At 64.8% G+C, this 57,671-nt stretch carries 46 protein-coding genes, 1 tRNA gene and 2 riboswitches (2 of these 49 running past the window's edge); of the genes, 23 read left to right on the top strand and 24 right to left on the bottom strand.

Features of this window, described 5'->3' with window-relative positions; all coding sequences use genetic code 11:
• From fliK to PTE31013_RS14540, 9 genes are all read right to left on the bottom strand, one after another.
• Window positions 1-280: the start of a flagellar hook-length control protein FliK gene (gene fliK / locus PTE31013_RS14580; protein ID WP_150613510.1), read on the bottom strand. The gene continues 1,145 nt to the left of window position 1, outside the view; only the first 280 of its 1,425 coding nucleotides appear in the window; its start codon is at window positions 278-280; the stop codon falls past the left edge of the window.
• Window positions 281-320: 40 nt separating this feature from the next.
• Window positions 321-659 carry a flagellar protein FliT gene (locus tag PTE31013_RS14575; protein WP_150613509.1) on the bottom strand — a complete coding sequence of 113 codons (339 nt, stop codon included), beginning with the start codon at window positions 657-659 and terminating at the stop codon, window positions 321-323.
• Complete coding sequence (gene fliS, locus PTE31013_RS14570) at window positions 652-1,086, bottom strand: flagellar export chaperone FliS (RefSeq protein ID WP_150613508.1); 435 nt, start codon at window positions 1,084-1,086, stop codon at window positions 652-654. The genes PTE31013_RS14575 and fliS overlap by 8 nt, the downstream gene beginning before the upstream one ends.
• Window positions 1,087-1,125: 39 nt before the next feature.
• Window positions 1,126-3,231, bottom strand: coding sequence for a flagellar filament capping protein FliD (gene fliD / locus PTE31013_RS14565; RefSeq protein ID WP_150613507.1), 2,106 nt, complete (start codon window positions 3,229-3,231; stop codon window positions 1,126-1,128).
• 156 nt (window positions 3,232-3,387) lie between these two features.
• Entirely contained in the window at window positions 3,388-4,800 is a 1,413-nt protein-coding gene (locus tag PTE31013_RS14560; RefSeq protein WP_150613506.1) for a flagellin N-terminal helical domain-containing protein, read from the bottom strand.
• A gap of 493 nt (window positions 4,801-5,293) precedes the next feature.
• On the bottom strand, window positions 5,294-5,953 hold the full coding sequence (locus PTE31013_RS14555) for a response regulator (protein ID WP_150613505.1): 660 nt from the start codon (window positions 5,951-5,953) through the stop codon (window positions 5,294-5,296).
• The gene (locus tag PTE31013_RS14550; RefSeq protein WP_174978574.1) at window positions 5,950-6,855 is read right to left on the bottom strand and encodes a sensor histidine kinase; all 906 of its coding nucleotides are present in this window, start codon (window positions 6,853-6,855) and stop codon (window positions 5,950-5,952) included. The genes PTE31013_RS14555 and PTE31013_RS14550 overlap by 4 nt, the downstream gene beginning before the upstream one ends.
• 372 nt (window positions 6,856-7,227) lie before the next feature.
• The gene (locus PTE31013_RS14545) at window positions 7,228-8,622 is read right to left on the bottom strand and encodes a sensor histidine kinase (protein WP_246174578.1); all 1,395 of its coding nucleotides are present in this window, start codon (window positions 8,620-8,622) and stop codon (window positions 7,228-7,230) included.
• On the bottom strand, window positions 8,615-9,286 hold the full coding sequence (locus PTE31013_RS14540) for a response regulator transcription factor (RefSeq protein ID WP_150613503.1): 672 nt from the start codon (window positions 9,284-9,286) through the stop codon (window positions 8,615-8,617). The genes PTE31013_RS14545 and PTE31013_RS14540 overlap by 8 nt, the downstream gene beginning before the upstream one ends.
• Window positions 9,287-9,558: 272 nt before the next feature.
• On the opposite strand from PTE31013_RS14540, the gene PTE31013_RS14535 reads away from it, so the two are divergent.
• The 3 genes from PTE31013_RS14535 (at window position 9,559) to PTE31013_RS14525 (ending at window position 12,562) form a co-directional block, all read left to right on the top strand.
• Window positions 9,559-10,608, top strand: a complete 1,050-nt coding sequence (locus PTE31013_RS14535) for an ABC transporter substrate-binding protein (protein ID WP_150613502.1) — start codon at window positions 9,559-9,561, stop codon at window positions 10,606-10,608.
• A 168-nt stretch (window positions 10,609-10,776) separates the two neighbouring features.
• The gene (locus PTE31013_RS14530; protein WP_150613501.1) at window positions 10,777-11,610 is read left to right on the top strand and encodes an ABC transporter ATP-binding protein; all 834 of its coding nucleotides are present in this window, start codon (window positions 10,777-10,779) and stop codon (window positions 11,608-11,610) included.
• Between the two features lie 82 nt (window positions 11,611-11,692).
• Complete coding sequence (locus tag PTE31013_RS14525) at window positions 11,693-12,562, top strand: ABC transporter permease (protein ID WP_174978573.1); 870 nt, start codon at window positions 11,693-11,695, stop codon at window positions 12,560-12,562.
• A gap of 124 nt (window positions 12,563-12,686) precedes the next feature.
• Here the strand turns inward: PTE31013_RS14525 and PTE31013_RS14520 are convergent, their stop codons facing one another.
• The 4 genes from PTE31013_RS14520 to PTE31013_RS14505 form a co-directional block, all read right to left on the bottom strand.
• Window positions 12,687-13,289 (bottom strand): BPSL1445 family SYLF domain-containing lipoprotein, encoded by a 603-nt coding sequence (locus PTE31013_RS14520; RefSeq protein ID WP_150613500.1) that lies wholly within the window; start codon window positions 13,287-13,289, stop codon window positions 12,687-12,689.
• 291 nt (window positions 13,290-13,580) lie between these two features.
• Window positions 13,581-14,075, bottom strand: a complete 495-nt coding sequence (locus PTE31013_RS14515; protein WP_150613499.1) for a hypothetical protein — start codon at window positions 14,073-14,075, stop codon at window positions 13,581-13,583.
• A gap of 42 nt (window positions 14,076-14,117) precedes the next feature.
• On the bottom strand, window positions 14,118-14,915 hold the full coding sequence (locus PTE31013_RS14510) for a response regulator (RefSeq protein WP_246174577.1): 798 nt from the start codon (window positions 14,913-14,915) through the stop codon (window positions 14,118-14,120).
• A gap of 101 nt (window positions 14,916-15,016) precedes the next feature.
• On the bottom strand, window positions 15,017-16,261 hold the full coding sequence (locus PTE31013_RS14505) for an ATP-binding protein (protein WP_246174576.1): 1,245 nt from the start codon (window positions 16,259-16,261) through the stop codon (window positions 15,017-15,019).
• A gap of 155 nt (window positions 16,262-16,416) precedes the next feature.
• Between PTE31013_RS14505 and PTE31013_RS14500 the strand changes: the two genes are divergently transcribed.
• From PTE31013_RS14500 to PTE31013_RS14465, 8 genes are all read left to right on the top strand, one after another.
• Window positions 16,417-17,115 (top strand): flagellar basal body L-ring protein FlgH, encoded by a 699-nt coding sequence (locus PTE31013_RS14500; RefSeq protein ID WP_174978572.1) that lies wholly within the window; start codon window positions 16,417-16,419, stop codon window positions 17,113-17,115.
• Window positions 17,115-17,648 carry a hypothetical protein gene (locus tag PTE31013_RS14495; RefSeq protein WP_150613496.1) on the top strand — a complete coding sequence of 178 codons (534 nt, stop codon included), beginning with the start codon at window positions 17,115-17,117 and terminating at the stop codon, window positions 17,646-17,648. Before PTE31013_RS14500 ends, PTE31013_RS14495 begins: the two co-directional genes overlap by 1 nt.
• Window positions 17,649-17,762: 114 nt before the next feature.
• Window positions 17,763-19,268, top strand: a complete 1,506-nt coding sequence (locus PTE31013_RS14490; RefSeq protein WP_150613495.1) for an amidase — start codon at window positions 17,763-17,765, stop codon at window positions 19,266-19,268.
• Between the two features lie 42 nt (window positions 19,269-19,310).
• Window positions 19,311-20,630: an MFS transporter gene (locus PTE31013_RS14485; RefSeq protein ID WP_150613494.1), complete on the top strand. Its 1,320-nt coding sequence runs from the start codon at window positions 19,311-19,313 to the stop codon at window positions 20,628-20,630.
• A gap of 157 nt (window positions 20,631-20,787) precedes the next feature.
• Window positions 20,788-21,519, top strand: a complete 732-nt coding sequence (locus PTE31013_RS14480) for an iron-containing redox enzyme family protein (RefSeq protein WP_150613493.1) — start codon at window positions 20,788-20,790, stop codon at window positions 21,517-21,519.
• Window positions 21,520-21,615: 96 nt separating this feature from the next.
• A complete protein-coding gene (locus tag PTE31013_RS14475; protein ID WP_150613492.1) occupies window positions 21,616-23,070 on the top strand; it encodes an aldehyde dehydrogenase family protein in 1,455 nt (484 codons plus the stop codon).
• Between the two features lie 42 nt (window positions 23,071-23,112).
• On the top strand, window positions 23,113-23,592 hold the full coding sequence (locus PTE31013_RS14470; RefSeq protein WP_150613491.1) for a GlcG/HbpS family heme-binding protein: 480 nt from the start codon (window positions 23,113-23,115) through the stop codon (window positions 23,590-23,592).
• Between the two features lie 14 nt (window positions 23,593-23,606).
• On the top strand, window positions 23,607-24,635 hold the full coding sequence (locus tag PTE31013_RS14465) for a 2Fe-2S iron-sulfur cluster-binding protein (RefSeq protein ID WP_150613490.1): 1,029 nt from the start codon (window positions 23,607-23,609) through the stop codon (window positions 24,633-24,635).
• A gap of 69 nt (window positions 24,636-24,704) precedes the next feature.
• On the opposite strand, the gene PTE31013_RS14460 is transcribed toward PTE31013_RS14465, so the two are convergent.
• Window positions 24,705-25,634, bottom strand: a complete 930-nt coding sequence (locus PTE31013_RS14460; RefSeq protein WP_150613489.1) for an ornithine cyclodeaminase family protein — start codon at window positions 25,632-25,634, stop codon at window positions 24,705-24,707.
• Between the two features lie 234 nt (window positions 25,635-25,868).
• On the opposite strand from PTE31013_RS14460, the gene PTE31013_RS14455 reads away from it, so the two are divergent.
• The 4 genes from PTE31013_RS14455 (at window position 25,869) to PTE31013_RS14440 (ending at window position 28,626) form a co-directional block, all read left to right on the top strand.
• Window positions 25,869-26,180 (top strand): 2Fe-2S iron-sulfur cluster-binding protein, encoded by a 312-nt coding sequence (locus tag PTE31013_RS14455; RefSeq protein ID WP_150613488.1) that lies wholly within the window; start codon window positions 25,869-25,871, stop codon window positions 26,178-26,180.
• Window positions 26,181-26,535: 355 nt separating this feature from the next.
• The gene (locus PTE31013_RS14450) at window positions 26,536-26,814 is read left to right on the top strand and encodes a 2Fe-2S iron-sulfur cluster-binding protein (RefSeq protein WP_150613580.1); all 279 of its coding nucleotides are present in this window, start codon (window positions 26,536-26,538) and stop codon (window positions 26,812-26,814) included.
• Window positions 26,808-27,788, top strand: coding sequence for an alpha/beta hydrolase (locus tag PTE31013_RS14445; protein WP_246174575.1), 981 nt, complete (start codon window positions 26,808-26,810; stop codon window positions 27,786-27,788). The genes PTE31013_RS14450 and PTE31013_RS14445 overlap by 7 nt, the downstream gene beginning before the upstream one ends.
• 205 nt (window positions 27,789-27,993) lie before the next feature.
• Window positions 27,994-28,626 carry a GntR family transcriptional regulator gene (locus PTE31013_RS14440; protein ID WP_246174573.1) on the top strand — a complete coding sequence of 211 codons (633 nt, stop codon included), beginning with the start codon at window positions 27,994-27,996 and terminating at the stop codon, window positions 28,624-28,626.
• Window positions 28,627-28,848: 222 nt separating this feature from the next.
• Here PTE31013_RS14440 and PTE31013_RS14435 read toward each other — a convergent pair.
• A tRNA-Arg gene (locus PTE31013_RS14435) sits at window positions 28,849-28,924 on the bottom strand.
• Window positions 28,925-29,305: 381 nt separating this feature from the next.
• Here PTE31013_RS14435 and PTE31013_RS14430 point away from each other — a divergent pair.
• A complete protein-coding gene (locus PTE31013_RS14430; protein ID WP_150613486.1) occupies window positions 29,306-30,205 on the top strand; it encodes a c-type cytochrome in 900 nt (299 codons plus the stop codon).
• 102 nt (window positions 30,206-30,307) lie between these two features.
• On the opposite strand, the gene PTE31013_RS14425 is transcribed toward PTE31013_RS14430, so the two are convergent.
• A complete protein-coding gene (locus PTE31013_RS14425) occupies window positions 30,308-31,084 on the bottom strand; it encodes a metallophosphoesterase (protein WP_150613485.1) in 777 nt (258 codons plus the stop codon).
• A 479-nt stretch (window positions 31,085-31,563) separates the two neighbouring features.
• Window positions 31,564-33,669, bottom strand: a complete 2,106-nt coding sequence (locus PTE31013_RS14420; protein ID WP_150613484.1) for a UvrD-helicase domain-containing protein — start codon at window positions 33,667-33,669, stop codon at window positions 31,564-31,566.
• Window positions 33,670-33,967: 298 nt separating this feature from the next.
• Here PTE31013_RS14420 and PTE31013_RS14415 point away from each other — a divergent pair, with 298 nt between their 5' ends.
• The 7 genes from PTE31013_RS14415 (at window position 33,968) to PTE31013_RS14385 (ending at window position 45,015) form a co-directional block, all read left to right on the top strand.
• On the top strand, window positions 33,968-34,708 hold the full coding sequence (locus PTE31013_RS14415; RefSeq protein ID WP_150613483.1) for a hypothetical protein: 741 nt from the start codon (window positions 33,968-33,970) through the stop codon (window positions 34,706-34,708).
• A gap of 122 nt (window positions 34,709-34,830) precedes the next feature.
• Window positions 34,831-34,927: riboswitch (glycine riboswitch) on the top strand.
• A gap of 8 nt (window positions 34,928-34,935) precedes the next feature.
• Window positions 34,936-35,072, top strand: a riboswitch (glycine riboswitch).
• A 145-nt stretch (window positions 35,073-35,217) separates the two neighbouring features.
• Complete coding sequence (gene gcvT, locus PTE31013_RS14410; RefSeq protein WP_150613482.1) at window positions 35,218-36,324, top strand: glycine cleavage system aminomethyltransferase GcvT; 1,107 nt, start codon at window positions 35,218-35,220, stop codon at window positions 36,322-36,324.
• 78 nt (window positions 36,325-36,402) lie between these two features.
• The gene (gcvH, locus tag PTE31013_RS14405) at window positions 36,403-36,786 is read left to right on the top strand and encodes a glycine cleavage system protein GcvH (RefSeq protein ID WP_150613481.1); all 384 of its coding nucleotides are present in this window, start codon (window positions 36,403-36,405) and stop codon (window positions 36,784-36,786) included.
• Between the two features lie 98 nt (window positions 36,787-36,884).
• Window positions 36,885-39,812, top strand: coding sequence for an aminomethyl-transferring glycine dehydrogenase (gene gcvP, locus PTE31013_RS14400; RefSeq protein WP_150613480.1), 2,928 nt, complete (start codon window positions 36,885-36,887; stop codon window positions 39,810-39,812).
• Window positions 39,813-39,950: 138 nt separating this feature from the next.
• Window positions 39,951-41,360 carry an L-serine ammonia-lyase gene (locus PTE31013_RS14395; protein WP_150613479.1) on the top strand — a complete coding sequence of 470 codons (1,410 nt, stop codon included), beginning with the start codon at window positions 39,951-39,953 and terminating at the stop codon, window positions 41,358-41,360.
• A gap of 333 nt (window positions 41,361-41,693) precedes the next feature.
• Complete coding sequence (locus tag PTE31013_RS14390) at window positions 41,694-43,316, top strand: hypothetical protein (RefSeq protein WP_150613478.1); 1,623 nt, start codon at window positions 41,694-41,696, stop codon at window positions 43,314-43,316.
• Window positions 43,317-43,599: 283 nt separating this feature from the next.
• Entirely contained in the window at window positions 43,600-45,015 is a 1,416-nt protein-coding gene (locus PTE31013_RS14385) for an alanine/glycine:cation symporter family protein (protein ID WP_150613477.1), read from the top strand.
• A 153-nt stretch (window positions 45,016-45,168) separates the two neighbouring features.
• On the opposite strand, the gene PTE31013_RS14380 is transcribed toward PTE31013_RS14385, so the two are convergent.
• The 7 genes from PTE31013_RS14380 to hemE form a co-directional block, all read right to left on the bottom strand.
• Window positions 45,169-46,311: a branched-chain amino acid ABC transporter substrate-binding protein gene (locus tag PTE31013_RS14380; protein ID WP_150613476.1), complete on the bottom strand. Its 1,143-nt coding sequence runs from the start codon at window positions 46,309-46,311 to the stop codon at window positions 45,169-45,171.
• A gap of 208 nt (window positions 46,312-46,519) precedes the next feature.
• Window positions 46,520-48,064 carry a sodium/proline symporter PutP gene (gene putP / locus PTE31013_RS14375; protein WP_150613475.1) on the bottom strand — a complete coding sequence of 515 codons (1,545 nt, stop codon included), beginning with the start codon at window positions 48,062-48,064 and terminating at the stop codon, window positions 46,520-46,522.
• A gap of 426 nt (window positions 48,065-48,490) precedes the next feature.
• The gene (putA, locus tag PTE31013_RS14370; RefSeq protein WP_150613474.1) at window positions 48,491-52,414 is read right to left on the bottom strand and encodes a trifunctional transcriptional regulator/proline dehydrogenase/L-glutamate gamma-semialdehyde dehydrogenase; all 3,924 of its coding nucleotides are present in this window, start codon (window positions 52,412-52,414) and stop codon (window positions 48,491-48,493) included.
• A 174-nt stretch (window positions 52,415-52,588) separates the two neighbouring features.
• The gene (sorB, locus tag PTE31013_RS14365) at window positions 52,589-52,927 is read right to left on the bottom strand and encodes a SorB family sulfite dehydrogenase c-type cytochrome subunit (protein WP_150613473.1); all 339 of its coding nucleotides are present in this window, start codon (window positions 52,925-52,927) and stop codon (window positions 52,589-52,591) included.
• A 14-nt stretch (window positions 52,928-52,941) separates the two neighbouring features.
• On the bottom strand, window positions 52,942-54,252 hold the full coding sequence (sorA, locus tag PTE31013_RS14360) for a SorA family sulfite dehydrogenase catalytic subunit (RefSeq protein WP_246174571.1): 1,311 nt from the start codon (window positions 54,250-54,252) through the stop codon (window positions 52,942-52,944).
• Window positions 54,253-54,382: 130 nt separating this feature from the next.
• On the bottom strand, window positions 54,383-56,899 hold the full coding sequence (locus tag PTE31013_RS14355) for a primosomal protein N' (RefSeq protein ID WP_246174569.1): 2,517 nt from the start codon (window positions 56,897-56,899) through the stop codon (window positions 54,383-54,385).
• A 394-nt stretch (window positions 56,900-57,293) separates the two neighbouring features.
• Window positions 57,294-57,671, bottom strand: the end of a protein-coding gene (gene hemE, locus PTE31013_RS14350; protein WP_281351813.1) for a uroporphyrinogen decarboxylase. The gene runs 693 nt beyond the window's last position; 378 of the gene's 1,071 nt are visible here — the last part of the coding sequence; its start codon lies beyond the right edge, outside the window — the gene reads right to left on this strand; the stop codon is at window positions 57,294-57,296.

The following is a 57,671-nucleotide window of genomic DNA, read 5'->3' as shown; positions in this document are numbered from 1 at the left end:
GCAGAATCGTGTCGATGGTACGCGCGGCGGCCGAGAGGGTGGCCTGTTGAACGGCGGTGGGGAGCTGGGCGACGGTTTGCGCGGACGCATTGCCGAGTCCGACGGCGGCTGTCGACGTGCGGGTCGCGAGATCGCCGAGGGCGGACGTGGCGTCGCCGGTGGGCTGCATGCCGGATACGGCGCTGGGCGCGCTCGTCGAGGCAGCCCCGTGCCCGACGCCGAGCAGGGCGTCGAGCCGTCGTGCGAGCGTTGTGGCCAGCACCGAATCGAGACCGGCCATACGTGACTCCGAATAATGGGCGACGAGACGCGCTGGCGCGTCAGGTGCCCAGGTTCAGGCCGTAGACTTCGTGCAGGGCACGTTGACGGCGTGTGCTGTTGATCATGGCATCCAGATGCGCCAGGCGCGGGACCACGAGATCGCGAATCGCGGCGTCATCGGCCAGAATGCGCCGGATGACGGCATGCTTGCGCGCCCGCTCGTCCTCGCTGAGCGGCAGCGAGGCATCGAGCTGCTTGATCGAATCGACCTGCGCACGATACTGCATCTCGAGGTCGATGAGGGCATCCCAATCGCCATCACGCGCCACGCCGAGCATGCGCTCCGTGAGGCCGGCAATGCTCTCGTAGCAGTTCAGCAACGTCTTGGCTTCATTCATAGCGCACTCCGGTGCCCGCCTGCGCGGCGGGGGCACCCGTGCCGGCCGCCGGGGCGATCGCGCGCCAGGCCGACGCAATCGTGTCGAGCAGGGTGTCGACTTCCTGTACCTTGACAACGTCGTTCTCGAGATTCGCTTCGAGCAGGCGTTGGCCCATGTAGTCGTAAAGATCGCGCAGGTTGCGAGACAGTTCCCCGCCGACGTTCATGTCCAGGCCGTCGCGCAGACCGCCAATAATGCCGATGGCTTTCGAGAGCGCGAGTCCGCGATCCGCGACGCGGCCGTCTTCAAAATGGACGCGGGCCTTCGTGAGGGCTGCCTTGGCGCCGTCGAACAGCATCATGATGAGCTGGTGCGGACTCGCGGCGATGACGCCTGTCTCGAGCCCGACTTTGCGATAAGCGTTGGCGGCGTTTTGACCGTACATGACTTTCTCCGAAGCGCGCGGCGCGGGTGCGTCGCGGGCTTACTTCGAGGACGACGACGAAGACGACGACCCGCCAAGCACCTGCTTGAGGTAGTCGCTCGTGTTCTGCAACTTGGCCATCGTCGCGTCCAGTGCCGTGAATTGGGCGAGATAGCGGTTCTGCATCTGCGTCATCTGGTCCTGCCAGTCGCTTTCCTGTTGCTGCACCTGCTTGATGCTGGCGTTCAGGTTCGATGTGGCCGTGCTGATGGCCCCCTTGGCGCTCAGGAAGTTACTCACCTGGTTCGACAGCAGGGAGGCATAGCCTTGCGAGAAGCTGATGGTGCCACGATTGCCAAGGTTAGTGCCGGTGACCTGGATCTTGAGGCCGTCGGTCAGCGAACCCGCAGCGCCGGTCAGCGACTGGCCGCTGCCCGTGGCGATCACGCCGCCGATCGAGCCGCCGACATCCACGCCATCGGTACTGGGCGACACGCCGGTGCCGAACAGCGTGGTCTGGGCATTGCCCGACGTCACACGGATGTTCGAGGCGGAGCCATAACGGTTCGACGTGATCGACAGCACCCCGGCGGTCTGCTTGACGGTCACCGTCGAGCCGTTGGCGACGAACTTCGAGTTGCCGTTGATCGCGGCCTGCAAGGCGGCGGCCATCTTGTCGGGCGTGTAGGTGCCGTTCGGGATGGTGATGGTCGTGCTCGTGCCGTCGACCTGCAGCGTCAACGTATTGTTGGCGCCGTTGATGACGGTGTTCGCGCCAAGCGTGGCGTTCGACGTGAGCGTGCCTTGCGTCGCCAGTCGCGTGACGACCACGTCGTACTGGCCCGGCTGGGTATTGGTGGTCGAGCCTTGGTAGTTGATCAGGCTGTCGCTGGTCGTGCCGTTGGTGGCAAGCAGCGACGCGAGTTGAGCGAAGCCGCCCGAGGCGATGGCCTTCTGCAGCTTGGTCGAATCGACGGCGAGCTGACCCGACGTATCGGTGGCGCTGCCGGAGCCGTCGCCGGCCTGGAACGTGACGCCAATGTCTGCGAGCGACGTCAGCACCGACCCCGCGACCCCCGGCAGCTTGCCGTTCAGGATCTGCTGGATCTGCGTGGTGATCATCTGCGTGGTCGTGTCGCCGATCAGCGGGCCGTTGTTGTTCGAGGTGCTGCCGGGCGAGGCGCTCGACTTGTCGAAGTACGTCAGTTGGCTGATGGCGGAATGCAGCGTGTTGTAGGCGGCGACGAAATCGTTGACGGACTTGGTGACACCGTCGCTGTTGTTGCTGACGCTGACGGTGGTTGTGCCGATCTTGAGCAGGTTCATCGACAGGCCCTGCACGGCGCTCTTGACGGTGTTGGTCTGGCTCGACACAGCCAGGCCATTGATGGTCAGGTTTGCGTTCTGGCCCGCGGCGGTCTGCGTCAGGTTCTGCGTGCCGGTGGGGTCGTACGCGAGCATGTTCGTGAGCGTGGCGTCGCCGCCTGCGGCGACGTCCACCTTCATGCTCATCGCCTGACCCGTCTGCGTCGAGGTCAGGACCAGGCGGTTCGGCGTGGCGCTGCCGTCATTGACGATCGTGGCCGTCACCCCGCCGTTGGCGGCGTTGATGGCGTCGCGAATGCCTTGCAGCGAGTTGTTGCTGTTCGTGATCGTGATATTGAACGGCGCCTGCTGCGCGTTCGGCGAGAAGCTGGCGCCGGTATACGTACCGTTTGCGAGCGTGCCGCCCGAGATCGTGCCGAAGCTGAAGGTCAACTGGGTGGACGCGCCGCTGCCGATCGATGCGGCGGGGTCCGATACGCCGGACGTCGACAGGCTTTGGGCCTGCGCCAGTTGCGTCGCGTTGATCGTGTAGCTGCCGGCCTTCGCGGTGGTGTCCGCCGACGCGGTCAGGATTGTCGCGTCGCCCGGTGTGGCCGTCATCTGGAGGAACGACGACGCCGATGACAGGTTCGACAGCGACGACTGGAACGAACTCAGCGCCGATTGCAGGCTGCCGAGCGCGGAGACCTTGGTCTGGTAGCTGGCTTCTTGTGACTTGAGCAAGCTGAGCTTTTGCGTGGCCGGCTGCATCAGACTGGTCACGAGCGCGTTGACGTCCAGCCCGGAGCCGATGCCCGGTGACGAAATGGAGCCCGTAGTGCTACTGCCGGTAGTCGCCATAAATTGCTCGCTCTCAAAAATAGTTGCTCAACTCACAAAACGCCGGCATGAAAAAGGCTGCCTTTGTAATGTGTGCGGCGGCGCCCCCCGTGAAGGTGGCGCCGCCGGCGGCCCGGCCATGTTGCCGCCGGGCGTCAAACCAAGCCCAACAGGCGCTTACTGGAGAAGCTTCAGCACTTGTTGCGGCAGTTGGTTGGCCTGGGCCAGCATCGAGATACCAGCTTGTTGCAGGATCTGCGACTTGGTCAGGTTGGCCGTTTCCGAAGCGTAGTCGGTGTCTTGCACACCCGAACGCGCCGTGGTCAGGTTCTGCGTCGTGGTCGACAGGCTCGAAATCGTCGACTGGAAGCGGTTTTGAATAGCGCCCAGGGTCGATTGCAGCGTGTCGACGGTGCCGATGGCCGAGTCGATCTGCGACAGCATCAGCGTGGCGCTGCTGACCGTCTTGACGTCGGCTTGTGCCAGGCTACCGCTCGTGGCGTAGGTCGTGGCAGCCGTCGGCAGGCCCAGCTTGGTCAGGATGGCCGGCGTGCCGCCGCTGATCTGGAACGACGACCCCGAGCTGAGGTGCATCTGGCCCGTGGTGTCGACATACGCGTTCACGCCGCTGTTCGACGAGTTGATCGCGTTGGCCAGGTCGCCGGCGCTGTTCATCTTGCCGGTGATGTTCGTGGCCTTGCCGTTGACGGTCAGGACCAGGTCGCCTGCGGACAGCGTTTGCGAGAACGTACCAGCGACTGCGGTCGACGTGGTCGTCACACCGGCGGCGGCACCTGCGACGGCCATGCCCAGCGTGGTGGCGTCGGCGCCGGCGATCGTCATCGTTTGCGCGGCGTCGGTGTTGGTGATGGCGATTTCACCGGCCGAGTTGACCGAGGCGACGTTGCCCGTGAAGCCCGCGGTTTGCGCGGCAGTGTTGATGGCCGTGGCCAGGTCGGCCGAGCTGTTGTACGTGCCGGCCTTGACGTTGACGGCAGCGCCTGCACCCATCTGAACGGTCAGTGCGGCAACGGTGAAGCTCAGCGGGTTGGTGGCCGAGGTCGTTTGTGCGACCGAACCGATGCTGGAGGTGGTCATGCTTTGTTGCAGGTTGACCGAAATGGTCTGGCCTGCGTTGGCGCCCACCTGGAAGTTCGCCGTGCCCATCGAGCCGTCGAGCACGTTCAGGCCGTTGAACGACGTTTGGGTCGCCAGGCGGTTCACTTCCGCCAGACGCTGTTGGACTTCCTGGTCCAGCGCGGCGCGATCCGAAGTCGAGTTGGTCGAGTTGGTCGACTGAACGGCCAGCGTGCGGATGCGCTGCAGGTTGTCGGTGATGGCCGACAGGGCGCCTGCGGCGGTTTGCACCAGCGAGATACCGTCGTTGGCGTTGCGCTGCGCTTGCTGCGTGCCGTTGATCTGGGCCGACATGCGGTCCGTGATCGCCAGGCCGGCGGCATCGTCGGCGGCGCTGTTGATGCGCATACCCGAGGACAGGCGCGTGATCGAGGTTTGCAGGCCCGACTGCGACGTGCTCAGGTTACGTTGTGCAACCAGCGAGAAGATATTGGTATTGATGACAGATGACATTTAGCCACTCCTTTCCCAAAATTTTTGGCTCCGGCTTAAGCGCCGTAACTTCGGCTCTACAGCCATTCGCCGAAAGCCGCCGTTGTAGGGGATATCGGACAGCCATTGGGAAAATTTAGGGTGATTTCACAAAATGATGTGCCACCCCCCATCGACGGGCCCTGTCGATGTAGGAAAAACGCTAGTGGGCCAGTCTACAAAATTCCTCCACGATTGATCGCGCGAGGACAGGGGCAATCTGCCGCTTATTCAATCCCTGTAAGGCTTGGAGAGATGGCGATGATGGGCTGGCCGACTGTGAGGCGGGCACCCATTCTCAGCGAATGGCAGCGCCTTGAAGGCACAAAAGAAAATTTCTCGTCCGGGTGAGAAAGTGTTGCCGCGCGCAACGCTGCCGATGGCAGAGAACGGATCGGCGGTCCGAAATGCAAGTGACCCGCTTGCGCGGGCCACGTAGTGATCGCTCACTTTTCAAGGCGCGGTGCCGGAATGCTCAGGCGCAGACCGGCCCCATCTCGGCGCTGACCAGGCCGTGCTGCATCACGTAATAGGTGAGCTCGGCATTGTTGTTCAGGCGCATCTTCTCGAGCAGGCGCGTGCGATACACACTCACGGTCTTGACCGAGAGCGAGAGCGCATTGGCGATGTCGGTCAGGCGCTTGCCCGAGCCGATCATGCAAAGCGTCTGGTATTCACGGTCCGACAGGCGCTCGTGCGGCGGCTGATCGTCATCCGGGCCGAGGTAGTCGGCGAGCGTCTCGGCCACCATTGGACTGACGTACTTGCGCCCTGCGGCGACCTGCCGTACGGCCGAGACCAGTTGCTGCGCGTTCGAGCGTTTGCTCAGATACCCGGCCGCGCCGGCCTTGAGCGCCCGAAGCGCGAACTGGCCTTCACCGTACATGCTGAAGATCATGATCGGCAGGCGCGGGTGCTTGCGTCGCAGGGTCTTGAGAATCTCGAGACCGTTCGTGTCGGGCAGCGAAATGTCGAGCAGGACGATGTCCCACTGGGCGGCGTCGGTCATCTCGAGCGCTTCCGCGCCACAGTCGGCTTCGCCGACGACCGAGATGCTCCCGCTATCGGAGAGCAACTGTCGCACGCCCTGACGCACGATGGCGTGGTCGTCGACGATGAGCACTCTGAGCGTCATGATGCGTGTCCGTGAAGAGCAAGCGATTCCGGGGCATGGTGGCCGGTCGAGCGCGCGGCGGCCGGGGACGACAGAATCTGGTGCCAGGGAAGACGCGCGCACACGAGCGTCCCCGATCCTTGCGCCCTGCCAATTCGTATCGTGCCGCCAAGCGCCATACAGCGCTCGCGCATCCCCACCCATCCAAAATGTCCCTGCTTGCGACGCGCGCCGCGGACCAAGCCGCAACCGTCGTCGGAAATCGTGAGTTTGAGTGAGCGATGACTGCCGTCGAGCGCCACCACCACGCGGGAGGCGCGCGCGTGCCGAGCGACATTGGTCAGCGCTTCCTGTGCTATTCGGTACAGCGCCAGCACTGCGTCGGGCGTGAGCCTGGTGACGCGCTCGCGCGTCACGTCGTCGCAGCGCCAGATGCACGTGAGGCCGCTTTGTTCGCCGAAGTGGCGCAACCAGGCGCGCAACGAGGCAACGAGGCCCGCGTCGAGCGCGGGCGGGCGTTGGCGGCCGACGAGTTCGTCCGCCGCGTCGTGGGCGGCGCTTGCCGCCTGCTGAATCTGGGTGCAGAGGGACTGCCATTCGGCGGCGTCGGCCGGAGCGCGCGTAGCCAGGCGAGCCACCACCAGCTGCAATGCCGTGAGGTGTGCGCCAAGCCCGTCGTGCAGCTCACGCGCCAGACGCGTGCGCTCGGACTCGCGAGCCGCGTCGACCGCGCGAGCCACCGACTGTGCCGGTTGACGTGTGACCGCCGCGCGTGCAGCGCGCGAGGCGGGCTCGACCGGCAATGCCGTGTCGCACGCGGCAGCCGGATGCGATGCCGGTGTCACGGCGCACGCTTGCGACGCGTCGTCAAGTGACACGCGACGTCTCGCAACCTGTGCGGCACGATCGACGAGATACGGCATGGAGGCAAAATTCCTGAGAGAAAAAAGTCCCATACCGCAACCTGCGCGGCGAGACCCCACCGAATTTAACAAACTTTACATTTCGTCACAATTGCGCGCAACGGACAACCGTGTGACGGGTGGCGGAGCATAACTATTTGATTTGGATCAAAAAGTATCGGTCTGCTTACGGGCAATTCTGCAAAGACCCCAAAATATATCAGGGTTTGTCCTAGCCGGAAGCGTCGTGCAAATGTTTCAAACGAATTTTTTGACCTAACCAACGGTAATGGCTCAATTTTTCTTGCGACTTCAAACGGCCGTGCATTTCTATCAGGAGGATGCGCGGGCTTGCGATGCGCGCTATCGGAGACGTTCCTCCGGCAACGTTCCCTATGAGGCGTTGCGTTCGGTCTCTAAGGCGAGCGGCAGTGTCACGGTCACGACCAGACCGCGACCATCGTCGCCTGACGCCAACGTCACGGTGCCGTGGCTGGCCGCCACGATTTCCTTGACGATGGCCAGCCCCAGCCCGGTGCCGGGCTGGCCCGGCGGCGCATTCCGATAGAAGCGCTCGAACACGCGCTGCCGCGCCTCGGCCTGGATCCCCGGCCCATCGTCGATCACACGCAGGCGGGCCATGTTGTCAGGACTGCCGATGGCGACCGTCACGCGTCCCCCCTCGTGGATATAGCGGATCGCATTGTCGACAAGATTCATGACCATTGCGTGAAACAGCTCGCCATTGCCCTCGACCCACACGTGCGCTTCGACCGTCTCCAGTCCCAGATCGATATGGCGCCGTTGCGCGAGGGCGACGAGCTCCTCGAGCACGCCGGCGGCCACCGCCACCAGGTCGACGCGCGAGCGCGAGAACGCCGGGGTGTCGGCCGCCTCCGCTTGCGAGAGCAGCAGCAGCTTGTTGGTGAGATCGGCCAGCCCGCGGCTGCTCGTCTGCATGGCGGCGAGCACGTCGGCGAGCGCGGCCCGGTCGTCGAGCTGCGCGGCGAACTGCAACTGGGTGTCGAGCAGCGTGAGCGGTGTGCGTAGCTGGTGCGCGGCGTCGGCCACGAAGCGCCGCTGTTGCTGCGCCTGCGCCGAGAGCCGCTGGATGCACAGGTTGATAGCGTCGACGATGGGCCGCAATTCGGTTTGCAGGTGCCCGGCGCGAATCGGCACCAGTTCCTGCGGCGCGCGCCCGGCGACCTCGTCCTTGAGGCGGATCAGCGGATGCAGCTCGACCGTCAGGCCGATGAGCACCAGCAAGGCGGCCAGCGCGGCCATGGCGATCTGGCGGTGCAGAGACGGTTCCCACAACTTCGCGAGCATCTCGTCGTGGGCGTGCATCGTCTCGGCCACCATGACCGCGACCCGATACGGCGTGCCGGCGTTGTACATCGTGCGGACATAGCTGACAGCCCGCAGCGGTTCGCCGTTGACGGTGACGCTCGAATACGCCGGAGCCGTGGTGGGAAAGAGCGGCGGCCGCGGGAAATCCGGCGGGCCGGCGAGCAGTTGACCGTCCTGGGTGACGACCTGATAGAACACCCGGTCCCTCGCCGGCGAGGCAAACAGTTCGAGCGCGGAGGGCGGCACGCTCGCGCGCAGCGCGCCATCGACCCAGGTGAGTTCTCCGGCAATCACCTGCGCCGACGTGAGCAAGGCCCGGTCCTGCACGAGCGCGGCGGTGTCGCGGGCACTGCGATACGCCAGCCATCCACTCGCGCCGATATAGAGCGAGAGGGGCAGCATCAGCCACATCAGCAGCCGTACGCGCAGGCTAAGCATCTTTTGCGCGCAGCAGATAGCCCAGGCCGCGTAGCGTCATGATGGCCGCGTGGCTCGTCTCGAGTTTCTTGCGCAGCCGATGGATATAGATTTCGATGGCATCCGCGCTGGGTTCGTCGTCGAGACCGAAGACGCCGTCGACGAGGGCGCTCTTGGCGACCGTCTTGCCCTGCTTGCGCATGAGGATTTCAAGCACGGCGTGTTCGCGCGACGGCAGCGCGAGCGGCGCGCCCGCGATCGTGAACTGTCGCGTGCCCGTGTGATAGGCCAGGTCGGCGCAAACCAGGTCGGCGCTCTGCTCGGGCGCATGACGGCGCGCGAGCGCCTTGACGCGGGCGATCAGCTCGCGCACTTCGAACGGCTTGACCAGATAGTCGTCGGCCCCCGCGCCGAGACAGTCGACCTTTTCGTCGACGGAGCCGCTGGCCGTGAGAATGATGACCGGCACGTTGTTGCGCCGCTCGCGCAGCCGTCGCAACACATGCTTGCCGCCAAGCTTGGGCAGCATGAGATCGAGCAGCACCACGTCGTACGTCTCGGTTTGCAGCAGACGGTCGGCGGCGTCGCCGTCGCGCGCCGCGTCGACGGTGAAATTGTCGTCGCGCAGCATGCGGGCGAGCCAGTGGGCAAGGGTGTCGTTGTCTTCGATCAGCAGCAGTTTCATGACGGCAAAGGCGTAGGGCGACGGAGACAGCGACGGCGAGTGTGCCCGCGGAACCGGCGCAAGCCAACAGCGGGTAAACACCCACCTTTTGCGCGAGAAAACCTGCATGGGACGAAAGCTCGATGAAAGCTTCGGTTTTCTACAATCCACCTCAAGGCAAAGGAAACGATTCGGAAGTCCGCTGCCTGGGCCTTGTGGCAAACCACAGAGGTCGGCCGGCGCCGCAACGCGACGCTTGAGCCATTATCCCTAAAAACGATGGAGACACCATAATGCGAGCAAGCCGTGGCGTGCGTACGCCGAAAGCCTTCGTGAAACCCGTTCTGGCCGCCGTGTTCGGCGCGTCGCTGGCGCTGGCCGCCGTGCCGAGTTTCGCCGCCGACAGCGGCAAGATCACGATCATGGTGGGCGGCATCACCAAGCTGATCTACCTGCCGGCCAAGCTCACCGAGCAGCTCGGGTACTTCAAGGACGAAGGGCTGAACGTCGAGCTGCTCTCGCAGCCGGCCGGTGTCGATGCCGAGAACGAACTGCTCGCCGGCGCCGTGCAGGCCGTGGTCGGCTTCTACGATCACTCCATCGACCTGCAAAGCAAGGGCAAGGAAGTCGAGGCCATCACGATCTTCGGTCAGGTGCCCGGCGAAGTCGAGCTGGTCAACGCCAAGAGCCGCGACACCATCAAGAGCATGGCCGACATCAAGGGCAAGACCTTGGGCGTGACCGGCCTTGGCGCGTCGACCAACTTCCTCACGCAGTACCTCGCGGCCAAGCACGGCATCACGTCGGCGCAGTTCTCGGTGCTGCCGGTCGGTGCCGACAACACGTTCATCGCCGCCATGAAGCAGAACCGCATCGATGCGGGCATGACGACCGAGCCGACCGCCTCGCGCCTGATCAACACGGGCGACGCGGCAGTGCTCGTCGACATGCGCACGCTCAAGGGCACGGTCGACGCGCTGGGCGGCGCTTACCCGGCGTCGAGCCTGTACGTGCAGCGCGCGTGGGCCGACACGCACAAGGAAGAGGCGACCAAGCTGGCCCGCGCGTTCGTGAAGACGCTCAAGTACATCCGCACCCACTCGGCGGCCGAGATTACCGAGAAGATGCCGAAGGACTACTACGCCAACAACAAGGCGCTGTACCTGCAGGCGATGCAGAACTCGCTGCCGATGTTCTCGCCGGACGGCCGCATGCCGAAGGACGGTCCGGAGACGGTGCTCAAGGTGCTCGCCGCGTTCAACCCGAACGTCAAGGGCAAGCACATCGATCTCTCGAAGACCTACACCAACGCATTTGTCGACGCCGCGAACGTGCCGAAGTAAGCGTTCGATCTCGCGTCACCCTATGACCCTGTAGTTTCGGCGCGCGCGCTTCACGGCGCGCCGCCACCGAGCCGCCCGCACCCGACGACTGTCCGGTGTGCGGGCAGGCTCACCCCTGAAAAACCGCAACGACACCGTTTGCCCTTCGACGTCACTGAGGAACCGGGCATGACCCAGACCATCACCCCCACTGCGCCGGCACGCACTGCGAGCGCCGTCTCGCGCGATACGCCGGCCATCGAATTCGAGAACGTGTCGTGCCGCTTCATCTCGGCGGACGGCCACGCCACCGTCGCCTTGCGCAACTTCAACATGTCGGTCGCACGCGGCGAGTTCGTCGCCATCGTCGGGCCGACCGGCTGCGGCAAGTCGACCACACTATCGATGATCACCGGTCTGCTGCGCCCGACGGCGGGCAGCGTGCGCGTGATGGGGCAGCCCGTGAACGGCATCGACCCGCGCATCGGGTTTGTCTTCCAGAACGACGCGGTGTTTCCGTGGCGCAGCGTTCGCGAGAACGTGGCCGCCGGCCCGCTCTTTCGCGGACAGCCGAAGGACGCCGCGTACGCGTTGGCCGACCAATGGATCAAGCGGGTGGGCCTGGACAAGTTCGGCGACCACTACCCGCACCAGCTTTCGGGCGGGATGCGCAAGCGCGTGGCGCTGGCGCAGACGTTCATCAACAACCCCGAAATCCTGTTGATGGACGAGCCGTTCTCGGCGCTGGACATGCAAACGCGCACGCTCATGCAAGACGAGCTGCTGCAACTGTGGTCGTCGACCTCCGGCTCGGTGGTGTTCGTCACCCACGATCTGGAAGAGGCAATTGCGCTGGCGGATCGCGTGTTCGTGCTCACGGCGCGTCCGGCCACGTTGAAGAATGTGTACACGATCGACCTGCCGCGTCCGCGCGTGATGTCGGAGGTTCGCTATGAGCAACGCTTCATCGACATTTCGCGCGAGATCTGGGCGGATCTGCGCGAAGAAGTGAAGATCGGTTGAAGACGAGGCCCCCGCCGGGGCATCGACAATGAATTTGCGGGCCGCGCATCGACGCGCGTGCCTACGCCGTCTGGAGGAGGGCATGAACATGAGTGAACAGGCCATGCTGGCAGGATTTAGTGACGCCGATCTCGCGCGCGAAGAAGCCAGCGCGCAGCGTCGCATCAAACAACGTCGCGCGCTGGTGATTTTCCTGCGCGTGGCCATTCTGATCATCGGGCTGGGCGGTTGGGAGCTGGGGGCTCGCCTGGGGTGGATCGATCCGTTCTTCTTCTCGCAACCGACCCAGATCGTCGCGCAGATCTATACCTGGTGCGTGGAAGGCACGTCGCAGGGCCCGCTCTGGACGCAGGTGTTCGTCACGCTCGAAGAGACCGTGCTGGGCTTTCTGATCGGCGGGGTGGCCGGTGTGATCTGCGGCATCGTGCTCGGACGCAACAAGCTGCTCTCGGATGTCTTCAGTCTCTACATCCAGATCGCCAACTCGATTCCGCGCGTGGTGCTGGGCTCGATCTTCGTGATTTCGCTGGGCCTGGGCATGGCCTCGAAGGTGGCGCTCGCCGTGGTGATGGTGTTCTTCGTCGTGTTCGCCAATGCCTTCCAGGGTGTGCGCGAAGCCGACCGTTACATGATCGCGAATGCCCAGATCCTGGGCGCGTCGCGCCGTCAGGTGACGATGTCGGTGGTGATTCCGTCGGCGCTGTCGTGGATTCTCGCCAGCCTGCACGTGAGCTTCGGTTTTGCGCTGGTGGGCGCGGTGGTCGGTGAGTTCCTCGGCTCGAAGCAGGGCATCGGGCTGCTGATCTCGACCGCGCAGGGCGCATTCAACGCGAGCGGTGTGTTCGCTGCGATGATCGTGCTCGCGGTCGTGGCGCTGGGGGCGGATTACCTGCTGACGTCGCTCGAGAAGCGTTTGCTGAAGTGGCGTCCGGCAGCGTTCAGCACCGAATGATGCCGACCGTCATCGCCTGCGCATGAAACAACGGCGCCATCCCTTGCGGATGGCGCCGTTTTCGTTTGACGCGACGCCAGAGACGGCGGGGTACCCAAGCTGGCGCCTCGCCGTCCCGTCAGCGTCAGATATTGAGCTTGCTCACCTTCGTGCCTTCGACGTTCAGGTTGGCCATCAGACCGGCGTTGGTCATGACGATCACTTCGACCGGCGAGGTCGCGGTGTTCAGGTCGACCGCACCGTTCGCGCCGATCTTGACCAGGGCAACCGAGGCATCGGCACCGGCCGTCCAGCCGTCCATGCGCTGGAATTTCTCGAGGGCGTCCTGCGTCATGAACAGGAAGATGATGGCCTTCGACTGCGCCCCGATCTGCAGACCGAACGACGCCGTCACGGTGTTGTAGTAGCCCTTCGTGGCACCGCCCACGCGCAGGGCGCCTTCGCCATATTGACCACCCACGACGAACCCGGCTTGCAGCACGGAAGGGAACACGAGCATGCCGCGCGACTTGCTGACCAGTTCGCGCGAGCCCGGCACGGACGCATACATCTTGTCGAGCGCGCCATTCACGGAGGCATCGATCTCACGTCGCTTGTTCGCATTGGCGCCGGGGGAGTTGTCGCTCTTGCTGGCCTGCGACGGCGTGGTCGTCGTGCAGCCGGTGAGCGCGAGGGCAGCGGCGGCGACGGCGACGGAAGTTTTCATCAGGAATTCGCGTTTTTGCATTTTCTCCCTCCAGGTAACGTGTGCCGCGTGTTGCGCATGGCGGCATGGGTACGGATAAGACGGATAAAACGTCGGGCCAATGGTGCGCGTCGTGCAGAGCGCGTCACGTCGGCCATGACGCGGGCGATGAGGTCGATAGTATGGCCTCCGACGAATATGGCGGTGTGCCATGGCGGCAGGCAACGCGTCGGCGTGACGACGATTATGCGGCCTCCGTCGGTATTGTCAACGAATTAGGGTGACAAGTTCCGTCAATTTGTAACTATCTTTCGCTAACCCGTAGGTGTCCGCCTACGTGCACTTGCGCATGTATTCCTCTATGAGGGCTTTGCGCGGGCGGGTACGTGTAGGAATGTCGACGCGATCGCCGGCCGGTGACTCGACTCGACGCCCACGCTGGTAGACCGGCTTGTCCGGGGTGTTGGCGATCTTGTCGGCGAGCGCGCGGCACTCGTCGCGCAGGGACGGTGATCTCGTGGCGGCGGCGGCTTGCGATGCGGCCTGCTCGCGTGCGGCTGGCGAGCACTGCTCGGGCGGGAGGGGACGCCCGACGCTATCGAAGCACACGGGCGTTTGCGCCCACGAGAAGCCGCTGGCGCCGAGCAGCGCGATGGCGGTGACGGCTTGCAGAAGGCGTTTGATCGGGGGGTGAGCGCGTACAAGCTTTGCAGTGCGAATCATCTGCGATACGGCGCCCTTGGGCGTGGAGGAGGCGGAGGAGGCGGAGGAAGCGAGGGCAGCGAAGGCAGTGGGCATCGGGGAAAGCGTGGCGGCGCGGCGTGGCATCGTCAATCTCCTCAAGGGAACCGCGCTGCGGCGCGGGTGCGCCTATTCTGGCATTGCTCCGGCCGGATTGTCGATAGCCGCGACACCATGCCGCGCGGCGCCCATGCCGGGGCGGTCCGTGCGCAACTCCAGCCGATAGCCGACGCCATAGATCGAGCGCACGATTTCTTCGTCGGGCCGGATCGCCTGCAACTTGCGACGGAGGTTCTTGATATGGCTGTCGACCGTGCGGTCAGCGACCACGCGGTGATCGTCGTACATGCGATCGAGCAGGTGGGCACGCGGGAAGGTTTTGTCGGGATGGCTGGCGAGTGTGGCCAGCAACCGCAATTCCACCGGCGTGAGCGGCAGTTCGTGCCCATCGAGTCGCGCGTGATGACGCACCGCGTCAATGACGAGCGCGCGCGCGGGTGCGACGTTGGCACCGGCGGCGGATCCCTGGGGGGACGGGGCGATACCGGCGCCGCGAACCCGGCGCAGGATCGCCTTGACGCGCGCCACGACCTCGCGCGGGCTGAAGGGCTTGCAGATGTAGTCGTCGGCACCGAGTTCGAGGCCCAGCAGGCGGTCGGTCTCCGCCGCGCGGGCCGTCAGCATGACGACCGGCACGTCGGAGATCTCGCGCACCGCGCGGCAGACTTCGAGACCGTCCATGCCCGGGAGCATGAGGTCGAGCAGCACCAGGCGTGGCTGCATCGCGCGCACGGCCGGGAGCACGTCGCGGCCGTCCGAGAGAATGCGGCAGGGCATGCCCGCCACCCGCAGGTATTCCGCGAGCAACGCGGCGAGCTTGGGCTCGTCTTCGACGATCAGAATCGGAGCGGTGTCGGAGAGGGTCATCGCGTCGGTCGGTGAACTTGGGGCGGGAAGCGGCTCAGGGGTCAATGGGCGCGACGCGGCTGGCGACGGGCTCGGTGCGGTTGGGGGCATGGGAGAAGGGCTCAACACGAGGTCGCGAGGGCTGGGTCGTCGAGCCGTGGGAGGCGGGGCCGGCTCGCGTTGCTGGATGACCCGCCGCACGGCCCGCACGCGCCCACGGGCGCCTGGCGGTGACACGGCAGGGTGATCGCGAGCGCCAGCCCCCCCAGCGGGGAATGCCGTGCGGCGATCTGGCCGCCGTGCGCCTCGACGATGTGTTTGCACAGCGTCAGCCCCAGGCCGGCGCCGCCACTGCGCCGGCTGCGCGAGGCTTCCACGCGGAACAGGCGCTCGAACAGGCGCGGCAGCGCGTCGTCCGGCACGCCCGGCGCCGAGTCTTCGATCTCCAGACGCAGCTGCGCGGCCGTGGCCGACAGGTAGACGCGCACCGCGCCGCCGCCGTCGGTGTAGCGCAACGAGTTCTCCAGCAGATTGCCCAGCAGTTGCGTCACTCGGTGGAGATCGCCGTCGATGATGAGCGTGTCGTCGGGCAGGTGCACGTTCAGCGCGATGCCCTTGGCGTCGAACCAGTCGCCGAACGCGGCCACGGACGTGGCGACGCGCTCGGTCATGTCGACGGGGGCGAACATATAGGTGAGCGCGCCGACGTCGGAGAGCGACAGTTCGTAGAGATCGTCGATCAGCTTGGAGAGTTGCGAGATTTCGACGCGCAGCGAGGCGATCGCGTCCTGCGTGAGCGGGCGCAGACCATCTTCCATCGCTTCGATTTCGCCGCGCAGGATCGACAGCGGCGTGCGCAATTCGTGCGAGATGTCGGCGAGCAGGTCGCGGCGCGAGCGGTCGTTGCGGGCGAGTGTGTCGGCAAGACGGTTCAGGTCGACCGCGAGTCGGGCGAGTTCGTCGGCACCGGCAGTCGGCGCGCGCACGCTGTAGTCGCCCATCGCCATGCGGTGGGTGGCCTCGAGCAGCGGCGTGACGGGCACGAGCAAACGCCGGGCGAGGTGCAACGCCACGGTGCCGAGCAGGGCGACGCCGAGCACTGTCAGATACATCAGGTTGTTGCCGCACAGCCAGCGGTGCCCGCCGACGGCGGCGCGCACGACGAGAGCCGTGGCCGTCATGGTGATCAGGCCCGTCGCGAAAAGCGCGAGGAAAAGCTTGCGGGTGATGCCGGAGTTCATGCGCTGGGTGGTCAGGCTAACGGTGATGGCTTGGAAAGCGGCGCCTCGCGTGAGGCGCCGGTGTGGCGATGCCAGCGTTGGCGCGCCATTTTCCCAGCTTCGGGGCGTGGCGCGGCGGGCCTCCACAAATTTTCCTCTATTTGTGCTTAGTAGCTGCACTTGCGCTCCTTACTATCCCTCTCGAAGCTGGCCGCCGTGCCGTCTTCGTCATCCACTCATCGTTCACACTTTTCGAAGACGACCGGACACGGCGTCCGGTACCGGCGCGGGGGCGCCTCATCATGTCGAAGCTGTCGATGCTACAGCGCGCTGCTGCGCGGGGCTTTGTCCGGACGGTCGCGCTGCTGTTGGCCACGGGCGTCATGCTGGGGGGCTGCGCCAGCTCGGCACCGGCACCCACGCCGATGGCCATGATGCCCATGCCGCGTGTGGAGAATGTGCAGACGGGCGGGGCCATCTACCAGTCGACCACCGCCACGAACTGGTTCGAGACACCGGTCGCCCATCGCATCGGGGATCTGCTCACGATTGCGGTATCGGAAAACGCGTCGAGCGGGAACAAGTCGCAGAGCGACATCTCGCGCAACGCGAGCGTGACGGCCAAGAGCGCCAAGGCCGATGGGGCCGATTCGGTGCTGGAGCGCTGGTTCAACATCGGCCAGTCGGCGAGCACTTTCAAGGGCAACGGCAACAACAGTTCCAGCATGGCGCTGGCCGGCACGATCGCGGTCGCGATCGTGGAGGTGCTACCCAACGGTGCGTATGTCGTGGGCGGGGAAAAGCAGGTCCTGCAGGGGCGCAATATGGAGACGTTTCGCTTTACGGGCGTGGTCAACAAGTTCGACATCTCGCCGGGCAATGTGGTGGCGTCGAGCAAGGTGGGGCAAGCCAAGGTGGCGAGGGTGGACGAGGGCCAGGTTGCCGATGGGAGCAGCGGCGGGTGGCTGCAGGGCATTCTGCTCGGCGTGTCGCCGTTCTGATGGCGCGCCTGGCGATTGTGTTGATGCTGGCGGCGGCTGCCAGCGCCACCCTGGGCGGGTGCCTTTTCGCGACGCCTGTGCCGGTGCTCGCCGCGCAGGTCGCCTCCAGCATGGTGTCGACGGGGGTGATGTTGTCGGATCAGTTGCCGTCCATCGCGCCGCCGACGGCGCCTGCCGCGCCGGAGCTGCTGTCGCACACCCTGTGTATCGAGCTGGCGCCGGACGGCATCTCCGATTTGCTGCCGGCGATACAGGGACGTTTGCGCGCCTATGGCATCGTGAGCACGATCTACAGCCCGGGCACGTGGCCGACGGGTTGCGTCGTGCTCAATTATTCGGTGCGGCGCGCCTGGCGCAACGCGTTGTGGGACAACGCGCCGAGCGAATACCTCGCCTACGCGACGCTGACGCTCAGCCGCGACGGGTCGGTCATCAATACGGTGTACTTCGACGGCCGATCGCGCACGGTCGCATCGTGGTCGGCGTCAAACTCGCGGATCGCGCAATTGGTTGACCGGCTGGTGGTGTTCTGAGCGAGGAGGGGTGGGGGCGGGCAGTGCGTTAGCAGAAACCCTGATCAGTAAGTGGCTTGACAGCGAAAATTTGTTCATCGATGGTATACAGAATACTGAAATGGATTCTCCATCATGACAAATCCTGCAGTCGACTCGCTCGACGACGATATCGCGTCATGGCACTCGCCCGGCGCTCCGCAATGGCATTACGCCACGGTGACAGCGGGGAAGGAGGCGTTGCGGCGCCGTGAGGTCACGTCGGAGGCGCTCGTTGCCGCATGCGAAGCGGTCTGGCGGCGATCAAATCCGAAACTCAACGCGGTGGTGGTCAGCGACTTCGAGCGAGCATATGCCGTCGCGAGGCAGCGGGACACGGAGCTGCGCGCTGGCCTGGTCCGGGGGCCGTTGCATGGCGTCCCGTTCACGATCAAGGAGTCGTTCGACGTCAAGGGCTGGCCCACAACGGTCGGCGATCCGGCATTCACCGACAATATTGCGGCGCAACATGCAAGCGTCGTGCAACGGCTGACGGATGCCGGTGCGATCCTGCTCGGCAAAACCAACGTGCCGATCTACCTGCGCGACTGGCAGAGCTACAACGACGTCTACGGCACCACGCGCAATCCTCACGATTTGCGCCGCACGCCGGGCGGCTCGTCGGGCGGCAGCGCCGCCGCCGTCTCCACGGGCATGGCCTTTTTCGATGTCGGCTCCGACATCGGATCGTCGATTCGTAACCCCGCACACTACTGCGGCATCTTCTCGCACAAGAGCACGCACGGTCTCGTGCCCCTCGACGGCCATGGCCTGCCGGGCGGTGTGGCGTTTCCCGATATCAACGTTGCGGGTCCGCTGGCACGCAGCGCGTCCGACCTCGAAGTGGTGCTCTCCGCGATTGCCGGTCCGCCGGCAGAGGCGGCCTGCGCCGTGCGCTTCGAACTGCCACGCTGTCAGGCAACCGACCTGCGCCAGATTCGCTTCGGCATTTTGCCCAATCACCCGGTTGCCGACGTCGACGCCGAGGTGGAGCAGGCGATCGTGCACCTCGGGCAGGATCTTGAGCGCCGTGGTGCGCAGGTGCTCTGGAATGCCTGCCCATCGCTGGACGCCGCCGAACTGATGCGTGTGTATACGTTGATGCTGCGGGCATCGACGTGCGGCTATCTTGGCGACGACGCGTTCGAAGCCGCCGTGACGGCGGCCGGCCGGACATCGGCGGACGACATGCGTTATGCGTCGCTTCAGTACGTGGGGGCGGCCATGCGGCATCGCGACTGGCTTAGATTGCAGCCGCTACGAGAGCGTTTTGCGGCCGCGTGGCGCGAGTTGTTCGAGCGCGTTGACGTGCTGCTGTGCCCCGTGGCGGCCACGCCCGCGTTCGTGCTGGATGAGGAGGGCGCGCCCTGGCAACGCACGCTGGAGGTCAACGGGCGCGCGCAGCCCCTCACGACGCAACTTTTCTGGGCCGGGCATTCCGGCTTGTGCGGCTTGCCCTCGACCGTTGCGCCCGCGGGACGCACGGCACAAGGGCTGCCTGTGGGGGTGCAGATCGTGGCGCCGCTGTATCACGACCTGCGCTCGATCCATGTAGCCAGATTGCTTGAGGCCGCCGGCTACGCCTTTGCACCACCCGCCTGACCTTCCCAACGAAACCCACGACCCACCAAGGAGGACACCTTCATGTCCTGGCTCAGTTCACTATCGAGAAACGAGAAGCGCGCCTTTGCGGGCACGTTCATCGGCCATACGGTCGATGTCTACGACTTCATGATCTATTCCTTCCTCATCCCAGTACTGCTCACAACGTGGGGCATGAGCAAGGCAACTGCAGGCAGCATCGTCACCTATACGCTGATCGCCTCGCTGGTGGGTGCCATCGGTGCGGGCCTGCTGGCGGATCGCTATGGTCGCGTGCGCATCCTGCGCTGGACCATCGCGATCTTCGCGCTGGCGTGTTTTGGCTGCGGCCTGACCAATTCGCCGACGCAACTGGCCATCATGCGCGTCATCCAGGGCCTGGGCTTCGGCGGCGAATCGTCGCTGTGCATGGTGCTGGTCATGGAGACGATCCGCAATCCGGCCCACCGTGGCAAGTTCTCGGGCTTCACGGCAAGCAGCTATTCGTTCGGCTGGGCACTGGCGGCACTCGCTTACAGCGCGATCTTCAACTGGTTCCCGCCAGAGATGGCCTGGCGCGTGTGCCTGTTCATCGGCGTGGCGCCGGCCCTGATGGTGTTCTGGTTGCGCCGGAATCTGGAGGAGCCGGAGGCCTTTACTCGCACGATGGCCGAGCGCCGTCAGACCAGCCCGCTCAAGACGATCCGAAGCGTGTTCAGCGGCAGCCTTGCGGCTCGCACGCTCTGGTGCAGTCTGCTCTCGGGCGGCATGCTCGGCTCGTACTACGCGATCGCCACCTGGATGCCGACGTGGCTCAAGACCGAACGCGGACTGTCGGTGACGGGCACGGGCCTGTGGCTGGCCATCACCATCTGCGGCTCCATCGTGGGCTATGCCGTGGGGGCCTGGTCGACCGACAGGCTTGGCCGTCGCCCGACCTACATCCTGTTCGCCATCGGCGCGTTCGTGATGAGCATCGCTTACATGCTGATTCCGGCGCCAGTGCCCGTGATGATGGTGTTGGGCTTCCTGATGGGCGTGTTGATGCAGGGAACGTTCGCGGGTGTCGCGGCAACGATCTCGGAGACGTATCCCCATGAGATTCGCGCTACCGGCTATGGCGTGGCCTACAACGCAGGGCGCGTTATCGGCTCGGTATTTCCGTTTGTCGCCGGTTGGCTCGCCAGCGGTCACACGACGCTCACGGTCGCCATCCCCATCGTGGCTGCCGCCGGCTACGGACTCGTCATCATTGCGGCCATCATGCTGCCCGAGACCAACGGCATCAAGCTCGACGCCATCGAACCGGTGAACGCAAGCCACGACGATTCGCGCACCGTTCACGCCTCTGTGTCGGGTGCCATCGGCCGCGCTGCCGACTGATCTTTTCTCCGTTTTTGCGGGACGTCCCGCGCACACAAATTGTTGTATTGGCATTTCCGCCAAAACTGTATACAGTGTACCAAAATAACAGATCACCCCGCTTCTTCCCATCATGAAAGGGGGAGCGGGGGATCCACCTGAAACCAAGGAGCAAGACATGGCTGAACTGATGGACCGCGAAACCTTCCGCGCGGCACTCGAAGAAGCAATCAAGGGCAAGAGCGCGAACAAGGCACCGTTCAGCATCGCGTGGGCAAGCGGCAAGCTATCGCGGGCGCACCTCGCTCGCTGGGCGGAGAACCACTATCACTACGTGGGGCCGTTCGCCGATTACCTCGGCTATCTATACGCCCGTACGCCGGACCACATGACCGAGGCCAAGGACTTCCTGCTCGCGAACATGTACGAAGAGGAGATTGGCGGCGATCGTCACACGGACCTGTTGATCCGCTTTGCCGAGGCGTGCGGCACGACGCGCGAGCGGGTCGTCGACCCGGACAACATGTCGCCGACGACGCGCGGACTGCAAAGCTGGTGTTATGCGGTCGCCATGCGTGAAGACCCGGTGGTGGCGGTGGCCGGGCTGGTCGTCGGTCTGGAATCGCAAGTGCCGTCGATTTATCGCAAGCAGACGCCCACGCTGCGCGAAACGTACAAGTTCACCGATGAGGAAGTCGAGTTCTTCGATTTGCACATCGTCTCGGACGAGATTCATGGCGAGCGGGGTTACCAGATCGTGCTGGAGAACGCGAACACGCCTGAATTGCAGCAGCGTTGCCTGAAGATCTGCGAGATCGGTGCGCAGATGCGCCTGCTGTACACGACCGCGCTGTACTACGACTACGTCGAGAACGAGGTGCCGCTGCCCGAACTGGGATTGGCCGCCTGAACGACGCTCTGCCGTGCCGCCGCCCTCGACAGCAAGCCGCAAAACGCATCTCGCGGCGGCGCGGGTGTTGAAGACCTCTTGCAGGACGCAGCTTTCATGACGACCGTTCCGACATTCCTGAACTATATCGACGGCGAATGGTGCGCGAGCCTCACGGGCGCCACCTTCCAGAACCTGAACCCGGCCGACACGCGCGACGTCGTTGGCCATTTCCAGGCGTCGGGCGAAGCCGATGCGCAAGCTGCCGTGCGCGCGGCCGCCTCGGCATTCGCTTCCTGGAAGCGTCTGTCGGTGGGCGCTCGCGCCAAGGTACTGCTCGACGCCGCCGCCTATCTCGAGCGCCACGCCGAGCGCTTCGGCGAAGCGCTCACGCGCGAGGAGGGCAAGCAGAAGGCGCTTGCCAAAGACGAGTTCCTGCGCGCCGCGCAGACACTGCGCTACTACGCCATTGAGGCGCAATCGTACGGCGGCGAAACGTTTCCGAACGACGACAATGACATGACGGTATACACGGTGCGCGAACCGCTGGGTGTCGTTACCGTGATCTCGCCCTGGAATTTCCCTGTCTCGATCCCCGCGCGAAAGATCGCCCCGGCGCTCGTGTGCGGGAACACGGTAGTGTTCAAGCCGGCATCCGATGCGCCGCTGAGTGGATTGCGCCTGGCTGAAGCGTTCGTGGAGGCCGGCATCCCGAAGGGCGTGTTGAATTTCGTGACGGGCAACGCTTCGGCCGTCGGACCCACGCTGGTCGGTGCGCGCGAAGTACGGGCCATCTCCTTTACTGGCTCGACGTCGGCCGGCGAGCAGATTCATCGAGCTGCCTCGCTGTCCACCCGCACGCAGATGGAGCTAGGGGGCAAGAACCCGCTGATCGTGCTCGACGTCGGCGATATCGATCGCGCCGTTGATCTGACCATCAAGGGCGGCTTTTCCCTCACGGGGCAGGCATGTACCGGCACCAGCCGTGTGCTCGTCGCCCGCGCGATTCGCGCGACGTTCGTCGAGCGGCTCGCCGCCAGGACGGCGGCACTCAAGATTGGCAACGGCATGCAGCCGGGCATCGATATCGGACCGCTTGCGACAAAGAAACAGTGGCGAACGGTGCTCGACTACATTGCGATCGGCAAACAGGAGGCCACGCTGGTGTGCGGCGGCGAGCCACTCACGCATGACGTCTATGCCCACGGATATTTCGTCACCCCGGCGATCTTCGCAGACGTGCCGCGCGACGCGCGAATTGCACGAGAAGAGATCTTCGGCCCGGTCATCGCGGTGATCGACGTCGATGACTACGATGACGCCATCGCCGTGGCCAACGACAGCGACTACGGATTGGCCGCGTCGCTCGTCACGCAGGATGCCCGACTGATGCATCGGTTCGCGAGCGATATCGAAGCGGGCACCGTCAAGATCAACCGCACGACCACGGGCAATCTCGTCAACGCACCGTTCGGCGGACTCAAGCAGTCGAGTACCGCGACGTTCCGGGAGTCCGGACGCGACGGCCTCGAGTTCTATCTCCAGATCAAGACCGTGTATCGCGGTGTTTAACGCCAGCCTCGCACATCGCTTCGTCAACCTATTCGCTCTGCCATGAAACCCTTCTTCAAACTTGAACTTGCCGAAGCCCGCCACATGATCGCCGCGGCCATCGGGCGCTCGCAGGAAATCGGTGTCCTCGAATCCGTCTGCGTGGTCGACGAAGGCGGCTTCCCGCTCGCGCTCGAACGTATGGACGGCGGGCGCATCACCGGACCGCAGATTGCCTGGAACAAGGCATTTACGGCCGCCGGGCACAAGCGCTCGACGCATCTGTTCACCACGCCGCCGAATGGCCCGGCACTGCCCGGCAATGAAGCATTCGGTATTCAATGGAGCTTTGAGGGGCGCTTCGCGGCGTTTGTGGGAGGCTTCCCCATCGTGGTCGACAAGCAAGTGGTCGGCGGCATCGGCTTGTCGGGCGGCAACGGCGAACAAGATACGCAGGCCGGGCTGGCCGGGCTGGCGGCACTGCAGGCGCTGCTGCGCGAGAGCGGCCACGAAGTGCTCGTGCAACCCGACATCAAGCTTTGACGGAGACGTGCGCCGTGAGCTATCGCGTCACATGGATCGAGGCCCAGTGCAGCTTCGAGGCGACGTCCGACGAAACCGTCCTCGAGGCAGCCCGGCGCGCGGGTGTCGTGCTGCCGTCCGAGTGTGAGTTCGGCGGGTGCGGGACCTGCCGGGTCAGGCTTGCGCAGGGGCGGGTGCAATACGAGGACGTGCCGGACGCCCTTACGCAAGACGAGGTCGACGCGGGCTACGCACTGCTATGTCAGGCCCGCGCGTGCGCCGATCTGACGATCAGCACCGAACGATCGCTCGATGTGCCTGCATCGGCGCAGCGGCGTCAGGTGCGCGTCGTGCGCACGGAGCCGCTCGGGCCGGACGTCACGCGGCTGGTGCTCGCATCCAGCGAGAGAGCGCCCTGGGTATTCCGTCCCGGTCAGTATCTGAACGTGTTGCTCGGCGACACGGGGCCGCGCAGCTTCTCCATGGCGTGTTTGCCCGAAGCGGGTGACGGGCCTGGGGAAGTGGAGGTCCACGTCCGCCGCATCGAGGGCGGATACTTCACCCAGACGCGCTTGAGCACGCTACGGCCCGGCGACACGCTCGACGTGGAAGCGCCGCTAGGCGGGTTTGGGTATCACGAAGACGACTATCGGCCCATCGTGATGGTCGCCACCGGAACGGGCATCGCGCCGCTGCGCAGCATGCTGGCACAGATGCTGGCCAGCGGTGCGCCCCCCATCGACCTGTATTGGGGCGGACGCACGCAAGCAGCGCTCTACCTCCACGACGAACTGACTGCGCTCGCGAATCGGCACGAAGACTTTCGCTATGTCCCGGTGTTGTCACGACCGGACGACTGGTGGACAGGGGCGCGGGGTTACGTGCAGGATGCCGTGCTCGCCGATCATCCCGATCTTTCCGAGCACTCGGTGTATCTGTGCGGCTCCCCTGTGATGATTGCCGAAGCGAAACGGGCGTTCATCGCCAACGGGGCCAGCGTACGTTACTTGTATGCAGACAGCTTCACGTTCCAGCGCCCTGCGCCGGAAGCGGTGGCCGCCTGAGTCGATTGAAGCGAATGGAGGGGGGCGACGGGGCCGGGGACACGGTCTGCCCCGTCGTCGTTGGATGCGTCAGGCGCCCCGCTCGACGAATGTCTTGTAGGCGAGGGCAGCAAGCGTCACGTCCTGCAAACCGAAGCCGACGGCTTTGTAGACGACGATCTCGTCGTCACGTTGGCGTCCAGGCGTCAGGCCCTCAAGGACATCACCCAACTCGGCTACACCGCTCCAGTCCACCAGTCCTGGCGCAGCCAGCATCAGATCCCCCGCTTCTTCTCGCGCCTGTTCTCGCAATTCCACAACGATTCTGGCCGCGCGGGCGAGCGTGTTGTCGTCTATCTCTCGTGTGTGCGGCAGACTCGAACCGATGGCGGCGACAAATGCACCGGGCGAGAGCGCGTGGCCGTCGAAGAGCGGCGTGGTCGAGCGGGTGGCCGTGATGACGACTTCGGCACCGTCGAGTGCTTCGTCGGTCGACACGGCGCGGGCCATGACGCCTTGCGCACCATAGGTCGCATTCAGCAATGCCGCAAGCGCCGCATCTCCCTCGATCCCGACGATGTGCAACGTCTTGATATCGGTGAACTGCGCCAAGGCATGCGCGTGTGCCGCGCCCTGAACACCGGTCCCGAAAACGGCCGCCGTGCGTGCACCGCGACGCGCCAGCGCACGTACCGCGAGCATTGTGGTCGCTGCGGTGCGCAGTCGGGTGATGGCATTGGCGTCCAGCGTGGCAAGACAGGCGCCGTCAGAGGCGCGGAACAATACGATCACGAAATTGAATTGCCCTCGAAGGGTGGTGTAGACCTTGGCCCCGGCAACGTCGGCTCCGGGAAGCACCGCGCCGAGCGTGGAGAGTTTGGTGCCCTGTGCTTCGGTGCGCACACGGCGTTGCACTGCGGCGGCCCCGCGGGCCAGCTCACGAAAAGCGCTCTCCAGTGCGGGAATGGCTTGCGCGAAGCCGATCAGCTTGTCGATCTGTGCGTCGGTCAAATGGATCATCAGTCGAGGTCCGGTGCGTGGATAGAAATTTATGGTATACGGTATACTATTAATGAGAAATGCTCAAATGCCTTTACCGCACATGCCTTGTAAACCGCCAATCCATGATCGATCTACAACACTGGGATTGGCTTTATTTTTATATCGGTATACAGTATCCAAAAATGCGCTCCGCTATGGTGAGCCCCGCCGGCACGAGGCGCGCGGGAGAGGGTTTTGGTGATAGGAGGATGCATGCCAGTCGTCGTATTTCGCAGGAATGGGCAGACGTACCGGGACGAGGTAAAAGCCAATACCAACTTGGTTGTCCGGGCGGGTGTCAAGCAGTTCCCGTTCCCTCATTTGCGTTATGAGTGCGGCATGGGGAAGTGCGCGCGCTGCGCTTGCCGGGTGCTGTCGGGCAGCGAACATTTGCCTGCGCCGAACTGGAAAGAGAAGAAACAACTGGGCGATCGGCTCGACGCGGGCTTCCGTCTCGCCTGTCAGTTGTGGATCGAGCACGACATCGAACTGGCGCAGGACGACGAGACCCCGGCGGGGGTTTGATTGCCGCGCATTGCCAAGCAACGCGCAACGAGGAAAGCGAATGTACATCGTACTTACCAGCCGACCGGGTCAATACCGCAGCGAGCCGACCCCTGGCATCACGCCGGTCGAGACCCACGACTACTTCTATGGCGCGCGACACATCGCGGCATTTGTCGTCGCCCGACTCGACGGGCAGTCACGCGTGAAGATTGTCGACGAGACGGCCCCGAGCGGCGCAAATCTGGTGCCCACGAAGTGCTTCGAGAAGTACGAGAGCGTGCCTGAGGCTGTGGCTGCGCTCGAATCGCTCATTGGACGCGATCACGCACAAGCGCGGCTCAACCGCCGCAATCCGGAGACGCTGGCAAGTCATATGGTTCATATCACGTTCATCACGAATGGCGGGAAGACAGTCGAGGCACCGCCCAACAGCAACCTGCTGCGCGTCTCGCTTCGGGAAAAGGGCGGGATTCCGTTCAAATGCGGCGGTGGCCTGTGCGGCACGTGCCGTTGTCGCGTGGAGGTGGGGCTTGAGCATACCGATGACGTCAAGCAAAAGGAGCGGCGGCATCTGAGTCCCGAGGACCTTGCCAATGGTTACCGCATGGCCTGTCAGACGTTCATCAACGGCAACGTGAGCGTCTCATGGTAATCGCGCCCAACCACTCCGATCCCATGGCCGAGCCATTCTCCGCCTTGCCGGCCGGGCAGCGGCGGCGAATGCTCGATCTCGGTCCATGCTGGAACGACGACATCATTGCGCATCGACAGGCGGTCATCGACTGCTACACGCCGATTCTGGCCACGGCGCCCAAGAGTCCGCACGTCGAGCGGAATGTCGCATACGGCGAGCATGCGCGCCAGGTGATGGACATTTTTGAGCCCGTGGCGGCGCCCGGGGAGAGCGGGACAGCGCTGCGTGAGGCGGTCCTGTTCATTCATGGTGGCGCCTTCGTGCGGGGCAACAAGAGCGTGAATGGCGAGGTATACGACAATGTCTGCCATTGGTTCGCCCGGCAGGGCAAGGTGGCGATCAATGTCGAGTACCGGCTGGCCGACGAGGCGCCTTGGCCGGGCGGCGCGCAGGATGTCGCGCAAGCCATCGCTTGGGTGCATGCCGAAGCGGCGCGGTTGCGAATCGATCCATCGCGCATCTTCCTGATCGGTCACTCGGCGGGCGGCACGCATGCCGCGAGTTGCCTTTTCGATCCGGCATTGACCGGATCGTCCCCCGGGCTGAGCGAGAAGGTCGCGGGGCTGGTATTGGTCAGTGCGCGTCTGTTCGCTGATGCCAGTCCGCGCAATCCGAACGCGGGTCCCGTGCGGGCGTACTTCGGCACCGATGAAAGCCGTTATGCCGAGCGGTCGCCGCTGACGCACGGTGCGCGAAATACCGTACCGACGATGATCGCCATCGCCGAATACGAGAACCGGTTTCTCGACGACTACGGCGCTGCGTTTTTCCAGACGCTGCTGCGCGCGCGAGGCGTGGCGCCGCGATTCGTTCAGATGCGCTGCCACAATCACACGTCGATCGTCGCGCATTTCAACTCGGGCGAGGCATGGCTCGGGCGGGAGATGCTCGCGTTCATCGCATCTGCGCCCAATGCGCCGCATAGCCCTTGAGCGGGGCAGGCCGTTGACCCTGCGCAACGATAACGTCTCCAGGTTCGTGTACAGTCTACAAAAAGCCGTCGCTGCTATAAAATGCGGCGGTCATTGAGGTGTCGTGGAACGGGGGAATGCTTGTTCACTGGCGCAGAACGGTCGGTTTGTGGAGATTGGAATTATGGTGCGGGGAGCCACAGGGGCAAACGGTCGCGAGCCGATCATGCACCAGCAGTTGTCGGATCTGGTGATTGCCCGCTTGCGCGAGTCCATCACTTCGGGGGCCTACAGGCCCGGCGACCGCCTGGTCGAGGGCCGGATCGCACAGGAGCTCGATGTGTCGCGGGTGCCGGTGCGCGAAGCGCTGCGGGCGCTGGCGGTTGAGGGACTGGTGGAAGTTCGCCCCCGGCACGGTGCGGTTGTCGCATCGTTCGATCCGGCGTCGGCGCGCGAATTGGTACAGATTCGGGCCACGCTCGAAGGGCTGAATGCGCGTCTTGCCGCTGAGCACTGCACGCCCGAGCTCGTCAAGCGCATCGAGAAAGTGCTGCAGGCGGGCAACGCCAAGGTCGTCGCTGGCGAGACCTCTGGCTTGCTCGAGCTGAACGCGCAATTCCATGACTTGCTCTACGCCGCAGGCGCCAACGCCATGCTCGCCGAGTTGATGCGCTCGATGCGCGACCGCTCGCGCATGCTGTTCGTGAATGCCAGTGACGAAGAAGTGCGCGTCACGTGGGAAGAGCACGCCGCCATCCTGCGCGCCGTGCAGTCCGGCGACGCGGCATTTGCCGCGCTGCTCGCCGAGCGTCACGTCACACGCGCGGCTCAGTACTATCTCGATAACATCGCGCGTTGATCTGCTAGCGCTCGCTCGAGTCCCCACATACTCGAGGGAAATTCTGGCTGTGGTCGATTGGATACCGCACGCCTTGCGCCTACGAGGTGATGTAAAAGACAGCGTGAGTTGCCGTACGTGGTATCGAGGCAGGGTCAGCTTGACGATGCCGACGCTGCGCCCGTCCAGAATCTGGTGCCCTGTGCAGTGCCTTCGGACATTCCCGTAGGTGCGTGTGCTTATTGGTGCGCCCGACTGGAATCGAACCAGTGACCCTCGGCTTCGGAGGCCGATACTCTATCCCCTGAGCTACGGGCGCTATGCTGACCACCGGTGAAGAAGGCGCGAACGCGCGACCGGTAGGCAAAGAGGTAGAAGCATAGCGGTTTTGCCGCGCGCCGTCCATGCCCCGTGCATTACCTTGCCCCACAATGCGGCGATTCGCTGCCAAGTGCGACTCGCGCGCGGTTTTGCTGTGAGTGCAATGCCCCCGCACTTTGCGCACGAAGCACGCGAAACACTGCTTTGCCTTTCGCGTAAGCTAGGGAAAACACGGGACTTTTGCGGCGTCTGCGCACCGCCTTGGCGTGTCATCGGTCAAGGGTTTGTTGCTACAATGGCTCGATATTTTGACCGGATGGCGCCAGCCGTCCGGGGTGATGCACTCGGTTTCCACAAAAATACTATTGAGAGATCCCGCATGAGTGAAGCACATAACGAGCATGAGTCTCCGATCAAAACACCCAAGCAGCTCATCGCCGCCGTCGTTGCGGGTTTCGTGGTTCCGGTCGTCATCATCGTCCTGCTGGTCAATTATGTGGGTAACAACGCGCTGACCGGCGCCGGTAGCTCCGCCATGACCGAACAGGCCATCGCCGAGCGCATCGCTCCCGTGGCCAAGGTCGAAATCAAGGACGCCAACGCACCACGCGTCTATCAGACCGGCGAGCAACTCTACAAGGCCGTGTGTGCCGCCTGCCACGCCTCGGGCGCGGCAGGGGCGCCGAAGGTCGGCACCGCCGACTGGGCCCCGCGCATCGCACAGGGCTACGACGGCATGCTCAAGATCGCCCTCGCCGGAAAAGGCGCCATGCCCCCGCGCGGCGGCACCAGCCCCGATGACGTGACGGACTACGAAATCGGCCGGGCCATCGTCTACATGGCCAACGCGTCCGGTGGCAAGCTCCAGGAACCCGCAGCCCCGGCACAGCCAGCGTCGGGCGCTGCGGCGGCCGCCCCGGCATCGGGGGCACCCGTCGCTGCCTCGGGCGCAGACGCCAGTGCCGCCGCTGCCGCTGCGGCCGCCATGGCCTCGCTCAAGACCGCCGCCCCGGCCGCCGCGAGCGCGGGCAGCAATCTCGAAGCCGGCAAGAAGCTCTACAACACCGTTTGCATGGCCTGCCACGCAAGCGGCGTGATGAACGCGCCGAAGTTCGGCGACAAGGCGGCGTGGGCGCCGCGCATCGCCACCGGCATCGACACACTGCACAACGCCGCGCTCAAGGGCCTGAACGCCATGCCGCCGAAGGGCGGTGCCGCCAACGCGTCGGACGACGACGTCAAGGCCGCCGTCGACTATATGGTGAGCGCGGCCAAGTAAGCCCCCAAGCGCCATGCCTGGCGCCTATCGCCTGCGCCCAAAAAGAATCCCCGCTTCGGCGGGGATTCTTGTCTCCGGCGTCCGGCGACGTGCGGCGTCGTATTACACGCGCACCGTCAGCGTCGGATCGAACGCCGCGTTCTCGACGCGTCCCTCGAAACAATAGCCGCGCGGATTGCACAGCACCCGGGTATGACCGACGCGGTAGTCAAACGAATCGTGCGTATGGCCGTGAATCCACAGTGCCGCCTCGGAGGATTCGACGAATGAGGTCAAATCCGAAATGAAGGCCGGATTGACGAGCGACCCCGAAAAGCGGGGATGGATGCTCTGCGGCGTTGGCGCGTGATGCGTGACCACGACGGTGGGGCCGTCGTGCGGTGCGGCGAGCGCGCGCGCGAGCCAGGCGACGTTTTCACGGCACAGCGCCGCGCAGTCGTCCGGCGAGAAACATGGCAGATCCGTCCACGGCACCGCCGGATCGCCCACGCGAATCCGTGTGAAGTCGCGTACGAATTTGAGCGACTCCTCCACGACGGCATCATGCTTGCCGTCGGCATCGTACAACGCGAAGTCCGTCCATAACGTCGTGCCGACGAATCGCACGCCGCCAATGACCACCGAGCCGCGCTCGAGCAGATGGACGTCGGTGCCCGCAGTGAGGTGCCGCAATTCGGCCAGCGTGCCCGCCAGCGTCGCGCCGTAGAACTCGTGATTTCCGGGAACGTAGATGACGGGGCGCCCCAGCGCCTTCGCCCACTCGATGGCTTGCGCCGGCCGGCTGATGTCGCCGGCAAGAATCGTGATGTCGGCTTCCACCTCGGGTGCGGCCAACGGCGCCACGGACAAATGCAGGTCAGACAGGATATGCAGTCTCACGCACCAGCTCCACAAAGTCTTGGGATCGGTGCCGCACACGCGCCGCCGCCGTGTGCGCCAGACGCGTCACGTGAGCGCAGGCGGTGTGGGCATTGGGTCGAAATCAACGCAATTCACGTCTTGTTTCGCCCGTTTTTTACCGACTATCGCCCGCGTCGTGTCGATGGTCAAGATATCTTTGTCAACGACAGGATGCGCTTCTATAGTGAAACTTCACCTGACGAGTGGAGGCGAGCCTATGCGGAAACTGTTGGTTGCTGTTCTGCTTTGTTTGACCGGTCTGGTTGGGATGGTCGTGGTGTCGAGTCCGGCAGCCGCTTGTGATCAGACGTCTTCGGGTAGTGGCAAATAGCAGCAAGCATTGACTTCACGGTACGCCGTGCCGCCGCCGACAGCCCCGGTACGATGTCGCCGTTCCTCAAGCCAGCCCCCGCTTGCGGGGGCTACTCATGTGTGGTGCGTGCCCGGCGGGCGTCGAGTCACGCGCCTGACGACGACGGTGTCTTGTTCGCACCGCCCGCGAGCATGGCCTTGAGGCTGGCGAGCCGATCCTTCGGCGACATGGGCGCGTCTTCGGGCGGCGGGGGCGGCGCTTCGTCGAGTTGCATCTCGGGCACGAACCGCGAGACTTCGCACGAGTAGGTCTCGCGCGCACGCTTGCGTTTCTTGCACCACGACAGTTGCAGCGAGCGCTGCGCACGTGTGATGCCGACATACATCAGCCGGCGCTCCTCCTCGATCTTCTCGGCGGTGACTTCGTCATCCTCGCGAAGGTGCGGCAGGATGCCTTCTTCCACGCCGACGAGAAACACGTGGGGATACTCCAGCCCCTTCGAGGCATGCAGCGTCGACAGGCGTACGGCATCCGGATCGTCGCCATCGCGGCCTTCGAGCATCGACATCAGCGCGATGGTCTGGGTGAGTTCCATCAGGCTCTTGCCATCGTCGTCGAGCCCATCGGCGTTGTCGAGGCCGGTGGTTTGCGCCTCGTCGCCGCGCGTGCCCTTGCGCTTCATCCATTCGAGGAATTCGAGCACGGTCGTCCAGCGCGATTGCGCCTGACGCTCGTCGAACGTGTCGTACAGATACGCCTCGTAGTGAATCCCTTCCATCAGGTCGTCGATGACCTCGTTGGCCGGGTCGCGCGACGCGCGCGCTGCAATGCGCTGGATGAAGTCGCAAAACGCGCGCAGCGGTTCGAGCTGACGCGGTTGCAGCCGCGCTTCGACCGCGCCCATGTAGACGCCCTCGAACAGCGACACCTTGGCCTGTCCAGCGAAGCTGCCGAGCACTTCGAGCGTGGTGCTGCCCACCCCGCGGCGCGGCGTGGTCACGGCACGGATGAAGGCCGGGTCGTCGTCGGGGTTGGCCAGCAGCCGCAGGTAGGCGCACAGATCCTTGATTTCCGCCTTGTCGAAGAACGACTGGCCGCCCGAGAGCACGTAGGGAATCCGCTCACGTCGCAGCACCTGTTCGAAGATGCGCGCCTGATGGTTGCCGCGATACAGGATGGCGTAGTCGCGAAACTCCGCGCGCCGCTCGAACTTGTGCGCCGACAGGCGAAACACGACCGACTCGGCTTCGTGCTCTTCGTCATTCATCGCCGTGACCGTGATCGGGTCGCCCAGGCCGTGTTCGCTCCACAGCTTCTTCTCGAAGAGTTTCGGATTCTTCGCGATGACGTTGTTCGCTGCCGTCAGAATGCGTGACGTCGACCGGTAGTTCTGCTCCAGCTTGATGACCTTGAGCGTCGGGAAGTCGACTTGCAGTTGCTTGAGGTTCTCGAGCGTGGCGCCGCGCCAGCCGTAGATCGCCTGATCGTCGTCGCCCACCGCCGTGAACGCCGCACGCGGACCCGCGAGCAGCTTGAGCAGCAGGTATTGGCAGGTGTTGGTGTCCTGGTACTCGTCGATGAGCAGGTAGCGCAGCTTGTTCTGCCAACGCTCGCGCACGTCCTCGTCGCGCTCGAAGAGCTGGGCGGGCAGCCGGATCAGGTCGTCGAAATCGACCGCCTGGTAGGCCTGCAACGTGGCCATGTAATTGCGATAGACGAGGGCGGCCTGGTGCTCGTCGGCCGTCTCGGCGGCGGCCAGCGCCGTCTCGGGCGTGACGAGCCCGTTCTTCCAGAGCGAGATGGCGGTCTGCACGCCGCGAATCATGGCCTTGTCGGTCGTGCCCAGTTGCTCCTGGATCAGGCCGAAGCAGTCGTCGGCGTCGAGAATCGAGAACTGCGGCTTCAGCCCGACGTTCTCGGCTTCACGCCGCAGGATCTGCACGCCCAGCGAGTGGAACGTACAAATCGTGAGCTGGTTGACCGGTACCTTGCGGCCTTGCTTGCCCGGCGTGGTGAGCAACTTGCCTTCGAGCTGCTTGGCCACGCGTTCGCGCATTTCGGCGGCGGCCTTGTTCGTGAAGGTGACGGCTGCGATGTGCTTCGGCTCGAAGCCCTTCGTCTCGATCAGCCACGCGATCTTTTGCGTGATGACGCGCGTCTTGCCACTGCCCGCGCCGGCCAGCACGAGGCATGGGCCGTCGAAATAACGCGTGGCTTCGTTCTGGGCAGGATTGAGCGGGAAGGAGGACATGGCGTGATGCGAAGGGGGAGACGACGGGGGGCCGGTGAGGGCGCGTGCACGGCGATGCGATGCATGGGCAGGCGGTGGGCAAGTCTATCACGCGGGAGGCGCCCCGCCGCGCGCCCGACAGGCACGGTGCGCGGGGCAACTGTGGGGCCGGCGCGACGCCGCAGGCTGGCGTCGACGTGGACCCGATGCCTATAATGAAAAACATTGCCATCGTGGTGAGATCGCCGTGCAATGTCCAACCTGTGGGACGAACAATGCGCCGCGTGCGCGGCGCTGTGAGCAGTGCGGTGCGAGACTCGTGGATGCCGAACCCGCCGGCTGGGTCACCGGTGCGCTCGTGCTCGGCACGGCGGTGTTCGCCAGCATCGCCTTGCTCGGCATCTGGTGGAATCTGCGCGCCCCGTATGTCGACCCCACGCCCAGGCCGCCCGACGGGCTGACCATCACCCCTTTCAATGCCGGTAACAACACACCGACCGCCGTCGCTTCGGGCGACATGGCGGCGGCGGACGCCGGCCGTGCGCCCAACGATGCGTCTGCCGCACTGGCGCGGGCGCAGGCCTTGGCAGCGGCGGACGCGGCCGCGTCCGGTGCGGCCGCAGACGTCGCGTCGGCCGGCCAGCCGGCACCGCTCACCGCTTCGGCGGCCACCGCCGCACTGACCGCCGCCGCCACGGCGCCGACGCCGCCCGCTGCCAGCAACGCCGCGCAGGACGACATGATGCGACTGCTCGGCCGCCGCGCGTCCGGCGGCACGACCGGCAATGCTGTGCCTCCGGCGGCCAATGCCGATCTTCCCGCGCATTTCGACAACAACGACATTGGCCAGATCGCCGCCGAAGCCCAGCCGCGGGCGGCATCGGCGGCATCGGGGGCGCCACCGTCGGCGGCCGGTGCCGTGGCGGCGGCGCTGGCGCAGTGCGCCCGTTATCGCTGGTACGAGGTCATACCGAAGCAGCGCTGTCTCTGGGCCGTGTGCAACGGACGCTGGGGGAAGGACGGTTGTCCTGCCGGCACGAACCCGGGCGAGGTGCGTTGAATCGTCAACGCGATCGGCGCGATCAAAAAGGCGCCCGTGACCGTCCGGCGGTGTTTGACGCGGTTTCGCGCTCAGGAAACCTGTGTCAAATTGACAGCCTTCGCCTTTCGCCGTAAAGTGCGCGAGCGTGGTCGGGAGAGCGCACCGGGAAGCACATGCCGGGGCCGCCGAAGGGGTAATACCCACAAACTCTCAGGCATCAAGGACCGTCCGCGCCGAAGGCATCGCCTTCGATCTCTGGAGAGCGGTTGCAGCGTGCGCGGCACGCGGGCAGCCCACCGAAGGGGCCGGCACGAGCGGCATGGCGCACAGCGCGCCGCACGCACCGGGCAATCTCTCAGGTACCAAGGACAGAGGGGTCATCTCGCCAACTGGCATTGCGCCGGGTTCGTGCACACGCACGCACCGGACGCGGAAAGTGCCGGTCGTCGAGATGACCCCTTTTTGCATTTTCGGGCGACGTTTTCCGAAATGCCCGACCCTTGACGCCTTGATGCCCTGACGCTCCGATGACCGAACTCAAACGCACTCCGCTCAACGATACGCACCGCGCCGCGGGCGCCCGCATGGTCGATTTCGGCGGCTGGGACATGCCAGTGAACTACGGTTCCCAGATCGAAGAGCACAACGCCGTGCGCAGCGACGCCGGCATGTTCGACGTCTCGCACATGTGCGTGGTCGATCTGCATGGCCCGAGCTGCCGCGAATTCCTGCGCTACGCCGTCGCCAACAACGTCGACAAGCTGCAAACCCCGGGCAAGGCGCTCTATACCTGCATGCTCAACCCGAGCGGCGGCGTGATCGACGACCTCATCATCTATTTCATCGCCGAAGACTGGTTCCGTGTGGTGGTCAACGCCGGCACGGCCGACAAGGATCTCGCCTGGATCGGCCAGCTCAACGCCCATGGCGATTACAGCCTGACGATCATTCCGCGCCGCGATCTGTCGATCGTCGCGGTCCAGGGCCCGAACGCCCGCGCCAAGGTGTGGCAGGCGGTGCCGGGCAGCCAGGCCGCGAGCGAAGCCCTCAAGCCGTTCAATGCCGCCTTCGCCAAGGACACGGCATTCGGCGAACTGATGATCGCGCGCACCGGCTACACCGGCGAAGACGGCTTCGAAGTGATCGTGAACGCCGATCACGTGGCCGCGTTGTGGAACGCGCTGGTCGCGGTGGGCGTGCGTCCGGCGGGGCTTGGCGCGCGTGACACGCTGCGCCTGGAAGCCGGCATGAACCTGTATGGCCAGGACATGGACGACGACGTGTCGCCGCTTGACGCTGGCCTGGGCTGGACCGTCGAGAAGGAGAGCGACCGCACGTTCGTCGGCAAGGATTCACTGCTCTCGCGCGGCCAGACGTGGCGCTTCGCGGGCCTCGTACTCGACGGCAAAGGCGGCGTGCTGCGCGCGCATCAGGTCGTGGTGACCGAGGCGGGCGACGGCGAGATCACCAGCGGCACGTTCAGCCCGAGCCTGCAGCAATCGATCGCTTTTGCCCGTCTGCCGAAGGACGTGCCTGATGGTGCGACCGTCCATGTGCAAATTCGTGACAAGCAATTGCCCGCACGTGTGGTCAAATTGCCATTCGTGCGTCACGGCAAGGCCGTGGTGGCCTGAGCAACATTGGCGCCACGGTGCGGCGACACGAATTACCGATAACCGAATACCTCAAACACTGAATCCCGGAGCGTCAACATGGCGAATATCCCCGATAACCTGAAGTACACCGAGTCCGACGAATGGGCCCGCCTCGAAGCCGACGGCACCGTGACCGTGGGCATTACCGATTTCGCGCAGGAATCCCTGGGCGACATCGTGTTCGTCGAACTGCCGGACACCGGCCGTACCGTGGCGGCCGACGAGGCCTCGGCAGTGATCGAATCGGTCAAGGCAGCGGCCGACGTGCACTCGCCGGTGAGCGGCGAGATCCTCGAGACCAACACCGAAGTGTCCGGCTCGCCCGACCTGGTCAACACCGACGCCTACGGCAACTGGCTGTACCGTGTGAAGCCGTCGAACACGGCCGAGCTGGACAAGCTGCTGAGCGCTGAACAATACGCCAAGAAAATCGGCGGCTGACGCCCCCGGACGATGCCGTGAGACCTTCGGCTCTCGCAGCATCGTCCCGGCCGCCACCCCCGCCGTCACTTGCCGTGATCGAACGAGAGATTTGACCCATGAATGCCTTGACTGACCTGCAAGCGCCGCGCCGCGCGCTCTCCGAGCTTGAGCAGCGCGATAACTTCTCCGCGCGCCACATCGGCCCGGATACCCCCGAACAACAAGCGATGCTCGCCGAGCTGGGCTACGCGTCGCGTGCCGCATTGATCGACGCCGTGGTGCCCGCGTCGATTCGTCGCGACGGCGCGCGTTTCGCCACGTCGCTCGGCCCGTTCGCGGCCCCGCAAACCGAATCGCAGGCGCTGGCGCAACTGCGCGCGCTCGCCAGCCAGAACCAGGTGTTCAAGTCGTTCATCGGCCAGGGCTATTCCAACACCTTCACGCCGGGCGTGATCCTGCGCAACGTGCTGGAAAATCCGGCCTGGTACACGGCCTATACGCCGTATCAGCCGGAAATCTCGCAAGGCCGTCTCGAAGCGCTGCTCAACTACCAGCAGATGATCATCGACATGACGGGGTTGGCGATCGCCAATGCGTCGATGCTCGACGAAGCCACGGCGGCCGCCGAGGCGATGACGCTGGTCAAGCGCACCGGCAAGTCGAAGTCGAACACGTTCTTCGTGGCCGACGACGTGCTGCCGCAGACCATTGAAGTGGTGCAAACGCGCGCCAGGCCGCTGGGCATCGAAGTGCAGGTCGGCCCAGTGGCCGCCGCCGCCGATGTCGATGCCTTCGGCGTGCTCGTGCAATACCCGGGCGTGGGTGGTGACGTGCGCGATTACCGCGCACTGGCCGATGCGATCCACGCCAAGGGCGGCATGCTGATCGCCGCCGCCGATCTGCTCTCGCTCACGCTGCTCACGCCGCCGGGCGAGTGGGGCGCGGACGTGGCGGTCGGCAACAGCCAGCGCTTCGGCGTGCCGATGGGCTTCGGTGGCCCGCACGCCGCTTACCTGGCCACGCGCGACGAGCTCAAGCGCTCGATGCCGGGTCGTCTGGTCGGCGTGTCGGTCGATACGCAAGGCAAGCCGGCGCTGCGTCTGGCGCTGCAAACGCGCGAACAGCATATTCGCCGCGAGAAGGCGACGTCGAATATCTGTACCGCGCAGGCGCTGCTCGCCATCATGGCCAGCATGTACGCCGCGTACCACGGCCCGCAGGGGCTGCGCACCATCGCCGAGCGCACGCATCGTCTGACGGCCGTGCTGGCCGCCGGCCTCGCCGCACTGGGCGCCGCGCCGCGCAACGCCACGTTCTTCGACACGCTGACCGTGCCCGTGGCAGGCCGTGCCGATGCGGTGCACACGGTTGCCGCCGCACGCCGATTCAACCTGCGTCGCGAAGACGCCGACACCCTTGGCATCTCGCTCGACGAGACGAGCACGCGCGACGACGTGATTGCGCTGTGGGAAGTGGTGGCCGAGGGCTTGGGCAAGAGCGCCGTCTCGCTGGACTTCGACACCATAGAGACCACCGTCTCGAACGGTTACCCGGTGGCACTGGCGCGTCAAAGCGCCTATCTCACGCACCCGGTGTTCAACCGCTATCACTCCGAACACGAAATGCTGCGCTACCTGCGCAGCCTGTCCGACAAGGATCTGGCGCTCGATCGCACGATGATCCCGCTCGGCTCGTGCACGATGAAGCTCAACGCCACCTCGGAAATGCTGCCGGTGACGTGGCCGGAATTCGGACAGATTCACCCGTTCGCGCCGACGGAACAAACGGTCGGCTACCGCGCGATGATCGACCAGCTCGAGCAGATGCTCGTGGCCGCGACCGGCTACGCCGCCGTCTCGCTGCAACCGAACGCCGGCTCGCAGGGCGAGTATACCGGTCTGCTCATCATTCACGCATATCACGCCTCGCGCGGCGAAGCGCATCGCGACATCTGCCTGATCCCCGCGTCGGCGCACGGCACGAACCCGGCATCGGCCCAGATGGCCGGCATGCAGGTCGTGGTGGTGGCTTGCGACGCCAACGGCAACGTCGATCTGGCCGATCTGCAGGCGAAGGCCGAGCAGCATCGCGAGCGTCTGGCCGCGATCATGATGACGTACCCGTCCACGCACGGCGTGTTCGAAGCCGGTGCGCGCCAGATCTGCGAGATCGTGCACGCGAACGGCGGTCAGGTGTATGTCGACGGCGCAAACATGAACGCCATGGTCGGCCTGTGCGCACCCGGCGAATTCGGTGGCGACGTCTCGCATTTGAATCTGCACAAGACGTTCTGCATTCCGCACGGCGGCGGCGGCCCGGGCGTGGGCCCGGTCGCGGTGGGTGCCCATCTGGCGCAGTTCCTGCCGAACCAGCACTCGACGGGCTACTCGCGCGATGCCAACGGCATCAGCGCCGTGTCGGCCGCACCGTACGGCTCGGCGTCGATTCTGCCGATCTCGTGGATGTACGTTGCCATGATGGGCGCGCAGGGCCTGACGGCCGCCACCGAGATGGCTATCCTGAACGCGAACTACGTCGCGAAGAAGCTCGCGCCGCACTATCCTGTGCTGTACAGCGGCCCGGGCGGACTGATCGCGCACGAGTGCATTCTGGACCTGCGTCCGCTCAAGGACACCAGCGGCATCACCGTAGACGACGTGGCGAAGCGCCTGATGGACTTCGGCTTCCACGCCCCGACGATGAGCTTCCCGGTGCCGGGTACGCTGATGGTCGAGCCGACGGAATCGGAATCGAAGCACGAACTCGACCGCTTCATCGAGGCGATGATCGCAATTCGCGAGGAAATCCGTGCCGTGGAGGAGGGTCGTGCCGATCGCGAGGACAACCCGCTCAAGCACGCACCGCACACGGCGGATGTGGTGACGGCGGACGAATGGCCGCACGCTTATGCCCGCAGTCAGGCCGCGTACCCGGTGAAGTCGCTGCGCGAGCGCAAGTACTGGCCGCCGGTGGGACGTGCCGATAACGTCTACGGCGACCGGAACCTGTTCTGCGCCTGCGTGCCGATGAGCGACTACGAATAAGCGTCGCGAAAGCTTGGCAAACAGGGGCTGGCAGAATCATTGCCGGCCCCTTTTTGTCTCTATGGATGTCCCGCGAATGCGCCGGTCGGGTGGCATTCGTCGTGTCACCGCTACGTTTCAGAACTTCAGGGAAGCCCCATGGCCGTTTCAGTTTTCGATTTGTTCAAGGTCGGTATCGGACCGTCGAGTTCGCATACCGTGGGGCCGATGCGCGCGGCGCTGATGTTCGTGCAAGGTCTGGAGCGCGACGGCCTGCTGCCGCAGGTGGCGACGTTGCGCGCCGAGCTGTATGGCTCGCTCGGCGCAACGGGCAAGGGCCACGGCACCGACAAGGGCGTGCTGCTCGGCTTCATGGGCGAGGCGCCCGACACGGTCGATCCGGCGACGATCGCGGGGCGTCTGGTCACGCTGCGCCGCGCGAAGGTGTTGTCGATTCTCGGCAAGCACGAGGTGCCGTTCGTCGAGAAGGAACACATGGTGTTCTACCGTCGCGAGGCGATGGCGGAGCATCCGAACGGCATGAAATTCCATGCGTTCGATGCCGAGGGCAACAAGCTGCGCGAAGGGCGTTATCTGTCGGTCGGGGGCGGCTTCGTCGTGACGGCCGGGGCGTCGAACACGCAGGTGCTCGCCGCGCACGATCAACTGCCGTATCCGTTTCGCACGGGCAAGGAACTGCTGGAGATGTGCCGCGCGAGCGGCAAGACCATCGCGCAACTGATGTGGGAGAACGAGAAGGTCTGGCACCACGGCGACGCGGAAACGGCGGAAGCGGATATTCGTCGCGGGTTGCTCAACATCTGGAACGTGATGCAGTCGTGCGTGGCGCGCGGTTGCGGCATCGGTAACGACGACGCCGACGGCGAACTGCCGGGGCCGCTGCACGTGCGACGTCGCGCACCGGAGTTGTATCGTCAGCTCACACAACGCGCCGAGCGTACGCTGTCCGATCCGCTGTCGGTGATGGACTGGGTGAATCTCTACGCGATTGCCGTCAATGAAGAGAACGCCGCGGGCGGACGCGTGGTGACCGCGCCGACGAATGGCGCGGCGGGCATCATTCCGTCGGTGCTGCATTACTACGACCGCTTTGTGCATGGGGCGAACGAGCAGGGCGTGATCGACTTCCTGCTCACCGCCGGGGCCATTGGCATTCTGTACAAGCTCAACGCGTCGATTTCCGGGGCCGAAGTCGGGTGCCAGGGCGAAGTCGGGGTGGCGTGTTCGATGGCAGCGGGTGCGCTTGCCGCAGTACAGGGCGGCACGGTCGAGCAGGTGGAGAACGCGGCCGAGATCGGCATGGAGCATAACCTTGGCCTGACGTGCGACCCGGTCGGCGGGCTGGTGCAGATTCCGTGCATCGAGCGCAACGCGATGGCGTCGGTGAAGGCGGTGAACGCGGCGCGTATGGCGCTGCGCGGCGACGGCGCGCACTACGTGTCGCTCGATTCCGTCATCAAGACGATGCGCGAGACCGGCGCCGACATGAAGACCAAGTACAAGGAAACGGCACGCGGCGGGTTGGCGGTGAATATCGTGGAGTGCTGACACTTCTCTAAACGGTGCAAAACCTGCGCCGTTTTTTGGGGGGAGCGGCTTTCGTATCCGCGCCCACCCGTGAAATTCATCGGGAATATCCCAAGCCTGCGGCGAGTGACATCCTTGACAACACCGCATTGGTAGGCATGAAGAAGGCAATGAGCCACGCGACTTTTCTATTCCTGGCCGGCCCTTCTGGATTCGCACCTTCTGCCGGAATTTAACGGAACAATCCCAAACACACTGCGAGTGACGTCGCAGACAATGCTCCATCTCAACGATCCCGCAATCGCTGACACGCGATGTCGTGCCTTTGCCGGACGATTCGAAAGGGGCATATCAATGCGAAGAAATCAGTCGGGGATCTTTCTCGTCTCCGCAGCGATCGCGATCGCCATCGTGGGGATGCTGATTACGTTTTGGGGCGTGAATCAGGTGCGGCAGATGCGGATCGAGCGGGCAGAGCGCGCCGGGCACGGGCTGAAGATCATTGGCAACGCGGCAGATACCATCGTCGCAAAGTACTACAAGGACATTGAATCGCTGCTGTCGACGCCAGGTAAAACTTTTGCGATCAAGGGCCATACGTTCACCCATGAGCCTGCTTCGTCGTCGTTCGATTATTCGTACATAGGTCGGCTGGACGCGGCGGCGCTGTTGGCGGTGTTGGATATTTCCGGGGTGGGAAGCAAGCCGCCGCATGGTCTGGGCGATTACGGTATCCGGATTTATCGGAAATGCGATCGCGAGAAGCCACCGAACTGCCAGATCAATTCGCTGACGTATCTCACTGAACCGGCAAAGCGCGCTTATTCGTCGGAGCCGGATTACGCTTTCGCCGCGATTGTCGCGAAGACGGTCGGTGTCTTCGGTGGGACATCCACGATGGATAAGCCGCAGGAATTCCGATTTGTCGACGAGAATATGAAGCCCATTCCCGATACTGTTCCGAATCCATTGGGAAAGCCGGGATTGGTCGCCATGCGGGGCGGTTACCTGACGCACAGTCTGGACGTCAATGTTCGACGCGACGGATCGCGCAACATTACGGGTGATCTGGACTTCGAGAACGGCAATTCGCATCAAAGCATCAAAGGGATCAAGAACATCGTCGGCGTGGGAAAGCTCAGCATGACGGAGCTTGAGATCGCGGGCCAGGCCACGATGAAAGGTCCACTGCATCTGAGTGACAAAGGCAAGAACCGGCAGGACATCGTCGGGGCGCGAAATATCGAAGGCGACGGCATGCTGACGATGAACGGCCTCGAGGTGCAGGGCGCAACGGTGAAGGGTGACGCGACCATTCTCGGCAGCCTGGACGCGAAACGCGGGGCCACCGTCGGCGGTACGCTGAAAATGCAACGCCACAATATCGAGAGCGCGGGGCGGGTGACTGCAGAGAGTCTTCAATCCGACTCGGGCGTCATCCGGCTGGATCGATCCAACCGGCAAAATGCGTCGTGCCAGGCTGGCGAAATTGGGAGAGACCACGACGGCAAAATGCTCTCCTGCCAGAACTCTGGTGGCAGTTGGACGTGGCAACTCGCTCGTACCACCGAGTACGTCACCAGGATCGTGCACAAAGAGGTCGAGCGAATCGTCGAGAAGGACAGGCCTATCGTCATGGCGACTTGGGATTACTACTACAACAGGTGCAACGATTATCGAATGTCGGGCGGATGGAAGACGGGATACTACGGAAAAATAGAGGGCGCGCTTTTTTGCAGCATTATCGCGAAAGGATGGTGTGACAAGAGTGCGTTCGGTTCAAACGAAAGGGCGACCGTCTATAACGCGGACAACAACGGGCGGCAAGTGACAACTGGCGGCACGCCATACGTCTTTTTTGGCAACACCTACGGCGTTATTGCATGCGGGTTTTCCTCGGAACGTGATGCCAGGGCAGTTGGGTTCACCGTTTGCGATAGCCGGACCAATAATTGCGGTATGGCAAAGGACTTGTGAGCGCGAAAGTCACCGCGGCTTCGTACCCACTTTCGTGCCCGCTTTCGTGACTGTCACGCAACCGACACAAGCGCTCGTTAACCTACTTCTCGATGTCTCCTTGCCTTGTCTTTGAGCCGCGCGGCGTTTGCCGGGCGGCTTTTTTCTTGTCGCGCTGTTGCGTATAGGAATTGGCGGAAAGATTTGCCGGTTTCTGTCGCGCAGGGTCAAACCTTGAGATTCTTTGTCGCTTGCCCCCTGGCATCTCGGGGCCAACAAGTGGTTGCGACAGGAGACACGTGACATGGAGCGCTGGCTCAAGCCGTTGGTCGATACCCTCGGCGGGGTGCTTTCGGGATACCCCCTGGTGATCACCCTGTTGGGTGCGGGTCTTTACTTCACCGTCCGATTCGGCGGAATTCAGGTTCGCGCGCTCTGGCACAGCCTCTGTTTGCTGCGCACCTCCGGGAGCACCTCCGGCATCTCACCCTTTCAAGCGTTTGCCACTGGGCTGGCGAGCCGCGTGGGCACCGGCAATATCGCGGGTGTCGCCGTCGCGCTCACCGTCGGCGGGCCCGGCGCCATCTTCTGGATGTGGATGACGGCGCTGCTCGGCATGGCGTCTGCCTTCGTCGAATCCACGCTGGCGCAGATTTTCAAGGTGCCGCACCACGACAGCACCTTTCGCGGCGGGCCGGCGTACTACATCCAGATCGGCCTTGGGTCGCGCAAATTCGGTGTCCTGTTTGCGCTGGCGCTACTCTTCACCTTCGGGTTCGCGCTCAACTCCGTGCAGTCGCACTCGATTGCCGAGGCGCTCGAAGCGTCGTTCGGCTGGGAGCGGATATGGATCGGCGTGGCGTTGGTGCTGATGACGGCGCCGATCATCTACGGCGGCGTGCGACGTGTCGCCCGCTTCGCGCAATGGATCGTGCCGGTCATGGCGCTCGCTTACGTCGGGCTGGCCATCTACGTTTGTATCGTCAATCTGGATCAGATCCCCGGCATGATCTCAATGATCCTGCGTCACGCATTCGGGCTTGAACCGGCCGCCGGCGGCATCGCCGGTTATGCCGTCAGCCAGGCCGTCATGATGGGCGTGAAGCGCGGTCTCTTCTCCAACGAGGCCGGCATGGGCAGCGCGCCCAACGCCGCCGCCGTGGCCACGACCCGGCATCCGGTACAACAAGGCCTGATGCAGATGCTTGGCGTGTTCTTCGACACTGTCGTCGTGTGTTCGGCCACGGCATTCATGATCCTGCTCTCGGGCGAGTTCATGCCGGGCGCGGCCCCCGAAGGCGCCGTGCTCACCCAGCGCGCGCTGGCCGCTCATGTGGGCAACTGGGCGGTGATCTTCACCGGTATCACCGTGTTCTTCCTCGCTTATTCGAGCGTGCTCGGCAATTACGCGTATGCGGAAGTGAACATGGATTACCTGACGCAGCGTCCATGGCTGCTTCATGTGTTCCGCGCGCTGGTGCTGCTGGCCGTGATGCTCGGTTCGGTCGCCAGCCTGCCGCTGGTGTGGAGCTTCGCGGATGTCGGTACCGCGTTGATGGCATTCATCAACCTGGTCGCCATCGGCATGTTGATGAAGTACGCGTTGGTCGCGTGGCGCGATTATCAGGCACAACGCAAGGCCGGCGTCGCAGAGCCCGTGTTCACCCGCGAGGTGTTGCCGCCGGAAATGCGCGAGCGTTTGCCGAAGGATGTCTGGTGACATACGAACCGCAATGGCGTGACGCCGTATTGCCATGCGGATAGCGCGCGGACATACGACAGACGGCATATGACATATGACATAAAACACAAGGGCCGGCGAGTCATCCTCACCGGCCCTTGTCGTTGCCGCTATCGGCCCATCGTCAGACGCTTACTTGCCGCCGACGGTCTCCAGCACGGTCCACTTGCCGTTGACCACCTTGTACAGCGTGATCGACCCGTACTTCAGATCACCCACCTTGTCGTAGGCCAGCTCACGCGTGGTGACGCCCGGCATGCTCGTCTTCGCAAGCATCGGCAGGTACTTTGCCGGGTCGGTCGAGTTGGCCTTCTTCATGGCTGACATCATGGCCATGGCACCGTCGTACGCGTACGGCGAGTACGTTTCCGGAGCGCTGCCGAACTTGGCCTTGTAGCGCGACTCGTACGCGGCACCGCCGGGCATCTTGTCGAGCGGCAGGCCGGCGAGCGAGACGACCGAGCCGTTGGCCGCATCGCCAGCGATCTTCAGGAACGCGTCCGACTTGACCATTTCACCGGCCATCAGCGTGCTCTTCATGCCCAGTTCGCGCAATTGCTTGGCGAGCGGGCCGGCTTGTGCGTCGGCGCCGCCGTAGAAGATCATGTCCGGATTGGCGCGCTTGAGGTTGGTCAGCACGGCACGGAAGTCCACGGCCTTGTCGCTGGCGAACTCGCGGCGCACGATCTTGCCGCCAGCGGCCTTCGCCGCCTTCTCGAACTCGTCGGCCAGACCCTGGCCGTAGGCGGTGCGGTCGTCAACGATGGCGATGTTCTTGAACCCCAGCTTCTTGACGGCAAACGTGCCGACGACCGACCCCTGCTGGATGTCGGAGGTCATCATGCGGAACGTCGTCTTGAAGCCCTGCTTGGTATATTCCGGCGCCGTCGCCATGGCGATTTCCGGAATTCCGGCCTGCGCATAGATGCGCGAAGCGGGGATCGTCGTGCCGGAGTTGAAGTGGCCGAGCATGCCCTTGATGCCCGAGTCGACCAGCTTCTGCGCAACCAGCGAGCCCTGACGCGGGTCGGCCTGGTCATCTTCCGACTGCAACACGAACTTCACCGGCTTGCCTTCAATGGTCGGCTTCGTGGCGTTGTACTCGTCGATGGCGAGCTGGATGCCGTTCTGCATGTCTTTGCCGTAGTGCGCCTGGGCACCCGTGAGCGGCGCGGCAAAGCCCAGCTTCACTTCCTGCGCCTGTTGCGCGTTGGCCGTACCGAACGCGAGCAGTCCCGCGACGGCGACTGCGCTGAGCGTAAGCTTCGATTGCATCAACTCTCTCCTTGCATGTGTATGTCGTTGAGTGGCCTGCCTGCGGGATCGCCGCGGCACGCCTTTCTTGGATCGCCGTCTGCACAAGGCTGGTCGGCCCAGGACGGCTTCAATCGCAATCAAACGCAATATGCGTCCGACGCGGCAGTATTGGATGGCTGCGCGCGTCGGTCAAGAGGGAGAAGTTCCGATGGAAGGTGCTACCGGATTATGGGGAGGGTTGCGCCGCCGGGGTGCCGGTGCTACCCGAATCACCCGTCGCGCCTTGCCGGATCTCGCGCAATGCCGCTTCGGCGCTTTCGTAACGGGCGAGCACCTCCGCGCTCGGCGCGCGGTCAAAGCGACTCACGACGATGAGCGCCAGGCCGCCCAACACAAAGCCTGGCAGGATTTCGTACAGGTCGAACCAACCGAATTGCTTCCAGATCAGCACCGTGGCCGCCCCAACGACAATGCCCGCGAGCGCCCCGTTACGCGTGACGCGCGGCCACAGCAGGGTGGCGAGCACCAGCGGACCGAAGGCCGCCCCGAAACCCGCCCAGGCGTAGCTCACCATGCCGAGCACGCGGCTCTGCGGATCGAGGGCCAGCAACACGGCGATGACCGCCACGGTCAACACCATCGCCCGGCCGATCCACACCAGGCGGCCCTGGCTGACCGGCCCGCGTGCAAAGGTCTTGTACAGGTCTTCCGTCAGCGCGCTGGCGCACACGAGCAACTGGCACGACAACGTACTCATCACGGCGGCCAGAATTGCCGCCAGCAGCACGCCCGTGAGCCAGGGGGTGAAGAGCTGGGTCGTCAGCGCAATGAAGATGGTTTCCGGGTTCGCCGCCACGCCTGCGCCGAGATCCGGCCGCGCGCTGTAGAACGCCAGTCCGAAGAAGCCCACGGCGACCGCGCCGACCAGGCACAGCACCATCCAGGTCATGCAGATGCGGCGTGCCTGCGGAATCGCCGCCGCCGAGCGTGTGGCCATGAATCGCACGAGGATGTGCGGCTGGCCGAAATAGCCGAGGCCCCAGGCAAGCATCGAGATGACGCCGATGGGCGCGAGATCGCCGAACCAATCGGTGTGGGCGGGGTGCACGGCAGTCACCGCGTCCACGGCCGCCGCGGGGCTGCCGTCGAGCGCAATCACGGCGATTGGGGTCACGACCAGCGCGGCGAACATCAGCGACGCCTGCACCGTATCGGTCCAGCTCACGGCCAGAAAGCCGCCGATGAAGACGTAGGCGATGGTCGCCACGGCCCCGATCCACAACGCCGTGCGGTATTCCAGGCCGAACATTGTCTCGAACAGCCGGGCACCCGCCACGACCCCCGACGCGCAATAGATCGTGAAGAAGATGAGAATCACGAGCGCCGTGACGATGCGCAGCACGTGGCTGCGGTCACCGAAGCGCTGCGTGAGGTATTCGGGCAGGGTCAGTGCGTTGCCGCACACCTCCGTATGGACCCGCAGGCGCGCGGCCACGAGATGCCAGTTGGCCCATGCGCCGATGGCCAGGCCGACGGCGATCCAGACCCCCGACAGGCCACCTACGTAGATCGCCCCCGGCAGGCCGAGCAACAGCCAGCCGCTCATGTCGGAGGCCCCGGCGGAGAGCGCGGTGACGAAGCTGCCGAGGCGACGTCCGCCGAGAATGTAGTCGGAAAGATTGTGAGTGGCGCGATAGCCGAGCCACCCGATCACCAGCATCAATAGCAGATAGACGGTGAATGACACCGCAGTGGGATTCCAAAGGGACATGTAGCCTCCTTGAGCGTCGCTGTCACGCGCGTCGGGCGCCTCTGTCGGCATGACGAAAGAGGCCGCGACGCGGGACGACGACCGCGATGGCCAGCGATACGTGTCGCTGGCACGGGTTGACCGCGCAGTGGCGGTGAGACGCGTCATATGTCGGGGGCGGGCGCGAAGATACCGCGAATGCGCGCAACGTGCGGGATTACGGGATGTGCGGCGGGGCGCTATAAGCGGCGGGCTGCGTGGGGAGGTGAGGCAGGGAGATGGCCGGCGGTTAACGCATCGTGGCCGCCCGCGCCCCGAAATGCAGGACGTTGGCGGCCGCTGGGGACAACGCGATCAGGACAACGGTGCGTCCGGGCGTCGACACGGGCCGTCAGATTTCGGACGAATCCGATCGGATTCGTCGCGAGACCTGACGGTTTGTGGCGATCAACCGATGGTCATGAGGTTGGCATTGCCACCTGCGGCAGCCGTGTTGACCGACACCGAGCGTTCGCACAGCAGTCGCTCCAGTGCGTAGTCGTCACCGGCGGCCAGCGCCTCGGGCGCGAGGCCCTGCATCGACAGGATCGGACCGTTGCGGGTTGCGATGCGACGGTTCAGGGCGCGCAGCTCGTCGCTGTCGCCTTCGAACAGCACTGCGGCGAGCGATGGCTCGCCGGCGGCATCCGCCCCGGCCGCCAGCACCGATGCGCGGTCCTTGAGGGCAGCCGGCAAGGCGCTTACCAGTTCGCGCGCGGCGGCGCTGTCCGTGAAAACGGCTAGGTTGCCCGTCGCCAGCACGGCGGCCAGTTGCGTGCGCGCACCGAGCGGCGTGGCCGCCACGCACAGCACTGGGCCGCGCGGCTCCAGGCCGTAGGTGTTGCGCTCACCGGTCGGTCCCGGCAGCACCGCAGTGGCGTCGAGGGCCGAGGTGGCCAGATAACGGTCGACGCGATCGATCGCGGCGGCGCTGTCGGCCACGTTGCCCTGCGTCCGCAGCCAGTCGCGGAAATTCACCAGCGGCGAGAGCGCGGCTTCGTTGCGGCTGAGCTCCGGGGCCAGCGCGGCAGGACGCGTCGCCAGCAGACGCGGCAGATACATCGGACCACCTGCTTTCGGACCCGTCCCAGACAATCCTTCGCCCCCAAACGGTTGCACGCCGACCACGGCGCCAATCACGTTGCGGTTCACGTAGACGTTGCCGACATGGGCGCGCTCCGTCACGTAGGCAATGGTTTCGTCGATACGCGTGTGCACGCCGAACGTCAGGCCGTAGCCGGTGCCGTTGATCTGGTCGAGCAGCTTGTCGATGTGTGCGCGCTTGAAGCGGATCACGTGCAGCACCGGGCCGAAGACTTCGCGTTGCAGCGCCTTCAGATCGGTCAGTTCGATCAGCGTCGGCGGCACGAACGTGCCGTGGCGGGCGGTGTCCGGCAGCGGCAGTTGTTCGACCGGGAAGCCCTTGGCGCGCATCTGTTCGATGTGACGGTTGATGCCGTTCTGGGCGTCGGCGTCGATCACCGGGCCGACGTCAATGGACAGGCGGTCCGGGTTGCCGATGGCCAGTTCCTGCATCGCGCCCTTGAGCATGTGCAGGGTCTTGTCGGCAATGTCGTCCTGCAGGCACAGCACGCGCAGCGCCGAGCAGCGCTGACCGGCCGAATCAAAGGCCGACGCGAGCACGTCGTACACCACCTGTTCGGGCAGCGCCGATGAGTCGACGATCATCGCGTTCTGACCGCCGGTCTCGGCGATCAGCGGAATCGGGCGGCCATTGGCGTCGAGGCGTTCGGCCAGCGTGCGCGCGATGATGCGTGCCACTTCCGTCGAGCCGGTGAACATGACGGCCTTGGTGCGGGCGTCGGCCACGAGCGCGGCACCCACCGTTTCGCCCGTGCCCGGCAGCAGTTGCAGTGCCCCGGACGGCACGCCGGCGGCCTGCATCAGGCGAACCGCTTCGGCGGCGATGAGCGGCGTCTGCTCGGCCGGCTTGGCGATGACCGGGTTACCCGCCGCCAGCGCGGCGGCGACCTGGCCGACGAAGATCGCGAGCGGGAAGTTCCAAGGGCTGATACACAGCACCGGGCCCAGCGGGCGGTGCGAGTCGTTGGAGAAGCCCTGGCGGATCTGCGCGGCGTAGTAGCGCAGGAAGTCGACGGCCTCACGGACTTCGGCAACGGCGTTGGGCAGCGACTTGCCGGCTTCGCGCACACACAGGCCCATGAGCGTGGGCATGTGGGCTTCGAGCAGGTCGGCCGAGCGCATCAGGCAATCGGCACGTTCCTCGACCGGCGTCGCTTGCCAGATCGGGGCGGCGGCCACGGCGTGGGCGAGCGCGGCGTCCACGTCGGCCGAGGTGGCCTCGATGACCTGACCGACCGTATCGCGCAGGTCGGCGGGGTTGCGCACGGCACGCGGCGTGCCCGTGGTGCGTTCGCCGTCGGCCAGCATCGGGGCGGCGCGCCACGGCGTGCCCGCGCTGGCAAGCAACGCCGACGACAGCGACGCGAGACGGTGCTCGTTCGACAGGTCGAAGCCCGACGAGTTGGCGCGAGCCACGCCGTACAGGTCGCGTGGCAGTGCAATCTTGGCGTGCGGGGCGCCGAGCGGTTGCACCTTCTCGGCTTCCGAGATCGGATCGGCGATCAGTTCGTCGACGCTGACGGTCTCATCCGCAATCCGGTTCACGAACGACGTGTTCGCGCCGTTCTCGAGCAGACGGCGCACGAGGTAGGCCAGCAGCGTTTCGTGCGTGCCGACCGGCGCGTACACGCGGCAGGGACGCGCGAGCTTGCCTGATGCGATGGGGCCGACGACCTCTTCGTAAAGCGGCTCGCCCATGCCATGCAGGCACTGGAATTCATACTGGCCGGGATAGTAGTTGTTGCCCGCGAGGTGATAGATCGCCGAGAGCGTGTAGGCGTTGTGCGTGGCGAACTGCGGGTAGATGGCGTCCGGCACGGCGAGCAGCTTCTTCGCGCAGGCGAGGTACGACACGTCTGTGTAGATCTTGCGGGTGTAGACCGGATAGCCCTCGAGGCCGTCGACCTGCGCGCGCTTGATTTCCGTATCCCAGTAAGCACCCTTGACCAGGCGGACCATGATGCGGTGACGGCTGCGGCGGGCCAGATCGATGATGAAGTCGATCACGAACGGGCAACGCTTCTGATACGCCTGCACGACGAAGCCGATGCCATTCCAGCCGGCCAGTTCGGGGTCGAAGCACAGCGCTTCGAGCAGGTCGAGCGAGATTTCGAGGCGATCGGCTTCTTCGGCGTCGATATTCAGGCCGATGTCATACGAGCGCGCCAGCTTGGCGAGCGCCTGCACGCGCGGCAGCAGTTCCGTGACCGTGCGCTCGTGCTGGCTGCGCGAATAGCGCGGGTGCAGGGCCGAGAGCTTGATCGAGATGCCTGGGCCTTCGTAGATGCCGCGGCCCGCCGACGCCTTGCCGATCGCCTGGATGGCTTGCTCGTAGCTCGCGTAATAGCGCTGTGCGTCTTCTTCGGTCGTCGCGGCTTCGCCGAGCATGTCGTACGAATAGCGGAAGCCCTGGGCTTCGTACTTGCGGCTGTTGGCGAGCGCTTCGGAGATGGTTTCGCCCGTGACGAACTGCTCGCCCATCAGGCGCATGGCCATGTCCACGCCCTTGCGGATGAGCGGCTCGCCGCCGCGGCCGATCAGGCGCGTGAGGGCCTTGGTGAGGCCGGCCTCGCTGGTGGTGGTGACGAGCTTGCCGGTGATCATCAGGCCCCAGGTGGCGGCGTTGACGAACATCGACGGCGAATTGCCCATGTGGGCGTGCCAGTCGCCCTTGCTGATCTTGTCGCGGATGAGCGCGTCGCGCGTGGCCTTGTCAGGAATGCGCAGCAGGGCTTCGGCCAGGCACATCAGCGCCACGCCTTCCTGGCTGGACAACGAGAATTCGTGGATCAGGCCTTCGACACCGCCGCCGGTGCTCTTGCCGCGCAGGGCGACGACGAGCTTGCGGGCGAGCGCGGAAGCCGACGTGGCCGTGGCCGGGGCCAGCTTGGCCTGGCCGACGAGCACGGGCACGCATTCCGGCTCGGGGCGGCGATAGGCCGCCGTGATCGCCGCACGCAGCACCGACTGCGGTTGCACGTTCTGGGCGAATTCGAGGAACGGGTGCGGCACGGTGTCGTCGCCCGCGTGGCCGTCGATCACCTCGGTGCCCGATTGGCTCGCGCCGCTCAACTCGGGCGGCAGCGCGCCGCTCTCGATGCGCTCCAGATAGGCGAAGATGGCCTGTTTGATCAGCCAGTGCGGGGTGCGCTCGATTTGCTGGGCGGCGCTTTTGAGCCGGGCGCGCAGTACGTCGTCGACCTTGACGCCGAGAGTGGTGTTAGCCATGGAAGGGTTACCTGATGACGCGAAAACGTGACACCCATAGCGGGTGAATTGCGGCATCGTAACCGGGTTTCAGAGGAGGTGCAACCGAAGTCGATATTAGGGTTGCACCTAGGTGTGGCGGCGGGACGCCAAACGCCAGGTCGTGCCCCGGCCCACAGGCCGGGGCGGGGGGCGTTATTTCTGGTCGGTGCCGTACGTTTTTCCCAAATACTCCGAAATCAGCTTGACCTGATCTTCCGGGATGGGGGCGCCATACACTTTCACCATCTTCGTGACTTCCGCGCTCCAAAAGGCGGCCGACATGGGCGGCTGGGTGTTGACGTAGTCGAGCGAGTGGCACATGACGCACCAGGAGTTGGCCGATTGATAACCGGCCAGCGTCGAGGCTTTCAACTGCGACGTCGCTTGCGGCAGCTTGATCTCCAGCGCATGCACCGGGGCCGCGAGGGCGCCGCACAGACCTAACAGACCGGACAGCAGGGCCGCCCGGCAAGCAATCTTCGAAACGTTCATGATCGTCCCCCGTCTCAAGCCGCGACCACACGCACGGTTTCCACCCCGTTGCGCAGATAGCCGGCCGGATTCCACAGCGATTGCAGCGGTTGCGACACCCCTGCACGATTCGTCGCCCGCACCTGGAGCGCGTACTCGCCGGGTCGCGGAGGCGTGAACGACGCCGTCCATTCGCGGAACGAGTACTTCGACAGTTCGTGGCCAAGGTGGGCCGCCTGCCAGGTCTGGCCGCCATCGGCCGAGAACTGCACGTCGCGAATGCCTTCGCCGCCGTCGAACGCGATGCCGCGCACGCGTAGCGCCTTGCCCGCCGCCACGTGCTGGCCATCGGCCAGACTCGTGACGAACGAGCGCACGGTGAAGCGTTCGATCGGCTTCGTTTTTTCAGGCGCCTTGCCCGGCGTGACGCAATTGCAGTCGTTATCGGGAATGCGATACGCCGTCGCCATCCAGAAGCCATCGAACACCTTGTCGATGACGTTGATGTCCGCCAGATGCTTCACCCAGTACGTGCCGTAGTAGCCCGGCACGACCAGGCGCACCGGAAAGCCGTTGAGCATCGGCAAATCCTTGCCGTTCATGGCGAACGCGATCATCACTTCGCCATCCATCGCGTGATCGAGGTCGAGCGCCTTCACGAATTCGGGCGTCGTGGGGATGACCGGCCGGTCGAGACCTTCAAACGTCACTTGCTTCGCACTGGCCGACACGCCCGCGCGTTCGAGAATCCGCTTGAGCGGAATGCCGCGCCAGCGCGCGTTGCCCATGGCGCCATTGGCGAGCTGCCCGCCCGCGACACGCGGTTCGAAAAAGCCACGGCTGTTGCCCGAGCACTGATGCACGGCCACGAGTTCCACCGGCGCACCGTAATCCTTCTTGAGCGACGCGAGCGAGATGTCGAGCGGTTTGGCAACGCTGCCGCGCACGTGAATCCGATGCTTTGCCGGATCGACGTCGGTCGGAATGCCCGCCAGGTGATAGCGCACGAAGAACGCGTCGTTCGGCGTGATGAGTCCGTCATTGAAGACCGCGAACGGCGTTTCCAGTTGCGGGGGGCGCGCCGTCAAGCGGATCAGCGGCCGCTTCTGCGGATACGCGATGAGTTCGCGTTCTCCATTCGCAAACGGCAGCGTCACCATCTGCGGTGCGGTGGTGGCGGCGAGTACGTCGAGCGCCCGCCCCGCAAGGCTGGCACCGACGCCCAGCGCACCCGCGCGTCGCAGGAAGCGGCGCCGCGAAGCCTCGGCCAGGGGGGATTCGGTGGGGAGGGACGGTGTGGCGGGGTGTGGCGCCGTAGGCGCGGCGCTCCGGTCGTGCGATTTCATCGGGATGTCTCCTGTAGGACTTCTTATCGTGCAGATGACGTGAACCGTTCGACGTGCGGTGCTCGACTGCTGTCAGCATCGTCGGAGATTCGGGCGATGTTGTCAAATTTCCGGAACGTTATATACCGATTTATATTTCGAGAGGATCGACTTCGAGATGCCAGCGCACGGGGGCCTTGAGGGCGCGCAGCTCGCCCATCCAGTGGGTGAGGAAGCGTTGCAGCGCGCCGCGATGCGGACTTTCGACGACGAGTTGGGCGCGCTCGGTACCCGCGATCCGCACCATCGTCATTGGCACCGGATCCCACAGGGCAATGCGCGTGTCGTGCAGCGCGGGCGTGGCAGCGATCTCGCGGGCCTGTTTGAGGAACGTCATGGCGTCATCCAGCCGCCGGGCTTCGGCGCGCAGCAGCGCCTGATGCGTAAACGGCGGCAGCAAGGCGACACGCCGCTCCTCCAGTTGTTGCGCCGCGAAGCCCGCGTAGTCATGACGCATGAGCGATGCGAACAACGGGTGCGACGCGTAGCGTGTCTGGATCAGCACGTCGCCGGGGCCATCGGCACGGGCCGCACGCCCGGCGCGACCGGCCACCTGCATCAACTGCGCGAAGAGACGCTCGGCTGCCCGGAAGTCGTGCGAGAACAGGGCGCTGTCGGCGTTGACCACGCCCACGAGCGTGACGTTGCGGAAGTCGTGGCCCTTGGCGACCATCTGCGTGCCGATCAGGATGTCGACTTCGCCCGCATGTACCTGGGCAAACAACGCCTGCGCGCTGCCTTTGCGGCGCGTGCTGTCGGCGTCGATACGCGCGAGCCGCGCCTCGGGGAACTGTTCGGCCAGTGCCTCCTCGATGCGCTGCGTGCCGCGCCCCAGCGGCGCGAGATCGAGATTGCCGCAATCGGGGCAGGCGTGCGGAATGCGGGACTCGGCGCCGCAGTGATGGCAGCGCAGCCGCCGCTCGGGCTTGTGCAGCACCATGTGGGCGCTGCAACGGCGACAGTCGCTGATCCAGCCGCAAGCATCGCAGTTGAGCACCGGGGCGTAACCACGGCGGTTCAGGAACAGCAGGCTTTGCTCGCCCGCTTCGAGCCGGGCGCGAATGGCGGCAAGCAGCGATTGCGACAATCCCTCGTGCACCGTGCGCTGACGCTTGTGTTCGATGTCCATGTCGATGAGCGAGACGCGTGGCAGCACGGCATCGGGCGTGGCGCGTTCGGGCATCGCGAGACGCACGTAGCGGCCCTGCTCGGCGCGTCGCCAGCTATCGAGCGATGGCGTCGCCGAGCCGAGGACGACAGGGATGCGTAACCGGTTCGCACGCCAGATCGCGAGGTCGCGCGCCGAGTAACGCAGTCCTTCCTGTTGCTTGTAGGACGGGTCGTGCTCTTCGTCGACGACGATAAGGCGCAGATGCGGCAGCGACGCCATGACCGCGAGCCGGGTGCCGAGCACGATGCGCGCTTCACCGCGATGGGCCGCCAGCCAGTGCCGGGCGCGCTCGCCTTCGGCCAGTCCGCTATGCAGCGTGACGAGCGCTTCTTCAGGGAATCGCGCGCGGAACACGCCTTCGAGTTGCGGCGTCAGATTGATTTCCGGTACGAGCACGAGGACCTGGGCGTCGCGCTCGCGAAGGGCCTCGGCCACCGCGCGCAGATAGACCTCGGTCTTGCCGCTGCCGGTCACGCCGTAGAGCAGGAACGGGGGGCAGGGGGGGAGGTCATCTGCGGCGCCCGTGCGGGCCGCGTCGTTCTCGCCGGTCGACGTTGCGGCGTCGAGGCATCGGGCGCCCGCGGCTTCGAGGGCGTCGTGAATGGCCGCGACGGCGTCAGCCTGCCCGGCGGTCAACGTCCTGGCGGCGCGCGGGGCGTCGGAGGGGGCGACATCGCGGTGGGCCGACGTATCGGCGAGCGCGGAATCGGTGGAATCGTCGGCTTCGGCGGACTCGGTGGCGCTCGATTCGTCATCCTCACTGTCAGCCTCGTCGGCATGACGCACCGCTTCGTGGAACGGCACAGTGTCGACGACGACCCAGCCGGCGGCCGCCCACTGTTTGAGCACGTCGGCGGCCTTCGCGCACAGGGTTCGCACCTCGTCCGCATCGAGTGTGCCGGCTTGCGCCAGGCCTTCGGCCAGGCGGCGCTGCGCGCGCAAGCGGGCGGGGACGTTCTCCAGAAGTGCGGCAAGGGCACCGTCGGCCAGCCGGTAACGTTGCACGCCGCGCTGGGCGAGCAGTCGAGGCCAGCGCATCGGGGTGCGCAAATGCGCGGGGACGCCGGGCAGGGCGACCTCGCCAACCCCGCGCTGGTAGTAACGCGAGGCGAATTGCATCAGGTCGCGCCAGTCGTCGCCGAGCGGCGGTAATTCATGCCAGACGGCCGTGACGTCGCGCAGCTTGCCCGGGTCGACTTCGCTGCGGTGCGTCAATTCCCAGACGACGCCCACCACCTGTCGGCGTCCGAACGGCACCTGCACCAGTTGCCCCGGGCTCGCGGCTTGGTCGAGCCGATAGTCGAACAGCGTGAGCAGCGGCGTATCAAGCGCCACGCGGGCGATAGCGGGGGCACCGATGCGTGGCATGGCGACCGGGGACAGAGCATCCTCAGTCGATGCAAGAGACGGTTCGGAAAGATCGTCGGCGCGGGTCAAACTTAAAGTGAATCCTGAGAAGTGTCGGTAAACCCCGGATTTGAGTCGGGTTTCCGGTGGGCCGGGAGTGCTTGTGGATAACTATGTTGAGAACTGTGGGGATTATCTCTCGTCAGCCCCACCAGACGGCCCTCGCGCGGTGCTGCGTCTCGACTTTGCTCGAATCAAAAATGCTTTTTGATCAATGACTTATGAACAACGCTCAAGGGGCTTTCCCTTGGTCTCTCACTTGCGGCGGCGCAGCGAGAATTTGTGTATAAGTCTTCGGGACAACTCCGTAAATTGGAGGGGTTACTCGACAGGTTGACACTTGACATTCTGTGCTTGGAACGGCGGTTGGATTTGCGGGGCAAATGGCCTCGCGATCCGCACCGCCACTTGTGCGCGTTGGCGACTACGCCGTCTGGCGCAGCTTGCGGCTGTAGCCGTGAACTTCGTCGACGAGCGCCGCCACGTGGTCCGGTTGCGTGAACTGCGAAATACCGTGCCCCAGGTTGAAAACGTGGCCTGGTGCGTTGCCATAAGCGTCGAGTAGACGGCGGGCCTCGGTACGTATGGCCTCGGGCGATGCAAAGAGGGCGGTGGGATCGAAATTGCCTTGCAGCGCACAACGGTCGCCGACACGGCGGCGCGCGGCTGCGAGATCGACGGTCCAGTCGAGTCCGATGGCGTCGGGCCCGGTGTCGGCAATGGCTTCGAGCCACTGACCGCCGCCCTTGGTGAAGACGATATGTGGAATCCGCGCACCGTTCCATTCGCGGTGCACGCCCGC

This window comes from Pandoraea terrigena, from assembly GCF_902459705.1.
GTDB lineage: Bacteria > Pseudomonadota > Gammaproteobacteria > Burkholderiales > Burkholderiaceae > Pandoraea > Pandoraea terrigena.
The sequence above is the reverse complement of the archived record's forward strand: the minus strand, read 5'-3'. Positions and strand labels throughout refer to the sequence as shown.

Coding starts and splice junctions, on each gene's coding strand:
- PTE31013_RS14575 (WP_150613509.1), bottom strand. CDS start 659: ATGAATGAAGCCAAGACGTTGCTGAACTGCTACGAGAGCATTGCCGGC.
- fliS (WP_150613508.1), bottom strand. CDS start 1,086: ATGTACGGTCAAAACGCCGCCAACGCTTATCGCAAAGTCGGGCTCGAG.
- fliD (WP_150613507.1), bottom strand. CDS start 3,231: ATGGCGACTACCGGCAGTAGCACTACGGGCTCCATTTCGTCACCGGGC.
- PTE31013_RS14560 (WP_150613506.1), bottom strand. CDS start 4,800: ATGTCATCTGTCATCAATACCAATATCTTCTCGCTGGTTGCACAACGT.
- PTE31013_RS14555 (WP_150613505.1), bottom strand. CDS start 5,953: ATGACGCTCAGAGTGCTCATCGTCGACGACCACGCCATCGTGCGTCAG.
- PTE31013_RS14550 (WP_174978574.1), bottom strand. CDS start 6,855: ATGCCGTATCTCGTCGATCGTGCCGCACAGGTTGCGAGACGTCGCGTG.
- PTE31013_RS14545 (WP_246174578.1), bottom strand. CDS start 8,622: ATGCTTAGCCTGCGCGTACGGCTGCTGATGTGGCTGATGCTGCCCCTC.
- PTE31013_RS14540 (WP_150613503.1), bottom strand. CDS start 9,286: ATGAAACTGCTGCTGATCGAAGACAACGACACCCTTGCCCACTGGCTC.
- PTE31013_RS14535 (WP_150613502.1), top strand. CDS start 9,559: ATGCGAGCAAGCCGTGGCGTGCGTACGCCGAAAGCCTTCGTGAAACCC.
- PTE31013_RS14530 (WP_150613501.1), top strand. CDS start 10,777: ATGACCCAGACCATCACCCCCACTGCGCCGGCACGCACTGCGAGCGCC.
- PTE31013_RS14525 (WP_174978573.1), top strand. CDS start 11,693: ATGAACATGAGTGAACAGGCCATGCTGGCAGGATTTAGTGACGCCGAT.
- PTE31013_RS14520 (WP_150613500.1), bottom strand. CDS start 13,289: ATGCAAAAACGCGAATTCCTGATGAAAACTTCCGTCGCCGTCGCCGCC.
- PTE31013_RS14515 (WP_150613499.1), bottom strand. CDS start 14,075: ATGCCACGCCGCGCCGCCACGCTTTCCCCGATGCCCACTGCCTTCGCT.
- PTE31013_RS14510 (WP_246174577.1), bottom strand. CDS start 14,915: ATGACCCTCTCCGACACCGCTCCGATTCTGATCGTCGAAGACGAGCCC.
- PTE31013_RS14500 (WP_174978572.1), top strand. CDS start 16,417: ATGTCGAAGCTGTCGATGCTACAGCGCGCTGCTGCGCGGGGCTTTGTC.
- PTE31013_RS14495 (WP_150613496.1), top strand. CDS start 17,115: ATGGCGCGCCTGGCGATTGTGTTGATGCTGGCGGCGGCTGCCAGCGCC.
- PTE31013_RS14490 (WP_150613495.1), top strand. CDS start 17,763: ATGACAAATCCTGCAGTCGACTCGCTCGACGACGATATCGCGTCATGG.
- PTE31013_RS14485 (WP_150613494.1), top strand. CDS start 19,311: ATGTCCTGGCTCAGTTCACTATCGAGAAACGAGAAGCGCGCCTTTGCG.
- PTE31013_RS14480 (WP_150613493.1), top strand. CDS start 20,788: ATGGCTGAACTGATGGACCGCGAAACCTTCCGCGCGGCACTCGAAGAA.
- PTE31013_RS14475 (WP_150613492.1), top strand. CDS start 21,616: ATGACGACCGTTCCGACATTCCTGAACTATATCGACGGCGAATGGTGC.
- PTE31013_RS14470 (WP_150613491.1), top strand. CDS start 23,113: ATGAAACCCTTCTTCAAACTTGAACTTGCCGAAGCCCGCCACATGATC.
- PTE31013_RS14460 (WP_150613489.1), bottom strand. CDS start 25,634: ATGATCCATTTGACCGACGCACAGATCGACAAGCTGATCGGCTTCGCG.
- PTE31013_RS14455 (WP_150613488.1), top strand. CDS start 25,869: ATGCCAGTCGTCGTATTTCGCAGGAATGGGCAGACGTACCGGGACGAG.
- PTE31013_RS14450 (WP_150613580.1), top strand. CDS start 26,536: ATGGTTCATATCACGTTCATCACGAATGGCGGGAAGACAGTCGAGGCA.
- PTE31013_RS14445 (WP_246174575.1), top strand. CDS start 26,808: ATGGTAATCGCGCCCAACCACTCCGATCCCATGGCCGAGCCATTCTCC.
- PTE31013_RS14440 (WP_246174573.1), top strand. CDS start 27,994: ATGCACCAGCAGTTGTCGGATCTGGTGATTGCCCGCTTGCGCGAGTCC.
- PTE31013_RS14430 (WP_150613486.1), top strand. CDS start 29,306: ATGAGTGAAGCACATAACGAGCATGAGTCTCCGATCAAAACACCCAAG.
- PTE31013_RS14420 (WP_150613484.1), bottom strand. CDS start 33,669: ATGTCCTCCTTCCCGCTCAATCCTGCCCAGAACGAAGCCACGCGTTAT.
- gcvT (WP_150613482.1), top strand. CDS start 35,218: ATGACCGAACTCAAACGCACTCCGCTCAACGATACGCACCGCGCCGCG.
- gcvH (WP_150613481.1), top strand. CDS start 36,403: ATGGCGAATATCCCCGATAACCTGAAGTACACCGAGTCCGACGAATGG.
- gcvP (WP_150613480.1), top strand. CDS start 36,885: ATGAATGCCTTGACTGACCTGCAAGCGCCGCGCCGCGCGCTCTCCGAG.
- PTE31013_RS14395 (WP_150613479.1), top strand. CDS start 39,951: ATGGCCGTTTCAGTTTTCGATTTGTTCAAGGTCGGTATCGGACCGTCG.
- PTE31013_RS14390 (WP_150613478.1), top strand. CDS start 41,694: ATGCGAAGAAATCAGTCGGGGATCTTTCTCGTCTCCGCAGCGATCGCG.
- PTE31013_RS14385 (WP_150613477.1), top strand. CDS start 43,600: ATGGAGCGCTGGCTCAAGCCGTTGGTCGATACCCTCGGCGGGGTGCTT.
- PTE31013_RS14380 (WP_150613476.1), bottom strand. CDS start 46,311: ATGCAATCGAAGCTTACGCTCAGCGCAGTCGCCGTCGCGGGACTGCTC.
- putP (WP_150613475.1), bottom strand. CDS start 48,064: ATGTCCCTTTGGAATCCCACTGCGGTGTCATTCACCGTCTATCTGCTA.
- putA (WP_150613474.1), bottom strand. CDS start 52,414: ATGGCTAACACCACTCTCGGCGTCAAGGTCGACGACGTACTGCGCGCC.
- sorB (WP_150613473.1), bottom strand. CDS start 52,927: ATGAACGTTTCGAAGATTGCTTGCCGGGCGGCCCTGCTGTCCGGTCTG.
- sorA (WP_246174571.1), bottom strand. CDS start 54,252: ATGAAATCGCACGACCGGAGCGCCGCGCCTACGGCGCCACACCCCGCC.